Raw genomic sequence first — 57,671 nt, forward strand, 5'->3', positions numbered from 1 at the left:
TGTGAACGCTTGGTGCCACTGACCGGCCTGTGGACTACGCCGGGCTTCACGAACGAGAAGATCCACCTGTTTCTGGCCACCGGCCTGACGCAGGGCGAGAGCGCCCGCGAGGCGGATGAGTTTATGGAGGTGGTGCCGCTGCGGATGTCCCGGGTGCTCGAGATGATTCGTGACGGCGAGATCCAGGATGCCAAGACGATGGTGTCCATCCTATACGTCGCGGGCTTCAGCGGCGTCCTCGGAAGGTGACACCGACGTAGTCCAGAGAGGACGTTCCATCACATTAAGGTCAGATTAATCGTTGTAATACAACGACTTAGCGCGTCACAGCAGTTTGGCACGGCCCCTGCACTCCTTATCGGCGGGAAACCACCCACCGAACTCTCGATGAGAGGAGAATATGGGAAGCGTCGCGCTGAACCTTCAGGCTGGCCAGGTCGCCTACACGTCGCTTGTGGAGCTGAAGAAGCTCGATGATGGCGCATTGGTGTCCGCATATATCAAGGGCCAAAGCCGCGCGTTCGATGTTCTCGTCGACCGATATCAGAACCGGCTCCTGAACTTCATCTACCGGACCGTCGGCGACCGTGAGCGCGCCGAGGATCTGGTCCAGGAGGCCTTCATCCGCGTGCACCGCCACATCGCGCGGTTCGACGGCGCCAAGAAGTTCTCGACCTGGATCTACACGATCGCCTCGAACCTGGCGAAGAACGAGCTCCGCAACCGCTCGCGGAACCCGCTCGTGCTCTTCCAGACCATCACGCAGGGCTGGGAGGACGAAGAGCGTCCGCTGGAGTTCGAGGATACCTCGCTGCAGCCGGACGAGCTGTACCGGAAGCGCCATATGCGCGACCTGGTCGAGCAGGCCGTGGCCCAGCTGCCGGAGCACCACCGCGAGGTCTTCGTCCTGCGCGAGCTGGAGGGGCGCTCGTACGAGGAAATCGCCGAAATCACCAACTGCAACCTCGGCACCGTGAAGTCGCGCCTGAACCGGGCACGGAGCAGCTTCGCCGAGCTGATTGGACCGGCACTGCAATAGGCACGGAAGGGGGGTGGGACCTCCGAAGGCCAACCAGTGTCGGAACCACGGGGCGTCCTCCAGGGTATCGGAGGGCGCTTCGTCATTCCCGTCGGTCACCCCCTCCGCTCCAGCTGCCGATGCGCTGCCCGCAGTTTCGATCCACCCATCTGGCTTGGCTCAGCCGGGAGCTCCCCGGCAGCCAGGCCATGGCGATGCGCCGGCACGCAGATTCCTGCGCCGCGTGCCGCCGCTATGACGCACAGTTGCGCCTCGCGCTGCTCTTGGCGCGCCACCAGCCTCCGCTGCGCGTGTCGGCGGGGTTCCGGGAGACGCTGACGCAGCGGATTCGCGAGGGGTCGGGACCCGATGGGACCGCTATATTGCCCGCCTATGGCCGCCGTCAGCTTCAAACCGCTCAAGACGGCCCTCGAGACCGGGGGCTTCGCCCCGGTCTACGTCTTCCACGGTGCGGATGACCACCTGAAGGAAGAGTGGGTGCGCCAGGTGGTGGGGCGCGCCACGGAACCGAGTACGCGGGACTTCAATCTCGACACGCTCCGCGGCGCGGAGGTGGACGTCTCGGGCCTCTCGGCGGCACTCGAGGCCCTGCCGATGCTGGCCGAACGTCGGGTGGTGATCCTCCGGGACCCCGCCGCGCTCAAGAAGGCGCAGAAGGAGCGCCTGGAGCAGTACCTCGCCAAGCCCGCTGCCGACACGATCCTGCTCCTCGTGGTTCCGAGCGGAGCCAAGGCCGACGCCGCGTTACTCAAGAAGGGCGAGGCCTTTGAGTTCAAGCCGCTGGAGGGCGACGATCTCCTCAAGTGGATCCAGAAGGAAGCGAGCGGCAATTGTGGCACGAGCATCACGGACGGCGCGGCGCAGCGCTTGGCGTCGTACACGGGCAGCGACCTGCCGATGCTCGCCGGTGAACTGCGCAAGCTCGCCGCGTACGCGAACGGCGGTCCGATTGACGACGCGGCGGTGGAAGCGGTGACTGGTGTCCGCCCGGGCGTGACGTTGGCGGATCTCCTCGACCGCGCCGCGCAGCGCGACACGGCGGGCGCGATCGCGATTGTGCGCGAGGTGTTGGCCCAACCCAAGCAATCGGGCGTGACCACCGTGATGGCGCTGACGGCGCAGGTGCTCGCGATCGGCTGGGGCGTCGCGGCGCGCGCGCGCGGGCTCGCGCAGAGTCGGCTTGAGAGCGAGTTCTTCGGCTTGCTCAAGGAGGCCGGCAGCGTGTACACGGGCCGCGCGTGGGGCGATGCGGTGAAGTGCTGGGCGCGCGCGGTACCGAAGTGGTCGCTCGACGACGTCGCGCGCGCGCTGCCGCACCTGCACGCGGCCGACGCCGCGCTCAAGGACACGAAGGTCTCGAGCGAGGCGCAGATCGTGACGTCGCTGCTGCTGGCGATCACACCTTCCGCCAGCGCTCGCCGGGCCGCGTGATGCGCACACCGCTGGCGTTGCTGCTGCTCGGCTTGGCGCTGCCTGTCGTGGCGGCGCCGGCCGTGGCGCAGGATGCCCCGTCGCGTGCGGCGGTGTTCCAGCGCGCGCAGCGCCTGGTGAACGACGGCCACGGCGCTGAGGGCCGCGCCCTGGTGGACTCGTTGCTCAACGCCACCGCACCGCGGTCGCCCGAGGAAGCCGAGGTGCTGCACTGGCGCGCGACGCTGGCCGAGTCTTGGGACCAGGCGCAACGTGACTACCTGCGCGTGATGCTCGAGCACGAGCGGTCGCCGTTCGCGGCGACGGCAATGCTGCGCCTCGCGCAGGGCGAGCTGATGCGCGGCGACCGCGACGCCGCGATGCGCTACGCGGAACGCCTGCTCCGCGAAGCGCCCGACGCTCCTGAACGGCCCGAGGCGCTGGCGTTGCGTGAGCGATTGTTGGCGACGGGCGTGCCGTCCAGCACTCCGGTGCCGGTCGTCCCCGCGCCGGCGCCGGCGGAGAGCACGAGCGCAGCGCCGCGGCCCATAGCTCCCGCTACGCCCGCGCCGACGCCACCAGCGACACCGTCCGGAGCGTTGCGCTGGTCCGTGCAGATTGCCGCGTTCGGCACCGCAGACGAGGCCGCGACCTTCGCTGCCACAATGCTGGAACGCGGCTATGCCACGCGCGTGGACGGCATCGTCGCACCGTTCCGCGTGCGCTTCGGCTACTACGCCACGCGCGCGCAGGCCGCCGCGGCGATGGACGCCTACAAAGCGAAGGAGCGCGCTGACGCCTTCCTCGCGCAGGTGCCGGCGCCGTGAAGGGTGGTGGCGAGACGCCCTTGATGGCGCAGTACCGCGAGATCAAGGCGCGGCATCCGGAGGCCATCCTGTTTTTCCGGATGGGTGACTTCTATGAGATGTTCTATGAGGACGCCGAGATTGCCGCGCGCGTGCTCGGCCTCACGCTGACCTCGCGCAACAACGGTGGCGCGGCCGAGGTGCCGCTGGCCGGCATTCCGGTGAAAGCCGCGAATGAATACCTGCGACGCTTCGTCGCACAGGGCTTCCGCGTCGCCATCTGCGAGCAGGTGGAGGACCCGAAGCTCGCCAAGGGCATCGTGAAGCGCGAAGTGATCGAGACGATCACGCCCGGCGCGGCGTTCAGCGACGACCTGCTCGACAGCGCGCGCAACAACTTCCTCTGCGCGGTGCACCTGCGGGTGCCGGCGCAGCCGGGTGCGCGCGAGTCGGACGCGCAGGTGGGCATTGCCGCAGTCGACCTGTCCACCGGCGAGTTCCGCCTCGTGACGGCGACGCGCGGTGACGCCGACGCCGTGCTCGCGCGCCTCGCGCCGCGCGAGGTGCTGTTGCCCCAGTCTGACGCGGCGTCGCCGTCGGCCGTCCTCGACGGATTGGTCGCGCCCCTTGGCGCGCTGGTGACGGCGCGTGCGGCGTGGGAGTTCGACCACGAGCGCGCAGCGGACGCGATCGCCGAGCAGTATGCGGTGGCCTCGCTGGAAGGCTTCGGTGTGCAGGCGGCCGACGCGCCGGCCATCGGTGCCGCGGGTGCGCTGCTGCGTTATTTGCGCGACGTACAGCCGAGTGGCTTGCCGCATCTGGCGCGGCCGGTGATCGAGCGTCCGGGCGGCGTGATGCCGCTGGACGAGATGACGCGACGCAATCTCGAGCTGGTGGAATCGCTGCGCGGCGGGGAAGACAGTGCTGGCACGCTCCTCTCCGTGCTCGACCGCACGCAGACGCCAATGGGCGCACGGTTGTTGCGCCAATGGATTCTCGCGCCGCTCACTGACGTGGCCGCCATCACGGCTCGGCTCGACGCCGTGGCTGCGGTGGTAGACGACGGCAGCGCGCGCGCCGCGCTGCGCGAGGCACTCGACGGCGTGCGCGACGTGGAGCGCCTGGCCGGCAAGGCGGCCGCCCAGCGCGCGACGCCGCGCGAGCTCCGGGCACTGGGCGATTCGCTCGCCAAGCTGCCGGCGGTGCTCGCGGCGCTGCGGCGCACGAGCTGCGCAGGAGTGCTGGCGGGCGTCGTGGCCGAGTGGGACGACGGCGCCGCGGTGTCGTCGCGCATCCGCGAGACGCTCGTCGAGCGTCCGCCACTGGCCTTCGGGGACGGCGAGACGATCGCTGCCGGCGTGGACGCCGAGCTGGATGACCTGCGCGCGGTGGCCACGGGTGGCAAGGACGCCATCGCCGCGTTGCAGGCCGAGGAGCGCGCGCGCACGGGCATCAGCTCGCTGAAGGTCGGCTACAATCGCGTCTTCGGGTACTTCATCGAAGTCACCAACGCGCACCGCGATCACGTGCCGGCCGACTACCAACGGCGGCAGACGCTGACGGGCGCCGAGCGCTACATCACGCCGGCGCTGAAGGAGTTCGAGGAGAAGGTGCTCGGTGCCACCGAGCGCATCGAGGCCATCGAGCGGCGGGTGTTCGAGTCCCTGCGCGGGGAAGTCGGGCAGGCCATCGCGTTGCTCCAAGGCATCGCGGCGCGCGTAGCGACGTTGGACGTGCTCGCCTCGCTCGCCGAAGTGGCCGCGCGCGAAGGTTACGTGCGCCCGGTGGTGGATAACGAGGCGGTGCTGGAGATCGTGCGCGGGCGGCATCCAGTGGTGGAGCGGATGATGCCGCGCGACCAGTTCATTCCGAACGACGTGACGCTCGCGCCCGACGCGCGGATGATCATCCTCACCGGACCGAATATGGCCGGCAAGAGCACGGTGCTGCGGCAAGTGGGCCTGCTCGTGCTGATGGCGCAGATGGGCAGCTTCGTGGCGGCCGCGCAGGCGCGCGTGGGAGTCGCCGACCGCGTGTTCACACGCGTGGGCGCCAGCGACAACCTCGTGCGCGGCCAGTCGACGTTCATGGTGGAGATGGCGGAGACCAGCGCCATCCTCCACAGCGCGACGGCGCGCAGCCTCGTGCTGCTCGATGAGATCGGCCGCGGCACCGCGACCTGGGACGGGCTGTCGATCGCCTGGGCCGTGAGCGAGCACCTGCACGAGCGCGTGGGTTGCAAGACGATCTTCGCGACGCATTACCACGAACTGACGCAGTTGGCGGAGGAGTTCGCGTCGGTGCGCAACTTCAACGTGGCGGTGCAGGAGGCGGGCGAGCAGATCCTCTTCCTGCATACGCTGAGGCCCGGCGGTGCGGACCGCTCGTACGGCATCGAGGTCGGTCGTCTCGCCGGACTGCCGGGGCCCGTGATCGCACGGGCGCGCGCGCTCCTGAAGGTCCTGGAGGGCGAGCACCTCGTGCCAGCGCTCGCCGGCGGGCCGCTGCGCTCGCCCGCGACGCCGGAACCCGCCGCGGCGCAGCTGGCGCTGTTCGCGCCGCCGGACCCGCTGGTGGAACGCCTGCGCGAGCTGCGTGTGGACGAACTGACGCCGCTGCAGGCGCTTACGCTGCTCGCCGAGCTCTCGGCGACGGCCCGCGGCGAGCGCACGCCGCCCGTCGCTCCGCCTTCGGGGCGGGCGTAGATTCGAAGCAGTTCCCCCAAATCCCGACCCTGCAATGTCCGACTCTCATCCGCGCCATCGCCAACCCTACGCCAACGTCCTCGAGACGATCGCGTGGACGCCGCTCATCCGCCTCACGCGCGTGACGGCCGGCATCCGCACGCCGGTGTACGGCAAGGCCGAGTTCTTCAATCCGGGCGGCAGCGTCAAGGACCGGATTGGCCTGCCGATGATCGAGCGCTTCGAGCGCGAAGGCAAGCTGAAGCCCGGCGGCACGATCGTCGAAGGCACGAGCGGGAACACCGGCGTGGGGCTCGCGCTGGCAGCGGCGCTCAAGGGCTACAAGTGCATCTTCACGATGCCGGACAAAATGAGCCAGGAAAAGGTGCGCCTGCTCAAGGCCTTCGGCGCCGAGGTCATCATCACGCCGACCGCGGTGCCGCCGGACCATCCGGACTCCTACACGACGATGGCCAAGCGCATCGCCAAGGAGACGCCGGGCGCGGTGCTCGCCGATCAGTTCTACAACCAGGCCAATCCCGAGGCGCACGAAGCGACGACGGGCCCGGAGCTCTGGGAGCAGACGGGCGGCAAGATCACGCACTTCGTCGCCGGCGCCGGCACGGGCGGCACGATCACCGGCGTGGCGCGCTATCTGAAGAAGCAGAATCCCAAGATCCAGATCGTCGGGGCCGACCCAGTAGGCTCGATCCTCGCCGAAGTGTGGCGCAGCGGCGGCAAGAACACGCCGCAGGGCGCGCCGTACAAGGTGGAAGGCATCGGGCAGGACAAAGTGCCCGGCACGCTCGACCTCTCGCTGCTCGACGACTACATCACGGTGAGCGACCGCGATGCCTTCACGATGGCGCGTCGCATCACGCGCGAGGAAGGAATGTTCGTCGGGGGTTCGGCGGGCCTCATCGCGCACGCCGCGCTCTCGGTGGCGCGACGCGTGAACGATCCCGACGCCTGCGTGGTAACGGTGCTCTGCGACACCGGCGAGCGGTATCTCTCGAAGGTGTTCAACGACGAATGGATGCGCGAGAACCAGCTGCTCGACGCCGAGAAGGTGACGCTGGGCCAGCTGCTCGGCGCCAAGGGCGGCGCGATTCCCGCCCTGGTGAGCGCGCAGCCGGGCCAGAGCGTGCGACAGGCGCTGGGCCTGATGCGGCTCCACGACGTCTCGCAGCTGCCGGTGATGGACGGCGCGGCCTGCGTGGGCTCGGTGAACGAAGCCACGCTCGGCGTGCGCAGCCTCGAGAACACCAAGGTACTCGACCAATCCGTGAGCGACGTGATGGATGCACCGTTCCCGGTGGTGGATGCGACCACGGCGGCCGACGCGGCGGTGAAGATGCTGGGGCGCAGCAACCCGGCGGTGCTGGTGCGCGACCACGGGACCGTGCAGGGCATCCTCACGCGCAGCGACCTGCTGCAATTCCTGATGGCGCGCTGACGTGAAGATCCTTGTGCTCTATGGCGGCAGCTCAGCGGAGCGCGACGTCTCGCGTCTGAGCGGTGCACGCGTGGCGGCGGCGCTGCGCGAGCGCGGACACACCGTGTCCGAGGCCGATCCGCATCCCGACCCCTTTGCCGTGTTGGCCGCCGCGCGCGCCGCCGACGTGACCTGGCTGGCGTTGCACGGCGGCGACGGCGAGGACGGCACGATCCAGGCCCTGCTTGACCTCGCCCAGGTGCGCTACACCGGCAGCGGCGTGCTGGCCAGCGCGCTGGCGATGGACAAGGATCTGTCCAAGCGGCTGTTCCGCACGGCGGGTGTGCCGACCGCCGAGTGGCGGATGGTGACGGACGCGAATTCACCGGCGTGGCGGGAACGGACCTATGCCGACGAGACGTTCGCCGCCTTGGGTCCGAAGGTCGTGGTGAAGCCGTCCAAGCAGGGGTCGACGGTGGGCCTGTCGATCGTCTCGGAACCTGGGCAGCTGGCGGGGGCTATCTCAGAGGCGTTCCGGCACGACGACGAAGTGATGCTCGAGGCCTTCGTGCCTGGCCGCGAACTGACGGTGGGCGTGCTGAGCGGAATGGTGCTGCCGGTTGGCGAAATCATCCCCAAGCACGACATTTACGATTACGAGTGCAAGTACACGGCCGGGATGGCGGAGGAGCTGTTTCCGGCGCCGATCCCCGAGCCGGTGCGCGACGACGTACAGCGGCTGGCATTGGCGGCGTATGCGGCGCTGAAGCTGCGGGGCTGTGCGCGCATCGACTTCCGCCTGGATCCGGACGGGCGACTGTGGTGCCTGGAGGCCAACACGCTTCCGGGAATGACGGGAACGAGCTTGGTGCCGCAGGCGGCCCAGGCGGCAGGGATTGGGTTTCCGGAACTTTGTGAACGGATCGCGCTGGACGCGATTCGTGGGTAAGGGAGGCAGGAGATGACCGCAGCAATGCCATTGGCTGCCGCGCTGGCTGGCGTCCCGGCCGGCGTGCAGGCGTTCGGCCCCTGGGCCGGCCGCCGCCAGCTCTTCGTGCGCTTCGCGGGCGAAGCCGAGACGGCCACGATGTATCTCGCACCGGCGCTCATCCGAGAGATCCAGCGGCAGCTGAAGCGTTCGGCCTTCCACTCCATCGTCATCAGCGGCCGCGATCCGCTCGGCAGCGTGGCGTTCCTCGTGGCGGCGCTCGACGGCGTACGGCCGTCGATCCCGGTGATGTTGGATACGGACGGCCTGCGGCCCGAGGAACTCTCCGGCTTGCTGCCGCACCTGGCGCTGGTGCAGGTCACGGTGGAGTTCACCGGCAGCGAGGCGGCCCTCGACGAAGCCATCGCGTCGGTCAAGGCCGCGGCGGCGGGGCAGGTGCCGCACGCGCTCGTGCTCGTGCCGCGCGAGGACACCACCGACTCGATGATCCTGCGCTTGGTCGAGGGAGCGCACGCGGCCAGCGCGGCGGTGCAGGTGGTGATCCATCCGCCGGCGGGCGAGAATCCCTCGGTGCTTGACCGCCGCTGGGCCACGCTGCTCGAGCAAGTGATGGCGGTGCACCCCGATGCCCGGCTCGCAATGCGCGTGCCGCCGCCGACGGGGCTGCGCTGACGCCGTGACGACCGTCCCGCCGCGTCCTGCCGCGCCAGCGCCGCTGATTCCCTCGGCGGTGCTGGGGTTGGTGTGCGCGTTGGTGGGCGTGCACTTCCTGCGCTGGACGGTGCTGCAGCCGGAAGTGCTGATCGAGAGCTTCGCGTTCCACCGCGGCGATCTCGACGCGGGGCGCTGGTGGTCGGTGGCGACCTACCCGCTGGTGCAGCCGAGCGCGACGATGCTCTTCGTGGCCTGCTACGCGCTGCTGGTCTTCGGCCCGCGGCTCGAACGGCTCTGGGGTCCGCGGCGCTTCGTGGGCTTCGCCGTCCTTGCGGCGCTGGGCGGCTGGATGGTGCACCTGTTCGTCGGGGGCGGCGCGCCGCTGCTGGGTGCCGCGAGCATTGCGCTCGGCGTGCTTGGGGCGCACGCGCTGCGCTGGGGCACGGAGGAGCAAGTGCTGGCCGGTGGCTTCACGATGCGCGTGCGCTGGGCGGCGGCGTTCGTGGCGGCGGTCGTGCTGCTGGCCGGATTGCAGGAGCCCATCGGGGGCGGCGCGGCCTTCCTCGCGCACCTCGGTGGCCTCGGCGCGGCCTGGGTGTTCACGCGCGCGACGAGCGTGCTGATGGTGGAACGCTTTCGCGACGGCGTCTCGGCGATGCCGGACGAACCGCCCGAAGACCAACCGCCGCGCGCCGTGCCCAAGACCCTGCCGCGTTCGCGTGCGCAACGCGAGGGCATCGACGACGTAGTGGCGCGCAGCAACGCGCAGTCCACGCGGCGCCCGGCGCCGCAGCCGCGGCCCGCGTCGCGCCCGGCCGGTGAGCCGGCCGCGGCGCCCACGCTCGACGCCATTCTCGACAAGATCTCCACGCACGGCCTCGACGGACTCAGCGCCGAGGAACGCCGCGTACTCGACGACCACTCGCGCCGCCTGCGCGACTCCTAACTGCGATGCCACAGCCCGAACTGCTCGAGACCTTCCCGAATCCGTACGCCGATCGGGACTACGAGATCTTTATGACGACGCCGGAGTTCACGTCGCTGTGCCCGTTGGGTGGCGTGGAATCCGACGCGGCGGAGCTGGCCCTGCTCAAGGGAGGCGCGCCGGACTTCGCGACGATCAACATCACCTACGTGCCGGATGTCGTCTGCCTCGAGCTCAAGAGCCTGAAGCTGTATCTCTGGAGCTTCCGCAACGATGGCATCTTCTATGAGCGCGTGGTGAATCGTATCCTCGACGACCTCGTGGCGGCGGCACAGCCGCGGTCGATGAAGGTCGTGGGCGACTTCAACGTGCGCGGCGGCCTCAAGAGCATCATCAGCGCCGAGTACCGCAAGGCGCGCTGAGCGCGCCGGTCAGATCGGCGAGACGGCGCCGGAGCTCCAGCCGATGCTGCCGCGGCGCCCGGCGCCCCAGCGCGGGAAGGTTCCGAGATGCCGGGCGGTGGCGCTGTGCTCCGAGATCTCCGCCAGCACCGATTCCGCGGGCGCGTCGCCGACCAAGTGGTCGAACTCGATGAAGAAGCGGTAGCTCCAGGGTTCGCCCGTGGGGCGAGACTCCAGGCGGCGGATGCTCACGCCGTGGCGTGCGAGCGGCGTCAGCACGGCCAGCAGGGATCCCGGTGCGTCACCGGTGGTCACGAGGACCATCGAGCGTGCGGGCGTGCCGTCGGGCAACGCCATCGGTGAGCGCGAGACGGCGAGGAAGCGCGTCTGATTGTCCGGGCGGTCCTCGATGTCGGCGGCGAGCACCTTCAAGTCGTAGTGCAACGCAGCCCGCCGGCTGGCGACGGCCGCGAATGCGGGATCCGCGACCTTGGCGACGTCCATCGCCGCGCCGGCGGTGTCGTACGACGGATGCACCTCGAGCTGCGGATGTTCGGCGAAGAAGATCTGGCACTGGGCCAGCGCCACCGGATGGCAGAGGACGCTGGTGATGTTCTCGAAGCGCGTGTCCTTGGGGCCGAGCAGGCAGTGGTGCACGGCGACGACGGTCTCGCCCACGACGTGCAGGCCGGGCATCGCCGAGATCGCATCGTGCGCCCCGGCGATGGAGCCGGCCATCGTGTTCTCGATGGGCAACACGGCGCGATCGGCGACCCCCGATGCCACCGACGCAGTGACGTCGGCGAAGTCGCGATACGGCAGGCGCTGCACATCGCCGCCATAGAGCTGCTGGATCGCCTCGTCGGAGAACGATCCAAGCTCGCCCTGGAAGGCGATGCGCAGCCGAGCGCGGTCACTCACGGGCGCGTGAGCTCCTCGACCGTGACGACGCTGACCGGTCCGAGGTTCAGCGCCTCGATGCCGGCCCGCACGAGGGAAAGGTCGCCGACCACGACGATCGTCGCGGCGTCCTGCGGCACGACGCGGCGGGCGACGCGCTGCACGTCGGCCGCGGTCACGGCGCGCACGGCGCGGTCATACTCCTCGAGCCAGGTCAGCGGCAGGTTGAACAGCGAAAGCGCGGTGATCTGCCCCGCGATCTGCGCCGTGGACTCGAGGTCGCCCGGCAAGCCAAGGGCGATGTAGGCCTTGGCGCGGTCGAGCTCGTCGGCGTCGACCGGCGTGTCGCGGATGGCGGCGATCTCCTTGAAGAACTCCACCAGCGAGCTGTCGGTGACGTTCGTGCGCACGTCGGAGCTTGCGCGGAAGGCCCCGGGCAACGGGCGCCACTCGAAGCCCGAGCTGGCGCCGTAGGTGTAGCCCTTGGTCTCGCGCAGGTTGCTCATCAGGCGCGAGGAGAAAGAGCCGCCGAGAATGGTGTTCATCACCTGGATGGCGGCGTAGTCGGGCGTGGTGCGCTCGAGTCCGGGCGCGCCGATGATGATGACCGACTGCGCGGCACCCGGTTTGTCCACGAGGATGACGCGCCGCTCGGCGCTGCGTACCGGCGTGGCCAGCACCGGCGCGGGACGCCGCTCGGCGCCGCGCGCCGCCCAAGTGCCGAAGCGGCGCGAGAGCAGTGTGCGGACTTCGGCTTCGCCGACGTCACCGACCACGGTGAACGTCGCGCGGGCGGCACGGTAGGCGCCGTCGTGGAAGGCGCGCACGGTGGCGGAGTCGAGCTTGGTCGTCGCGAGCGAATCGCCGCCGAGGCTGCGGCGATACGGATGCCCGGCGGGGAAGAGCGCCTGGTTGAAGGCCATCGTCGCGAGCGTGCGCGGCTGGTCCTGCTGCTGCAGCAGGCTGGCCAGGCGCAGGTCGCGCTGGCGGCGCACGTCCGCCTCTCGGAAGGTCGGCCGCAGGACGACATCGGCCATCAGGTCGAGCGCGGCTTCGAGGTTGCGGCGCGCGACGCGCAGCGTGACGGTGGTGTTGTCCCAGTCGGCGCCGGAGTTGAGCGTGGCGCCGAGAAAGGCGAGCTCGGCCTGCAGGGCATTGGCGTCGCGGGTGCCGGCGCCCTCGCGGATCATCAGCGCGGCGAAGGAGGCAAGGCCGGGCGTGTCGTTGTCGAGTCGGCCGCCGCCGGCGAACTGCAGCGTGATGTGCACGAGCGGCAGCTCACGCTGCTCGACGACGCGCAGCGCGGCGCCGTTGTCGAGCCGGCTGCTGCGCACGGCCGGAACCGTGAGTGCGGGCGCCGCGCCGAGGCTGGGCGCACGCGTACGATCGAAGGCCGGTTGCTGTGCGGCCAGCGGCGCCGCGACGAGCGCGACGAGCGCGACCGCCGTCGCGAGGGGAAGGATGCGGGCGCGGCTCACTGGGTGACCCTCGGGGTGGCGGCAAGTGCGGTCCGGCCCTGCGGCACGACAGACAGCGTGACCCGGCCGGTGAGGAGATACTGGCGCACGACGCGTTGCACGTCGGCGGCGGTGACGGCGCGGTAGCGATCGAGATCGCGCTGGAAGTAATCCGGCGTGCCGGTCGCGTAGTAGTACGAGTTGAGGCGATCGGCCTTGGCGCTCACGAACTCGAGGCTGTTGAGGAACTGGGCCTCGATCGCGTTCTTGGCCTGCTCGAGCTCGCGCGCCGTCGGCGGCTGCGAGGCGAGGCGGCGCAGCTCGGCGTCGATGACGCGCACCAGCGTGTCGAGGCCGTGGCCCGGACGCGCCGTCGCGACGACCTGGAAGTCGCCGTCGAGGCGCTTCGACGAATTGAACGCACTGACGCCCGTGGCCAGCTCGCGCTCAAAGACCAGCGCCTGCGTGAGCCGTGAGTTGCGCGCGCCGGACAGGATGTACGAGGCGATATCGAGCGCGGCGTCGTCGGTCGAGTACTCAGCCACACCGTGCCACGCGAGGTAGACGCGCGGCAACTGTACGCGGTCTTCGAGGACGATGGTGGTGTCGCGGATCGTGAATGGCGCCGGCTTGGGGCGCTCGATGGCCGGGCCGCGCGGAATCTCGCCGAACATCTGGCGCACCAGCGCGCGCACCGAGTCCGTCTTCACCGCACCGGCGACGACGATGGTCGCGTTGTTGGGCGTGTAGTAGGTGCGGAAGAAGTCCTTCACGTCCTCGAGCGAGGCGGCCGAGAGGTCGGCCATCGACCCGATGGTGCTCCAGGAGTACGGGTGGCCTTGGGGATAGATGGCGGCGACGAGGTTCTCGTAGGCCATTCCGTAGGGCTGGTTCTCATAGCTCTGCCGGCGTTCGTTCTTCACGACGTCGCGCTGCAGGTCCACCTTGGGCTCGTCCATCGTCTCGAGCATCCAGCCGAGGCGGTCGGCCTCGAGCCAGAGCATCAGCGGCAGCGAGGAGACGGGGCCCGACTCGTAGTAGTTGGTGCGGTCAGGGTTGGTGGAACCGTTGTTGTTGGCACCCGCCGCCTCGAGCAGGCGGTCGAACTGCGGATACGGCGCGTTCTTGGAGCCCATAAACATCAGGTGCTCAAAGAGGTGCGCGAAGCCGGTGCGTCCGACTTTCTCGTCGCCCGAGCCGACGTGGTACCACACGTTGGTGGTGACGACGGGGACGCTGTGGTCCTCGTGGACGATGAGGGTGAGCCCGTTGGGGAGCGTGTCCACGCTGACGGGGACGCGCAGGGGGCCCTGGGCCTGGAGGGGCGCGCTCAGGGCAAGTGCCACCACGAGGGTGCGGAATCGCATAGGGACGGAGGACGGAAGACGGAAGGTGGCGATCACTGGACGCAGTTGCCGCGAGGATCGGGGCGGGGCTTGTCGACGACGAGGCGTTCGCTGCGGTCGGCGACGGCGCGCACGACATCGTGTGCGAAGCGCGTCACCTTCGACAGCTTGTCGAAATCAATGTACTGCACTTCGTCGGTGACCTGATGGTAGTCGGCGTGGCCGCCGGTGGTCATAAACACGACCGGAATGCCGTAACGGGCGTACATATAGTGGTCGGAGCGGCAGTAGAACTGCTCGGGGTGTCCGGTGGCGTCGTACTGGTAGTCGAAGGCCCAGCGATAGCCGCGTTCCGTGCTGACCTGCTCGACGAGATCGCCGAGCTGCGTCGAGAGCCGCCGGGAACCGATCAGCTGGATGTAGTTCGGTCCGCCATCGGTCTCCTCGCCCGCGCCGCCGCGACCGACCATATCCAGGTTGACCTGCGCGACGATGGCCTCGCGGGGAACCGTGGGGAAATCGGTGAAGTGTTCGGCGCCAAAGAGGCCGAGCTCCTCGCCGGTGTGCCACACGAAGAGCACCGAACGCCGCGGTCGGTTGCGGTCGGCGGCCATCGCGCGCGCGACCTCCAGCACGCCCATCGCGCCGGAGCCGTCGTCGTCGGCGCCGTTGAAGATCGAATCCATCCGCGCCACCGGATGCACGCGGCGGATCGAATCCATATTCACGCGCACGGAGGTGTAGACGTCAGGCGTCACGCGCCCGCCGTTGGCCAGCTGCTTGCGCCGGAGCTCGAGGTGGAAGGCACGCAGCGAATCGTGATCCACGCGCGCGCCGGTGCCGACGTGATCGCTGTGCGCGCCGATGGCGACGTACTCGTTGCGCAGCGCCGCGTCGCGGCCAGGCAGGATGGCGACGACGTTGTACGACTCAACGGCCTGCTGGCGGAAGCGGATGCTCCCGCGGAGCGGCGTGCCTTCCTGTCCGGGCCGCGCTGCGGCGAGGTCGCTCAGGCCGAGGACCGCGGCGGCAGTCGCGCGCGAGATGTGGAGGTAGGCGGGCAACTCGGGCGTCGGCGGTGGCGGCCCGTCCGGCTGCACCTGCCCTGCGGCCAGCGCCTCGCGCAGGGCCGGTTCCATCAGCTCGAAGTTGGCGATGACGATGGCGGCCGCAGACGCAAAGCGATTCTGGATTTGGACCTTCACGACCGACGGATTGTCGAGCGGCGTCGCGACGAGGACGACCTTGCCCTGCACGTCGGCGCCACGGAGCAGTGTCTCGCTGCCCCAGATGCCGGCGAAGACCACCGGGACGCCATCAAAGGTGCGCGCACGCGACCCCTGGTTGCGCGGCAGGTAGTCGCGGTACGGCCGCAGTGCGGTGCCTGCGGCGGTCACGGTGGCGCTGGAAGTGTCGAGGACCGTCGTCACGAGCGGCACCCGCTGCAGGAAGCTGCCGCTGTCGCCGGCAGGCTGCAGTCCGAGCCGCCGCAGTTCTTCGGCGATGTAGCGGGTGGCCCGGCGGTGATCTTCGGTGCCGGTGAGACGGCCGCGCATCGAGTCGGCGGCGTAGGCTTCGAGGCGGCCGCGCAGGGCGGCCGGAGACATCGGCTCGGGGGATCGCTGCTGGCCCGTGGCCGGTAGCGGGAGCGCGGGCAGGAGGAGCAGGGCGACCGCAGCGACGGCAGCGAATCGAGACATTCGGCGACGAGACAAGGGGAAGGTGGGGCGGGAGCCGCCCCGGTAGGGGGTAAGACGCAGGCGGGCCGACGAGGGTTGCATCGGCTTGAGTCGAGCGGGGGGAGTGGCTAGCTTTCGTTGCTTGCGGCCAGATAGCTCAGTTGGTAGAGCAGCGGACTGAAAATCCGCGTGTCGTCGGTTCGATTCCGACTCTGGCCACTCTGGAAGATACGACAGCGGGGAGCCGGTAGGTGCCGGCTCCCCGCTGTTTGCGTTCCGCCCTCGCCGTCAGCGGGGCGGGATATCCCTGACGCGCCGCCATTCCATCCAGACAATGACGGCCAGCAAGGTGATGGAGACAGCCGAGATCGCGCACCAGGGGCAGAAGGTGCGGAGCTTGTAGAACTCCGCCCACTTCAGGCGCAGGGTGAACAGCACCGCGGGGTAGACCAGCGCCATCTGCGCGAAGGCCACGCCGCGCAGATCACGGAAGCGCTCGAGGCTGCCGACGAGCGCCACGAGGAATAGCACGACGTACCCGACCGCGCCGATGAAGGCGACGTCCACGCCGAAGAAATAGCTCCAGGGGCTGTACTGGACCACGGCGCAGCCGCCGCTCCCCCCGCAGGCCAGTTGACCGGCCTTGCCGATCTTCCAGAGATGGAGATAGGTGGCGACGAAGGCGTTACCGAGCGCGATGAGCGCAACGAGCTGGCGCCAGCTGAGTCCCAGCAGTCCGTCGCGGGGTGGGGCAGGGTGAACGGAGGGCGTCATCAGGGCGTAAGTTAATGCCGACCGATGCGCGCGCCCCCATCCTTCCGCCGCGCGCCGCCCCGTAGCAGGAGACCGCCAATGCCCATTCGCAGCTTCGCCTGCCGCGCCGCCCTGGCGCTGCTCGCGCTTCCGAGTCTCGCGCTGGCCCAGGCGCCGGCGCGTCCGGCGGCGCCGGTGGCGATCACCAACGTCACGGTCCTGACGATGGAGGGCGACCGCCGTCTCGCCGACCACACGGTGATCGTGCGCGACGGCCGCATCGCCGCGGTGGGACCCAGCGCCTCGACGCCCGTGCCCAGCGGCGTGACGCGCATCGACGGCCGCGGCAAGTTCCTGATGCCCGGCCTGGCCGAGATGCACGCGCACGTGCCGCCGGGCAATCCCACGAGCGAGCAGCTCGCGGAGATCATGTTCCTGTACGTCGCCAACGGCATCACGACGATCCGCGGGATGCTGGGCGCGCCGTACCAGATTGACCTCAAGGCGCAGTTGGCCAGCGGGGCGATGCTCGGCCCGCAGTTCTTCCCGGCCGCGCCGTCACTGAACGGCAACAGTGCGCCGACGCCGGAGGCGGGCGTCGCGCTGGTGCGCCAGGCGAAGATGACGGGCTACGACCTGGTGAAGATCCACCCGGGCGTGAGCCGCGCCACCTGGGACGCGTCCGTGGCGGAGATGCGCGCGCAGGGCCTCACCTTCGGCGGGCACATCCCGTTCGACGTCGGCATCGTGCACGCGATGCGCACGGGCATCGCGACGATCGACCACGTGGACGGCTATCTCGAGGCCGCGGTGCGCGACTCGTCGGTGTACGCGCCCGGCAACCAACTGGGCGAGATCATCGATGCCGTGGACCCGGCGCGCTTTCCGGCGCTCGCGCAGATGGCGCGCGAACGGAATGTGTGGAACGTGCCGACGATGTACCTCTGGGAGAACTTCTACAACGACCGCACCCCGGAGGAGCTCGGCGCGTTGCCGGAGATGCAGTACGTCTCGCAGCAGCAGGTGAACGCGTGGATGAACCAGAAGCGCGGCCGCGCGCTGGCGGACGAGAACCAGCGGATGACGCCGGAGCGGCGCGCGCGCTATCTCGCGCTACGGCGCCAGATGCTGAAGGCGCTGGCGGACGCGGGGGCGCCGCTGCTGATGGGCACCGACTCGCCGCAGATGTTCAACGTACCCGGCTATGCCCTGCATCGTGAGTTGCAGGTGGCCGTCGCGTCGGGCCTGACGCCGCAGCAGGTGCTCGAGAGCGGCACGCGCAACGTGGGGCGCTATGTGCGCGAGAGCCTCAAGCAGGACGGCAGCTTCGGGACGGTGGCCGTGGGGCAGTGGGCGGACCTCGTGCTGCTCGACGCTGACCCGACGCAGGACCTCGCGCACCTCACGCGCCGAGCCGGCGTACTGGTGCGCGGCCGGTGGGTGAGCGCCGAGGAGATCCGCGCGGGACTGGAACGAATCCGGACGCGTCACGCCGCCGGGCGTCCGGGGAACTGACGATGGCGAACTGGCTCAAGCGCATCTCGCCGGTGCTGCTCGTGGATGCGATCGAACCCTGCCTCCCCTTCTGGGATGCGCTGGGCTTCGAGAAGATGGCCGACGTGCCGCACGGTGGCCGCCTCGGCTTCGTGATCCTCGAGAAGAGCGGGCTCGAGGTGATGTACCAGACGCGGGAGAGCGTGGCGGCGGACATCCCGGCGCTGGCCGACGCGCCGGGCGGCGGGACCTTCCTGTTCCTGGAAGTGATGGACCTCGACGCGACCATCGAAGCGATCGGCGATGCCCCGGTGGTGTTCCCGCGCCGCAAGACCTTCTATGGAATGGACGAGATCTGCGTCCGCGAGCCGGGCGGCAACGTCATCACCTTCGCGATGGCGGTCAGCGACTGACCGCCACCGCCGCCGGCACTGGACTCAGGTGCCGAGCTCGTCGAGCCGCGGATTGACGATGCTGTTGTAGATGGAGCCGAAGGTGAAGCTCAGCCCCACCGCGCCCCCCACGCGAAATGCCGTGGCGAGGGCGCGTTGGCGCGTCAGGACCTCTTCGTCGCTGGCGCCGCCGCGCGGCAGGTAGAGCTGGTCATTGACCTTGGCGGCATCGCCGCGGATCTCCAGCGCCAGCCCGCGCGAGAGCCGGAACTGCGCCCGTCCGTTGAAACTCACGTTGTACCGCGCGGCATCGTGCAGGAAGTGCGTGTAGCGCAGCGTGGCGTCCAGCGTGCCCCACTGCTGCCGCGACTCGCCGGCGAGGATGGCGCGGGCCACGGGCCGCAGCTCTTCCAATTCTTCGAAGACCGTTTCTTCGCGGTAATCGAAGTAGCGCCCGCCCAGCGCCAGTGCCGCGATGAGTTGCCGCGAGGTCGCATCACGCCACGGGAAATAATTGAACTCCGCCGAGACATCGAGGCCGGCGTGCGCATCCTGGTTGCGGAAGTCCGAACGCCCACCGGTGACGCGCGTGCCGACGGACCAATGCTCGCTCACGCTGCGCACGACGCGCGCGCTGAGGTCGCGGGACCGCAGGATGTAGGTGCGCTTGCTGCCGTCGGAGAGCGTGAACGTGTTGGCGCGATAGTCCTCGTTGGCCGAGGCCGTGAGCTTCAGCTCCTCGGTGACGCGCGTCGCCGAGACGTTGCCGTTGACCTGGTACGAGGAATTGAGGCTCTCGGCGCTGCCGCTGCCGTTGACGCGGGCGCGGTAGACCCAGAAGTCCCAGGGATCGCGGATGACAGACGGGCCGTTTGAACGCGCGCCCTCAGGCGGCTCGTAGCGCACCGAGAACGGCGCGGCGCCGCTGACGCGCACCGCATACGGGAACAGCCCGACCTGCAGCGCCCGCGCCACTTCGCGGCGGCGCATATCGTCAGTCGAGTTGGGCAGCACCGTGGCGCGCAGCGTGTCCACGCGGGCCGCGAAGGGACCACGACCGATCAGCGCCAACGTGTACTCCGTCCCGCCGGCCGCGGTGCCGAGTCCGGTGATCAGCGCGTGGATGTCGGCATCGAGCCGATCCTGCGTGAACAGCACGAACGGCAGGGTCGTAATCAGGTAGTTCCGGTCGCAGCCACCGGTCGGGCAGTCGAGGAAGACGCGGAGCCGCGGCTCGCCGGCGGGCTCGGCCCGTGAACCACTCCCCGCCTGGGCGGGCAGCAGGGAGGCGACAAGGGCAACGCCGAGGACAGCCGGCGCGAAGGATCGCAGCAGGTGGTGAATGCGCATTATTGAAGAATTACGGGGAACGCCTAGTGAACGCTGGACGCGTTCCGGTCGCAGTGCGTCACGGTCGCCCGGGCCGTCTCACTCGGCGTCGCGGAGCCCAAGACGAATGATGCGTTCGAGCAGCTTGGGGTAGGGCACGTCGTCGAAGTTGGCGGCGGCCGCGAACTCCTCGTGCTCGGCGATGTCCGGGTTCGGATTGGCCTCGAGGAAGTACAGCCGGTCATCGGCGTCGAGCCGGAAGTCGATGCGCGCGTACCCTGTCAGCTCGAGAATCCGGTAGATGCGCTTGCTGTCGTGCAGCAGGCGCTCCTCGACCGCCGGATGCAGCTCCTGGGCGGCGCGGATGACGATGCCCTTCTTGGTCTGGTAGTCGGGGTCGTGCTTGGCCTTGGCCGTGGCGATGAGCGGTTCGTCCGGGTCGCCCTTCTCGGCGTGCAGCTCCCAGGGCGTGAAGGCACGCAGGCGATCGTTGCCCAGCACGCTCACGTAGAGCTCGCGGCCGTCGATGAACTGCTCGGCGATGGCATCGGTGCCCACGCGCTCGTGCACGAAGCGCACGCGCTCGGCCAGCTTCTCGTCGGAGTCCACGATGGAGGCCTGCGAGATGCCGGTGGACGAGTGCTCGATGAGTGACTTGACGATGAGCGGGAAGCTCAGGTGCCGCGGGCGACGCACCTTGCGGCCGATCGGGAACACCGCGAAGTCCGGTACCCGGATGCGATGATAGTGCAGCAGCTTCTTGGACAGCGCCTTGCCGCGCGAGAGCATCAAGCCGCGCGGATTGCAGCCGGTGTAGGGCACCTTCATCAGCTCGAGGAACCCGACGACGTTGTGGTCGTTGGTGGTCTCGCCGTGGAACTCTTCGAGCAGGTTGAAGACGATGTCGGGCTGGAGTACGTCCACGGCTTCGCGGATGGGGCGCAGTTCCCACTGCACGCCGAGCACGTGGACGTCGTGGCCGAGCCGACGCAGCGTGCCGATCACGTCGATCTCCGTCTTGCGCTCGTAGGCCTCCTTGGGCGTCAGCGAACTGATCACCTCCGGCGGCGCGAGGTCCGGGTGCGTGAGCACGAGGATGCGCAGCTTCCTCATACGGCGATCCAGTCGCGGCGGCCCTGCCCGACGAGGAAGCTCATCGTGCGGGCGGTGAGCAGGACCATAAAGTCGGTGAGCAGCTGCCGTTCGGAGCCGACGACGCGGAGCTTGAGCTCGCGGCAGCGGCCGATCATATCGGTCAGCACCTGGTTGAGCGAGAACTCGTATTCACCCGTCCAGCGGGACACGATGCGGCGGATGTCGGCGCGGTGCCGGCGGAGGAAGGCCGCCGCCGTGGGACGGTGGCGATGTCGCGGAGCGTTGGAGAACAAGCGGAGCAGGTCGTCGTCGTAGGTCTTGGGATACTCGACCGAATATATCGCGCGACGGTAGGTGTAGTGCTCGAACAGCGTGGTCTTGATGCTGCGCAGCGGGTCGACGACGCTGCGATTGCGGTGCGAGGGGACGACGCCGGCGAGTTCCTGCATCAGGCGATCGACGTATTCGAGCTTGTGCAGCGCCGGCCAGCCGGCGTAGCGGCGCCGCCAATCGCTGCGCGGCTTGAGCCACACGGCGAAGGTCTCGGCGAAATCCTCGTCGGGATGGCTCTGGGCATACCAGCGGCGCAGGTGCTGCACGTACTTCTTGCTGGCGGGGTTCGGCCGGTAGGCTTCGGGGTACTTGGTGCTCGATTTCCCGAAGAGCCGCTGCCACTCGCGCCGCCGCTGGAGCTGGTAGCCGTGCTGGATGGCGTGCCCGCACTCGTGGCGCAGGATCTTCATACACTCGTGGTGCGAGCCGCCCTCCACCTCGATCAGCTGCGTGCGCTCCAGCCGCATCAACCGCGGGTGCAGCAGGTAGAAGGGCACCGCGAAGCCCGACACACCACCGGGCGAGAACCACTCGTCGCTGACCCACACGTGCGGCTTGAGGCGCAGCCCGCGGTCCTCGAGTTCGCCGTGCAGCTCGTCGACACAGGCGCCGACCCAGGTGCCTTCGAGCGTGACACCCAGGTCGCGCAGCCGCAGCTGCATCAGGCGCGCATCATCCCAGCGCGCCCAAGGAAAACGCATTACACCGCGTCCGAGAGCGAGGTGAACGCAAAGTCCCGCGCGCGCAGGGCAGGGAACACGGCGCCGCTGCCGGTGCGTACCGACGGGCCCAGCGCATCCACCTTGTTGAGCACGAGCAGCGGCGAATCGTTGAACCGGAAGTTCTTGATCGACCGCGTGATGCGTCCGTTCTCCACCAAGAACGTGCCGTCGCGGGTGAGTCCCGTGTACACCAAGGTGCGCTGGTCCACGGCCCGCAGGTACCACAGCCGCGTGACGACGATGCCGCGCTCGGTGCTGCGGATCATCGCATCTATAGAAGAGTCGCCGCCAAGCATCTTGAAGCCGCCGCCCCCGCCGCCGAAGCCTCCGCCCCCACCGGTGGGGCGCACGCCGCGGCGCTGCGCCCACACACGGTCGTACGAGAGCTGCTTCAGCGTCCCGTTCTCCACCCACACTTCGCGGCCCAGCGGCAGGCCGTCGTTGTCGAAGGGCGCGCCGAGCACCTGCGGGTCGGCCGGATCGCTGACCAAGGTGACGCGTGAGTCGAAGATGCGCTCGCCCAGCTTGGTGCCGCCGCCGGGTCGCGACATCGCCGAACGTCCTTCCTCAGCGGCACGCGCGCCGAGCGTCCCGCGCACGGCGCCGAGCAGGTCCGCCGAGGCCTGCGGCTCGAAGATCACCGTGTAGCGGCCCGGCTCCACCGCGCGCGGTTCGCGTGAGGCGCGTGCGCGCTCCACCGTACGCGTGGCCATCGCGCGGAAATCGATTTTGCTCCAGTCGTTCTCGTCGGCGCCGGTCCACGACGACCCCGTGCCATCGGTGGTGCGCACGGTGAGCGTGTAGTTGGCGCCGGTACTGCGGTGGAAAGCGAAGAGGCCGGCGCTGTTGCCGATGGCCCGCACGCTGGCGCCGCACTCGATGAAGCCGGCGACCTGCAGGTCATTGGCCCGGCGCGAGAGCTCGAGCGCGGTGAGCGCCGCGCGCGCGCGGTCCTCGGCGGAGAGCTGCGCCGTGCTGTCGAACCACGCCGGGATCGCCGTGTACTGCTGCGGTCCGAGCTCCGGCAGGGATTCCGGATCCTCCGGCGCAAGCCGCGCCAGGGCTTCTGACTGCGCGACTGCCTGCTCGAGCCCGCGCGGCGAGAGGTCGTTGGTGAGCACCGTGGCGCTACGCTTGCCGACGAACGACGTGATGCTCAGCGTCGCGTTGTCGGTGACGCCCGAGGTGGACATCTGGTTGTCGGCGAAACGGACGTTGGTGTCGTAGCTGCTGTTGACGCTGACGCGGCAGGCGTCGGCCCTGGAGGCGCGCAGCGCGCGCTGGACGACATCCTCGCATTCGGCGCGCGTGAGGACCACGGCCTCGTCGAGCACGCCGAAGCGTTCGGCCTCGCGCCGGGCGATGAGGCGCTTGGGCGCGCCGGCAAAGGGATTGGCGCTCACAGCGTCACCCCCGTGTTGATCACGTTGATGTCCTTGAAGCGGCAGGGCGGGCAGCCGTGCGAGACGGCGTTGGCCTGGCCGGGCTGGCCCTTGCCGTCGTTGAAGGTGCCGCCGAGTTCGTAGGACGACTTACCGCCGATGAGGTCGATGGAGTTCCAGAACTCGGGTGTGCGCATCACGTAGGCGACGTCCTTGAGCTGGCCGACGATCTTACCGCCGCGCACCTCATAGCAGATCTGCGCGCCGAACTGCGCGTTGTAGCGCTGCTGGTCGATCGAGTACGACGCGCGGCCGATCATTGCGATGCCCTTGTCGGTGGCGGCGATGAGGTCGTCCCAGCTGCGGTCCACGCGCTGGTCAGGCACGATGCTGACGTTGGGCATCCGCTGGAAGGCGACATCGCTCCAACTCTGCGCGTAGGCGCAACCGTGCGAGCGCACCGGCATCCCGTTCTTCTCGTACCACGGCCGCAGCCACTCGGCCTGCTCGCGCGTGGTCTGGTAGTCCCAGAAGACGCCGTTCTTGACGATGTCGAACTCATCCGGCTGCACGCCGTCGTCGTCATAGCCGATGGTGGCCAGCGCGCCGGCCTCGGAGCGGTCGCCGCGGATGGTGAGGTGTTCGGGGCCGAGCTTGAGCTTGCCGAGCACGTCGTCGGGCGGGGCGATGAAGCTGGTGCCGGCGTAGTTGGCCTCGTAGCCCATCGCGCGGTCAAGCTCTGTGGGGTGCCCGATGCTCTCGTGGATCGTGAGGAAGAGTTGCGACGGATGCAGGATGAGATCCCAGCGCCCGACTTCGACAGACTTGGCGCTGAGCTTCTCGCGCGCCTGCTCCGCCCAGACGGTGGCGTTGTTGACGATGTCGGCGTCGAGCACGTACTCCCAGCCGCGCCCCATCGGCTGCACGACTTCCGGCCCGCGCGTGGCGACCTGTGTGCGGTCGTCGCTGATGGCGGTGACGGACATCGTGACCCAGCTGCGCACGACGTCCTGGCTGATGACCGAGCCTTCGGTGTTGGCGTAGCTGCGCTCTTCCTTGACGAAGGAGAGGTTGGAGTTGACGAAGCGGATGTTGCTCACGCGCTGCGCGGCTGCATTGGCCTGGAAGAGCAGCGCGACTTTCTCCTCGACGGGCACGGACCACGGGTCGATCGTGTAGCTCGACTTCCACGTGGCGTTGGGATGCGTGGGTGCGGCGGCGAGGCGGACTTCGCGATCGCGTGCCACGCGGTTGGCGCGGGCGAGCGCCACGGCCTGCCGCGCGGCGCGCGCGACGCCGTCGGTGGTCAGCGCCCGCGTGGCGGCGAAACCCCAAGTACCGTCCACCAGCACGCGCACGCCGCAGCCGATGGTGTCCGTATCGAGCACGTTGGTGACCTGCTGTTCGCGGGTGCCCAAGTTCTGGCGGCGTTGGCGCTGGACGCGCACGTCGGCCCAGGAAGCGCCCGCGAGCCTGGCGGCGTTGAGCGCCTCCATCAACAGGACGCGGACCTGCGGGTCCGGCTCGGTGGTGGCGGTGAGAATCGGCGAGCCCGATTCAGCGGCCTCGAGGCGTCGGGACGCGAGCGCGACGGCGCTGGCGGCGAGGCCGGTGGAGGCGAGGAACTCACGACGTGAGGTCAAGCGAGGATCTCCGGAGAGCGGGATCGGGCGCGGGGGGAGAATGTGGCCCCGGTGCGCCGGGATGGCAAACGCGGTCTACGGGTACTCTACGTGACGCGAGGTCACGACGCTGGGAACCCCGTCGTAAATGCCACCAGCCACCCCGGCAGCTCAGCCAACTGGTCCTTCTGGAAGAACCCGATTGCCCCCGCATCGCGGGCAGCGCGTCGCAGCGGGTCGCCGGCGTAGTCGGTCACGATTACGATCTGCGCCGATGCGTCGTTAAGTCGGATGGCACGAGTCGCCGTCAGCCCATCGGTACCGCGCATCCCGATGTCCATCAGCACCAGGTCGGGGCGGCGCTCGCGGAACTGCCGGATCGCGACGCTGCCGTCGTCACATTCGATGATCTCGCCGGCGATGCCCGCGACCAACGATGCAATCAACGCGCGCATACTGGCGCTGTCGTCGACGATCATCACGGTGGGCCGATTGGGGGAGGACGCGAAGCTCATACGCGAACGATGCGCGGGCCGCCGGACGCACACATCGGGTGCGGTCCCGGGGGGTGCATAGGGGGTGCCCCCTATGCCGCGGGGAGGCTCATCTTGCCAAGCGGCGCGCGACCCGCTCAGCGCAACCGCGCGCGATGCTCCACGGCATAGCGGAGCAGTGCATTGGAGCCTTTGAGCCCGAGCTTGCTGATGATGTGCGAGCGGTGATGCTCCACGGTCTTGGGGCTGATTCCCAACTCCTTCCCGATCTGCTCGGTGGTGTGCTCCAGCGCCACGAGTCGCAGGACGCGGCGCTCGGCGGGACTCAGCGCGTCCAAGTTGCCGCTCACGCTCCCGAGTCGTGCGCCGTCCGCCGCGACCAAGTGCCCCGCGAGCGTCGGCGCGACGTAGGAGCGCCCTTCAGCCACCAGGGTGAGACAGGTGATGATGTCGGGCACGGCGGCATCCTTGAGCATAAATCCCTTGGCGCCGAGCGAAAGCGCGCGCCGCACGATGTCGCCGTCATCGTGGCCGGTGAGCATCACGCAGGCCGTGGGGAGCGCGGCGCCGACGACCGCGGCGAGCACGTCGAGCCCATTCTTCTTCGGCATATCCACGTCCAGCAACGCCACGCGCGGCTTGTGGCGCTCGATCAACGCGAACGCTTGCTCGCCGTCGTTGGCCTCGGCGACAATCGTGAAGCTGCCGTCCGAGCGAATGGCATCCACGAGCCCGCGGCGAAACAGCGGATGATCATCGGCGAGCAGAACGCTGCGGGCGCTCACAGTGCAGTCCGCGTGAGCGTCGGCAACACGAAGCGGTACTCACAGCCCTCGCCGGGTGCAGAGGTCACCTGCCAGGTGCCGCCCAGCAAGCGCACGCGTTCGGCGATGCCGGTCATTCCGAAGCCCTCGGCGCCGCTGGGCGAGAATCCGCGTCCGTCGTCGCGCAGTCGGAGCATCACCTCGGAGCCCATCACGGTTGCCTCCACCCAGAGTGTAGTCGCCTGCGCGTGCTTGATCACGTTGTTCACGACCTCTTGGACGATCCGGAACACGTGAATGCGTGCATCGTCGTCAAATCGCTCGTCCATGGACGCGAGCGTGAGGTCGAGCGTCAGCCCTGCCGCCTCCGTTGCCTGCAGGAGTTGGGATTCGATTGCCTGGGTCAGCCCGAGGCGATCGATTTGGTGCGGCCGGAGGGCCCGCGCGAGGCTGCGGACACTCTCCAGCGCGCCTTGGGCGGCGCCACCGATCAGCTCCAGGTGGTGCCGCGCGTCGTCCGGCACGCTGTCGGCGCGCAGTGCCAGCGTGGAGCGATTCGTGACCACGAGCAGTTCCTGGCTCAAGCCGTCGTGCAGCTCACCGGCGATGCGCTTGCGTTCGCTTTCCTGTCGATCCAACAGCTCGCGCGCAAAGGCCTCGCGCTGTGCGCGCTCGCGGGCGAGAAGCGCGAAGCGTCGCCGCACCAGCTGCACGGCCAAGAGCAACACGAGCAGGCTGAGCAATGGTGTGAACCACCAGCGCTGCCAGACGAAGGGCACCACGTTCACGGCCAGAGTAGTCGGTGTCGTGGTCCAGTCGCCCCCGCGATTTGCTGCGCCGACGAGGAACCGGTGCTCGCCGGCCGGCGGCGCCGTGTAGTACGCGACGCGTCGCGCACCCACGTCCACCCAGTCGGGGTCGAAGCCCTCGAGCCGATATCGAAAGCGGGTCTTGTCCGGCGCCGTGAACGTCGGAGCGGTGTAGTGGATCTCCAACTGTCGCGTTCCCGGCGGCACGACGAGGCGCGTGCTGACGTCGAGCGGCACGCCGTCCGCCGTCGCACGGAGGATCCACGTTTGGGGAGCGGCGGCCACCTCGACAACGCGCGTCGGGTCGATCACGGCGACGCCCTCGATGGTGGCAAACCACAGGGTGCCGTCGCCGTGGCGAACGCCGGAGGGCTGGAATCCGCCGTTGGCCTCGGCGTTCAGCATCCCGTCGGCGCGGTCGTAGAGCGTGGCGCTGAGCCGCGGACGACGGCCATGCGCGACGGCCTCAAGATCCGCGACGCCCGCACGGAAGATTCCGTGATTCGAACTCATCCAGAAGTTGCCGGCACCGTCTGGCACGATGGACGAGAGAAAGTCATCTGGCAGCCCGCGCGCGGCATTCACGGTCGTAAAGGTCGTCCCGTCAAACCGGGAGAGCCCGCCACCATAGGTGCCGAGCCAGAGTGCGCCCGTATCATCTCGCACGATGGCCCGTACGTAGTCGTGGCTGAGGCCGTCGGCGGCGGTCCACCAGCGCGTAGAGTCGCCGCGAATGCGGCCGAGTCCGCTCACGGAGCCCACCCACACCGTCCCGTCCGTGTCCTCGACGAGTGCGCGGATGCTGCGCGTTGCGGCCACATCGCCGGCGTGCCAGCGCGCGAGCTGGCCGTTGTGCAGTACCGCGAGACCGCGGCTGGTGCCGACCCACAGCCGTCCATCGCGCGCGGCAAGCAGCGCGAAGACTTCGTCGGCCGGGAGGCCGTCGGCCATCCGGAACTGGCGGAGCGAGCGGTCCGCGCGCACTTCGTGTAGGCCACCGCCGTGCAAGCCGATCCAGAGACTTCCCGTGGAATCGTGCGCGAGCGCCCAAACGCAGGGCGAGGGAGTCCCGATGGCCGCCACGGTGACTGCGGTGACGGTGGTGCTGCTGCCGCTGCGCACGCGATGCAGTCCGCCGCAGTTGCCGCCCACAATCATCTCGGCGCGCTGGCGGTCGGGAATGAGTGCGGCCATCGAGGCACCCCGCAGGCCGTCGGCCGCTGTCAGGGTGCGCACGAACTGTGCGCGCAGGCGAAACAGGCCGCGGACTTCGCTGCCCATCCACAGATTCCCTTCGCGATCGAAGGCCAGCGTCTGCACGCGATCCGCCAGCACGGCGATACGCTCCGCGCCTGCGCCCTCGCGCAGCGCCTCCGGGCTCACGCGCCAGACTTCGCCGCGCGGGAAGGTAGCGTACCACAACGCGCCGTCCGGGGCGTTGACCATCCCCGAGACGAACCACCCGGGCGGCCGCAGCGCGGGCTCAACCAGCAGGAAGCGGTCGTCGATCTCGCGCCACATCCCCCTGCCACTGCGCGAGCGATGCCAGCGACGTCCCTGCGAATCGCGGATCAGGAAGTCACCGATGTCGCGCGCCCAGTGCGCGTCGGAGGTCGCGACGTCGAACGCATTGCCGCGTCGCGCGACACTCCCCGCCCAGAACATGTTCACCCAGATGCCGTCCTGTCCGTCTGCGACGACGCCGGAGACGGCAGCGGACCTGAGCCCGTCCGGCGTGCCGTAGGTGCGGAGCGAATCTCCGACGAGTTGCACGAGCCCGAGCTGTGTACCGGCCCACACGACGTTCGCGGAATCCACGAACACCGCGTTGACCAGATCTGAAGGGAGTCCATCCACCGCGCGCCACGTCGTGAAGCCGTGCGCGCTGCGGCGAATCAGTCCGTGCTCCGAGCCGATCCAGAGATCGCCGCCGGACCCGCCGGCGATCGACAACAGGCGCTCCGAGCCTAGCCCCGGATGTTCCGCGCGCGAGAACGTCTCAAACTGTATGCCGTCGAAGCGCGCCAGTCCGCCGTTGGTCGCAAGCCAGAGGAACCCGTCGCGTCCCTGATGGATGGCGTTGACGGTGCTCTGTGGCAGCCCGTCGTCAATCGTCCACTGCTGCAGCGTCCATCCACGCGCGACGCTGACGCCCTGCGCGCCCAGGGGGCTGCTCACGAGGACGATGGCGAGCAGCGCGGCGCGCGAGAAGCGGAGCATTGTGCGTGGAAGGTACGCGACGCCGTCGCCGGCGGCTATGCGAGGCGGAGCTATAGGGGGAAGCCCCCATACGCCCATCGGGACCCGCCCCGATTTGCGCAACGCACGGTAGGCCTATCCTCCCATCAACCTCTCACTGGATTGGCTCCTATGCGCAAGTTCTTCGCTCTCGTCGCCGTGCTTCTGCCGCTGTTCGCTGCCTGCAGCGACAGCAGCGGCCCCCTTGGCGTCGCGTCCCACGGCGACGCCACCGCCGACGCTCGCGGCGGACCGCCAGCAGGCAAGGGACCGCCGAACCGGACCGCGCCGCTCCTCCTCACGCCGTCCGACCTTGCGCTCAAGGTGGGCGATCGCGCCCAGTTGGACGTGGAGCGTATCCAGCGTGGCCCGGGGAAGACGGCCCTCAAGGCGATGGCACGTTGGGAGAGCTCCAACCCGCGCGTCGCTCGCGTGGATCGTCGCGGCAACGTGACCGCCGTTGCGAAGGGCAGTGCCATCATCACCGCACGCACGCGGGCGCACGGCACGGGCCAGGCGACCGTCACGGTGCGGGCCCGCACGGCACAGGAGCCCCCGCCGCCCCCGCCGCCGACCGTCCCGCAGAACATCGGGCCCGTGACCGCGGGACACGCGCTCACGCTGGCTGAGGACGAGTCCGTGCTGCTGCTGCTCTCGGCCACCGATGCGGACGACGACGCGTTGGAGTTCACCGTCAACGTGCCCGCGCACGGCAGCATCGAACTCGTGAACGACACCGAATGCGACGACACCACGCCGGTCACCTGTACCCAGGCCGTGCGCTACACGCCCAATGCCAACTACTTCGGCACGGACGCATTCACCTTCTCCGTGACGGACGACTCGCTCACCGCCGCGGCAGCGGTCGCATTGACCATCACCCCGGTGAACGATGCGCCCACCGCTCGGCCGGACACCGTCCTGGCGACCGGTGCCTCGAGCTTCCTCATTGATGTACTCGCCAATGATGACGACGTGGACGGTGACACATTGCGGATCGTTTCGGTCTCGCAGCTTCCCGGGCACATCGCGACTGCGGCAATCGAGGACGGCAAGATCCGCTTCACCGCCGTCTCCGAGAGCCAGTCATTCCTCCTGACGTACGTCATTACCGACGGCGAAGCGCGGGTGACGGCGCAGATCGTCATCTCGCGCAACAACACCGCGCCGGTCGCGAAGCCAGACGCGTACTCGCTGCGACCCAACCGTAGCGTACTGCTCGACGTGATGGCCAACGACAGCGACGCGGACGGCGATGCGCTGCACATTGTCGAGTTCCACGCCGGCCTTGCCGCACCGAACCATGGCGGCAGCCTGAGCGTCGTCGATGGTCAGATCCGCTATACGCCAAAGACTGGATTCATCGGCGTCGAGACGTTCCAGTACCAGGTCAGCGACGGCTTCGCCTCTGCCGTGAGCACGGTGACCGTCACGATGGCGAACGTCGCGCCGGTGGCCAACGACGAGTACGTCACTGTCGCGCTCTTCTCGTCGCAGGCTGTGATCAATGCGATTGCCAACGATACGGACGCGGACGGCGACTCCATCTGGATCTCGTCGGTGGGCACGCCCAATGCCGGCGGCAGCGCCAGCCTGGTGGAAGGCACGATTCGCTATACGCCCGCGGGCAACACGCATCACCTCGAGTCGATCCCGTACACAATCACCGACGGCATTGCCTCCGCGTCGGCCCACGTGCGCGTGACCGTCGCCAACCAGCTTAGTCCGCAGGTCGCGCAGCGACTCGCCAGCGGCCACACCCTGCTGGCCGTTTCCGAGTGGCTGCGCGTGACACACGCACTCTCGGCGGCCAATGCGTTTCAGGTGATTCGTGTAGCGAACGGGGCACCCGATCCGCGCACGGTGCTCGCCGCCGTCTGCAAAGATTTCGGCCTCGATGGCGATCCGGCGCCGGGAGGCAGCGGCCCAATCGCAGGACGCGGCTGTATGCAGCTCGCCATCGCGGCAGGGATGTCGGCGGAGAATGCCGGTGCCGTGCTCGTGATCGCGTTCAATATGCCAGTGCAGACCGTGGGCACCGCGCTGATGACGGCCAACTTCCCGCACGCGCAGATCCTCCGCGCGCTCAAAGACATCTATACGATTGGCCCACGCGAAGCGCTCCGCCTGGCTCGGGTCCACGGATTTGGCGGCGTCGGCGAGCAGGCACAGATACAGAACGTGCGCGATGCGTATGGCATCACCTCGCCGATCGAGATGGCCGCCGTCGCTGCCGGAACCCTCAGTGATGCCGCCTGGGTGCCGGCGCTGCGCGTACTCTACAACATCAATACGCCGCAGCACCTCATCACCGTGCTGCAGGAGGCCGGGCTGCCCTCCAAAGTCATCGGCGGGCACGTCCTGACGTTCGGCCTGAGCACCGCGCAGACGGTGGCGCTCGCGCAGGCGCAGAACAGCTCGCTGCGCTTCTGGCTGCTGCAGTGGAAGCTGGGCTCGGTGTCGGCCACGGTTTCCACGCTCAGGAATGACTTCGAGGTCGCCACCGCCGACATTGCGCCGACGATCAACCAGTACTGGATGGGGCAGGGGATGTCGGTGCAAAGCGCGCTGAGCCAAACGACCAGCACTCTGGCCGAGGCGGGATACTCCGGCAGCGAGATTGTGCAGGCGCTTCCGTCCATCAACGGGGCGGGGATGACGCCGCTCGAGTTCGGACGCGCACTTCAGGTCTCTGGCTTCACGCCCGTGGAGCAGGCGGAGCTGCTGCGCGATGCGTTCTCGCTTGCGGCCGTACAGGCAATGTCCGTTCTCAAGGAACTGCAGAACGACGTCGAGGCCGTCGGTCGTGCGATGAACGTGGTCTACGAGATGTCCGACCTGAGCATCGCCAAGCTGATGCAGCAGGTGCAGTACACCGTGGACGAGACGGGGCGGTACCTGCTTAGCGTCGCGACGGCGGTCAACGACAACGACGTCGTAAACTGGGTCAGTCAAGCGCTGAGAGACGCGGGATACGCAGCCGACACCGTGCTACAGTTCCTGGCAGGCGTCGCGAGCACCGTCAAGGGCTTCATCGACTCCGTGGCCTGCATCATCGGACTATGCTGAGGTGCTGAGTGGACGTGCGCTGCTGGTGTGAGGGCGGGTCCGCTGTCGCGGACCCGCCCTCATCGCGCGCTGAATCAGAGCAGTTGCGTGAGCGCGAATCCAAGCACCACGAGCAGCAACAGGCCAACTGACGCGGCAAACGCCGCGCGACCCCCGACGCGCCGCACGTCACGGACATCCACACTGAGCCCGAGCCCGGCCATCGCCGCGAGCGTAAGCCGATGCGCGGCGTCCGACGCGAGCTCGGCGTTGGCGACCGAGAGGAGGCCGGTAGCGCGAAGCAAGGCCAGGACCGCAAAGCCGATGATGAACCACGGCAGGCCGACGCGGGGTGCCTTGAGCCCGGCCGCATCGGCGTGACTGCGGCGCCACCACGCGGCGATCAAGAGGACCATCGGGCCAAGCAGCAGGACGCGCGTGAGCTTGACGAGCGTCGCCATCTCGCCGGCCACGTTGCTGACGGGATACGCGGCCGCGAGCACCTGCGGTACGGCGTAGACCGTGGCGCCGGCGAGCACACCGAACTGCTCGTGGCTCAGGCCGAGTGGCCGGATCAGCAGAGGCAGCGTAACGACGGCGACCACACCGAGCAGTGCAGTGAAGGCCACGGCCGACGCGGTGTCCTCGCGGCGCGCGCCGATGCTCGGCGCGACAGCGGCGATCGCCGAGTTGCCGCAGATGGCGTTGCCGGCGGCGATGAGCGTGCTGAGCGAGGGCGAGAGGCCGAAAGCGCGTCCGATGGCAATGCCGCCGGCGAGCGCGAGCGCGACGAATGCGACGAGGCCGAGCGCGAGTGGCGCGCCGGCGCTGCGGAGCAGCGCGAGGTTGACGGAAGCGCCGAGGAGGACGACGGCGACCTCAAGCACATCCTTGGCGGCGAAGTCGATGCCGGGCTCGAGGGCGTCGCGCGGTCCGGTTGCGCCGCGGGCAAGCATTCCGAGGAGGATGGCGAGAACGAGCGGGTCCACCCACATCCGTCCGAGTGCGCGGACTTCCCACGCACCGACCAGGCTGGCGGCGATGGCGACGAGCGCGACGAGCGCGAGCCCGGGGGCTCGCGCGGTCCATCGCGTCGCGAAGGTCACGGTGCGGGGAAGACGCGCGCCGTACTACGCGCGCCCCGACACGGCCGCGACCACCGCCTGCGCGGTGATCCCGTACTCCTCGAACAACCGCGGTGCCGGCGCCGACGCGCCGAAGCCATCGATGCCGACAATCGTGCCGTCCACTCCGACCCAACGGTGCCAGCTCATCGGATGCGCAGCCTCGACCGCCACACGCTTCACGCCCGTCGGCAGCACGCTGGACTGATACTCCGCCGGCTGCTGCGCGAACAGCTCCATCGACGGCATCGACACCACGCGCGTCGCCACGCCCTTCGCCGCGAGTTCGGCCTGCGCCTTGAGCGCGACCTCGACTTCCGAACCGGTCGCGATGATCACGGCCTTGAGCGTCGCACCCTCCGGTGCATCCTTGAGCACGTACGCGCCTTTCGCCAACCCGCTCGCCGCCGCGTGCGTGCTGCGATCGACGAGCGGCAGCTTCTGGCGCGTGAGCACGATGGCCGACGGTCCGGTGCGATGCTTGAGCGCGGTGCGCCAGGCTTCGGCGGTCTCCTGCGCGTCGCCGGGCCGCAGCACGAGCAGGTTGGGAATGCAACGCAGCGCGCTGAGGTGCTCCACCGGCTGGTGCGTCGGACCGTCCTCGCCGAGGCCGATGGAGTCGTGGGTGAACACGTAGATCACCTGCTGACGCATCAACGCTGCGAGACGGATCGCCGGGCGCATATAGTCGGCGAACACGAGGAAGGTGCCGCCGTAGGGGATGATGCCGCCGTGCAGCGCCATCCCGTTCATCACGGCGCCCATCGCGTGCTCGCGGATGCCGAAGTGGAAGTTCCGGCCGCTGCGCTGCGTCGCGCTGTAGATGCCGCCGTTCTTGACGTTGGTGAGGTTCGAGCCCGTGAGGTCGGCGGAACCACCGATGAGCTCCGGCACCGCAGGGCCGATCGCGTTGATCACGCTGCCGCTGGCCGCGCGGCTGGCGACGTTGCCGTTCTCGCTGGTGAACTCGGGCAGCGACTTCTCCCAACCCGAGGGCAGGTCGCCGTGCCAGCGACGCCCCAGCTCCTTCGCCTCGCTCGGGAACGCCTTGGCATACTCCGCAAACCTCCGCATCCACTCGGCCTGCATATTGACGCCGCGTTCCTTGGCGAGACGCCAATGCTCAAGCGCCGCCGTCGGCACGTGGAACGGCTCGTCGCTCGGCCAGCCATAGGCCGCCTTGGTGAGCTTGATCTCGTCCTTGCCGAGCGGCTCGCCGTGGGCCTTGGCGGTGTCGGCGCGATTGGGTGAGCCGTAGCCGATGATGGTGCGCGTGACGACTAGCGTCGGGCGCGCGGTGTCGCGCTTGGCCTCGGCGATGGCGGCGTCGATCTGCGATTGGTCGTTGACGTCGCTGATGTGCAGCACCTGCCAACCGTAGGCCTCGAAGCGCTTCTCAACGTCGTCGCTGCAGGAGAGGTCGGTACGGCCGTCGATGGTGATGCGGTTGTCGTCGAAGAAGCCGATGAGCTTGCCGAGCTTCTGGTGGCCGGCGAAGGAGGCGGCCTCGTGCGAGATGCCTTCCTGCAGGCAGCCGTCGCCGGCGATGAACCAGGTGTAGTGATCGATGACGCCGTGGCCGTCGCGATTGAACGTCGCGGCGAGATGCGCTTCGGCGACGGCGAAACCCACGGCGTTGCCGACACCCTGGCCGAGCGGGCCGGTGGTGGTCTCGATGCCCGCGGTGTGTCCGAACTCCGGATGGCCGGGCGTCTTCGAGCCCCACTGGCGGAAGTTCTTGATCTCGTCGAGCGAAAGGTCGTAGCCGGAGAGATACAGCGTCGAGTAGAGCAGCATCGACGCGTGGCCGGCGGAGAGGATCACGCGATCGCGGTCAGGCCAGTGCGGATCGGCGGGGTTGTGGCGCACGTGCCGCGTGTAGAGCGCATACGTGAGCGGAGCGAGCGCCATCGGCGTGCCGGGATGTCCCGACTCAGCGGCTTGTACCGCATCCATCGACAGGGTGCGGACGGTATTGATGGCCAGGGACTGCAGGGAGGCGTCAGGCTGGGACACGGGCGGGACCAAGGCGGGAGAGGCGCGGCGCGAGCCTTGAAATTACCCAGTCCTCACCCGTGATGCGATGCGCTCGGCGATGATTGTGCTGACGGCGAAGATGGTCTCCTGCGGATTCACGCCCGGCGCGGTGGGCAGCAGCGACCCATCAGCCACGAACACTCCCGGGGCCCCGAAGCGCTCGCCGTGCGGGTCGGTGCCGGCGCTGCGGCGATCGGTCCCCATCCGGCAGGTGCCGTTGACGTGCGCCGAGAACATCGGGATGTCGCAGGGGCCCAGCGGGCGGTCGCGCAGGCGGTGGACCTCGCCGGGCGAGCGGAGAATGACAGGCCGGCTGTGCCCGGAGATGACCTCGCGCGCCCCGGCGGCAAAGTGCAGTTGGGCTGCGGCCTCGAGCCCGGCCTGCACGTGGGCGCGGTCCTGCCTCCCAAGGGCGTAGCGGATCGAGACGGAGCCGTCTCGGCGGGCACGGACGTCGCCATTGGAGATGCCGCGGTCAGCGCCGTCGCGGGTCAGGACGATGAGCGTGCCGGTGTTCCGGAAGTCCTGCATCAAGGCGCGGTGTGGGGCGCCGATGCCAGGGCAGGCGGTGGCGGCGAGGGCGGGGTGCATCGGCGGCGTCTCGATCCAGGCGCCGTAGCCGTTGGCGTCGAGCTGATGGAATTCGTCGCAGATGGTGGACATCGGGATGCCGCCGGCGGCGTAGATCTCGCGATCATAGCGGCCGAGCAGGCCCGTGGTGGGATGCAGGCGCAGGTACTTGCCCACCGCCCCGCCGCCGAGCCCGGAGCGCTGCAGCAGCACCGGAGTGCCCACGGCTCCTGCCGCGACGACGACGACCTTGGCTTCGATTCCAAGGTCGCGGGCGCGTCCATTGGGCGGTGTGTGGCGCAGCACCACGCGCTTGGTGGGGAAGGCGCCGCCGCGTTCAGTGAGCTCGATGCGCTCGGCGCGGGCGTGCGTGACGAGGCGCGCGCCGGCCGCGACCGCGCGAGGCAGGTAGGTCTCGAGGGTGCCCTGCTTGGCGCCGGTCCGGCAACCGTAGCCGCAGAAGCCGGTGCGCACGCAGCCGCGCGCGTTGATCGCGGCGGCCCGTGCACGCCAGCCGAGTGCCGTGGCGCCGTCGAGGACGATGCGATTGTTGGGCGAGTGCGCGTCGTCGGGCACGGGGCGCGCGTGCAGCTCGGACTCGATGCGCGCGAACACCTTTTCCATTGTCGCCGGATCCATCCCCTCGCTGCCGTGCCGCCGGGTCCATTCGTCCAGGACCCAATCCGGCGTGCGCAGCATCAGCATCCAGTTGACGGTCGTGCTGCCACCGACAGCCACGCCCTGCACGATGGACACGCCGAGGTCGTCGGTAGTGCGCAGACCGCCGTCGGCGTAGAGGCGTTCGAAGAGCGGGCCTTCGCGCTCGTCGAAGTCTGCGCCGCTGAGTAGCTCGCCGCGCTCGACGATGATGACGTCGAGTCCGGCCTCGGCGAGGCGCGCTGCGGCGGTGGCGCCGCCGGCTCCGGTCCCGATGACGACGGCATCGGCGCGCAGGTCGTTGCCATCGAGCACGAGCGGTGAGAGCGAGCTCGTGCGCGGTACAGGACGATGCGCGGCCTCGGGAATGGCGGCGCGCGCGACTGGCTCGGCGTCACTGGGGTTGCCGGGGAGGGCGCCTTCCCAGGGGACGGCTGGGCCGCGCGTGTGGTATGCGCCGCGGTACCCGACCTCACGTTGCGCCGCCTCGCTGGAATACTCCACCAGTAGCACGAGCCGGCGCAGGGATTGGACGATGCTGCGCATCACGGGGAGGCGGGCGAATGCCCAGGCCTCGAGGATGCGCTGGCGTGCGGCGAGCGGCTGGCGCTCGAAGCGCAGGGGCCGTTGGCCGGCGAAGACGGACGCCGGTCGCGCCCCGAGGATGGCGATGGCGTAGCCGAGGTCACGACGTTTGCGGGCTTCGAGGCCCGCGAGGCGGGCGAGCAGCGCGTCGACGAGGGCGGCCGCACGGGCCGGATCGCCGAAGGCGTGCGGTACCACGGCCTCCGCAATGGCAGCGAGCGTGGCGCGGCGCGACTCGGAAAGCGGGGCGGGTGTGCGCACGCCGGAGATATATAGGCGGAGCCGGACGGCCGAGCCAGCGCCTGTTCTAATGATTGGCTGTTCGTGCGCCATCTGCGCATATTTGCCGCAATGTCCCGTTTGACGACGGTCGGCGAATCCGCGACGCTCTCGCGGGAGCTTTCGGATTTCCTGATCGAGTTTTCGATCGGGCTGCACAAGCACGCGATCTATCCGGCCGGGCATCCGCTGCTCGAGAACACCACCTCGGAGCTGAGTTCGCGGCTGGCGACGCTGTTGCGCGAGCGCGATGCCTTATCGCTGGGCGTGGCGCGGCACCAGTTGATCATCGAGGGCGTGGCCACCGATGACGGCAATCCGGTGCTGCGTGAGTTAGCGAACCGCTTGCACAAGCATCATCTGGGTGCGGTGAAGTTCAGCGCCGGTGTCACCGAAGACGAGCTGACGGATATGCTCGCGACGGTGTCGGTGGATGCCGGGCGGCTGCCGCGTCCGCTGGGCCTCGAAGGCCCCGACGTCCTGACGCAGTGGCCGCACATCCGGTTGTTTCCGCTGACCTTTGCGCAACTGCAGTTGCTCGAGGACGACGCGGGCGCGGGGGACGACGAGGGCTCGCGAGCGTCGGGCAGTCGTTCGGCGGCCCTGTGGGTCGGGTTGGCGCGCGCTGCGTTGGTGTCGCAGTTGGAGAAACTCGACACGGACGATCCGGCCGGCGTGGACCCGTCGGTGGTCGCACAGGCTATCGAGGAGCACAAGCGCGATGCGGCCTACGACCAAGTCGTGGTGGGCTACCTGCTGCAGATCGCCGAGGAGCTCAAGCACAAGAGCGGGCGCGACGCGGCCGCGCTGCAGCGACGCATTTCGCAACTCATCGCGCAACTCTCGCCGCAAACATTGGAGCGGTTGGTGCAGATGGGCGGCAACCGCAAACAGCAGCAGAAGTTTGTGATGGATGCGGCGCAGGGAATGGCGTTGGACGCGGTGGTGGAGTTGGTGCGGGCGGCATCGGAGACGTCTGGCCAGAACGTCTCGCACTCGATGGTGCGGATGCTCGCGAAACTGGCGGCGCACGCGGAGTCTGGGCCAGTGATGACGCGCGCGCAGGCTGACGGAGCGCTGCGTGACCAGGTGAAGAAGTTGCTGGAAGGCTGGCAGCTCGACGATCCGAATCCCGATGGCTATCGCGTGGCGCTGGAAAAGATGGCGGCCGCCGAGCCGACGCTGCGAAAGGCGGAGCATAGCTTTCCGATTGAGCCCGAGCGCTTGCTGGCGATGGGATTGGAGATCGAGACCCTGAGCGAGCAGGTCTGGCGGTCGGCCGACGTGATGGCATCGCGTCCGGACGTTGCCCCGTTGCTGAACCTCGTAGATAACGCGCCATCCGTTTGGATGCGCGATACGCTGTGGCGGCACGTGGCGACGCCGCCGCGGTTACGGCTGCAGTTGGAGCGGGACCCTTTGCCGCTACAGAACCTCGAACGGATGGTGCGACGGATGAGCGTCGCGGCAGCCGAGCCGATCCTCGATGCGCTGGAGGAGGCTCGCGACGAGAAGCGGCAGGCGGCATTGGTCGACTTGCTCGGGCGCATCGGTGCGCCGGTGGGTCCGGAGCTGCTCAAGCGGCTCTCGGGCTTGCGCTGGAGCTTGGTGCGTCCGTTGCTCTCTCTGCTGGGCCGGCACCCAGAGTGGGAGAGCGGTTATGATGCCACGCAATGGATGGACCACCCCGACGCACCCGTGCGCCGTGAAGCCCTGCGGCAGTTGTTGCGCAACGTCACCTCGCGCGACGCGGCGATCGTGCGGGCGCTCGCCGATGCGGACGAAGGAAACGTGCGGCTTGGACTCGGTGCGGCGATGACGAACTGCCCGCGCGACGCGGCCCTCGTGCTCCGCGCGCGGGCCGACGAGGCCCTGCTCGCGCCGGACCTGCGAGCGCTAGGCATCCGTGCGCTGAGCTCCTCTCGTGCGCCGGATACGCCCACGTGGCTGGCCGGACGCGTCGTGAAGACGGGCAAGCTGCTCAGGCGAGAGACCCTGGTGGGCAAGACTCCAGAGATGTTGGCGGCGCTCGAGGGGCTGGCGATTCACTGGCGTGAGCACGAAGCGGCGCGCCTGCCGCTGCAGTTGGCCGCAGCCAGCGGCGACCCAGAGATTGCCGCGGCGTCCCAAATGAGCGCCCGTCAACTCCCGATGGCCACCACCCCTGAGGCAGAGACCTAATGACGGAAGCGGTCAAGTTCCTGACGAGTTTCGCCCAGGCGCTGGCGACGATGTCGCTGTACTCCGAAGGGCATCCGGCGCGCGCGCGCGGCGTGGACCAAGCCTATGAGCGGCTCTCGCTGCTCCAGGAGACGGACCCCAAGCCGCGCTTCTCGTTCTTGGGTCAGGACGTGGTCTACGGCGAGCTGGCACTGCGCGAGCTCGGCGATTGGGACTGGGGCCTGCGCCTCGCCAATGCCGGCGTGCAGCGCGTGGAGTTCGCCCGCGGCACGTCGCGCGAAGAGTTCGAGCTTTTCCTCGAGGAGGTGCTGGCGCGCATCACGCTGCAGGCCATCGACTCCAGTACGCGCAGTCCGGAGAAGCGCTCGACGATCAAGTTCGGCGCCATCGGCGTGAAAGGCGCCGATGAGCAGAAGCTGATCATCCCGGCGTCGACCACGAACTTCACCTACACGCTCGGCGAGGAAGCCGAGACCGTGGAGTGGATGCACAAGGAGGTGCAGGAGACGGGCGAGCTGCCGCTGTTCGAGGCGGAATCGGTGGTGCGCTCGCTCTCGCTGGCGATGCACGGCGACCGGAACCTCGTGCTGCCGCTCCTGCAACTCAAGGAGTTCGACCAGTACACGACGACGCACTCGCTGAACGTCTCGGTGCTGACGATGGCGTTGGCCGAGTGGATGGGGATGGGGCCCAGCGACGTGCGGGCCTTCGGCGTGGCCGGCCTGCTCCACGACCTCGGCAAGGTGCGCATCCCGCTGGAGGTGCTGACCAAGCCGGGCAAGCTGACGGACGAAGAGTGGGTGATTATGCGGCGGCACCCCGTCGATGGGGCAAAGATCATCTATGAGAGCGACCGTGACCTCGACCTCGCGGCGGCCGTCGCGTATGAGCACCACATCATGATCAACGGGCAGGGCTATCCCCAGCGGCACTTCGAGCGTGGCGTGCACGCCGCGAGCAAGTTGGTGCACGTCTGCGATGTGTACGATGCCCTGCGCACCAAGCGGCCGTACCGCGAAGCCTGGGATGCGGAGCGTGTGCTGAAGCAGATTGAATCGGGCGCTGGACCGGACTTCGACCTCGAAGCCGCCACCGCCTTCATCGGGATGATGCGCCAGTGGGAGGCGCGGGAGGCGGTGCTGGCGTGAATCCACCACGGTTCCGGTCCTTGCAGGACCTTGAGAGCCTGCGCTCGCTGGTCGCGAACCTGCGCGAGGCGATCTACATCACCGACTCGCGCGGCAACGTGCTCGACGCCAACCCGGCGTTCTTCCAGCTGATGGGCGTGCGCTCGCTCGACGACCTGCGCGCCTACGGCGCCAACGAGATGGTCGTCGATCCCTCGCGGCGGCTGCAGGAGCTCGACCTCGTCGAACGCGAGGGCTTCGTGCGCGACTTCGAGCTGCAACTGGTACGTCCGGACGGCAGCCTGCTCACGGTGCTGGATACGATGTACTCGCTGCGCGACGTCGCCACTGGCGAGACGCTCTTCCACGGCATTCTCGTGGACATCACGCAGCGCAAGGCGATGGAAGAGGAGCTGCGGCAGCAAAGCCAGCGCGATCCGCTCACCGGTTGCTACAACCGACGGTACCTCAGCGAGCTGGATGCGGTGCTCAGCGTCGGGGACGAGAGCTGGGGCTGCCTGTTCATCGACATCGACCATTTCAAGCAGTACAACGACACGCACGGCCACCAGATGGGCGACAACACGCTGATCCGGATGAGCCGGTTCCTGATGCGGCAGGTGCGCGCCGAGGAGCCGGTGGTGCGCGTGGGCGGCGACGAGTTCGTGATTGTCTTGCGCGGGGCACGGCAGGCGCAGGTGGAGATGGTCTGCGACCGTCTGCGGCAGGCTGCCCTGCGCACCGCACCGGTGCCGTTCAGCCTGGGGTCGGCGCTGCGCGAGCCCGGCGAGAGCCTGATGTCGACGATGAACCGTGCGGACCAGAACCTGCTGGCGGTGCGTGTGATCGAGCGCACACCGACCCGGCTCGTAAAGGCCCAGGACGAGGATCTTCCGGCCTAGGTGTGCAAGTCCGGCGGCGGCCGGCGTCTCCTTGGCAACCTAAGCCGGGAGTCCCCTCGTGTTCCGCCGTCTGCTGACCCTCATTTCCGCCGCCGTGCTCACCGCCCCCGCCGCCAGCGCCCAGGTGGTGGAACCGCGCTGCGAGCAGCGCGTCTGCGTCGCGGCGCCCTGCCTCCCGCCGCCTTGCGGCGTCGCCTCCACGGGCGTCGTGCGCACGGGGCGCGAGGTGAACGTCACGCTCGACGGGCGCGTGTTGCGTTACGAGGTCACTGAGCGCTGGACGAACCGTGGCCGCACGTTGGGCGAAGCGGACTACGTGTTGCCGCTCCCGCGCGGGGCGGCCTTCGAGGACCTCGCGCTGATGATCGACGGCGAGATGGTCAACGGCGAGATCCGCAACGCCGGCGAGGCGCGGCGCATCTATGAAGAGATCGTCCGCCGCCAGCGCGATCCGGCGCTGGTGGAGTGGATGGACCACGGCGTGCTGCGCACGCGCATCTTCCCGATCCAACCAGGCGAGACGCGCACGGTGACGGTGCGGTACCGCGCCGTGGCCGAGCGCGAGGGCGATGCGCTGCGCATCGACGTGCCGGCGCCGCGCGGCCAAGGCACGGCCGCCAGCGGCACCGCGCTGCGCTTGCGCTGGCCGGTGGACGAGCAGTTCGGGGACGCGTGGTCGCCGACGCACCAGACCGAGACCGCGCGGGCCGGCGAGTTCCGCGAACTGCTGGCCAAGGACGCCGTCGGGACGGTCACGCTGTTGCTGCCGGTGCGCGCCCGCGGATCGGCGATGACGGTGCTTACGCACGCGCCGCGCCGCAACGAAGGCTATGTGCTCATCACGCTCACGCCACCGGCGCGCACGACCGCCAGCACGCCGCGCGACGTGACCTTCGTGATCGATGTCTCCGGCTCGATGAGCGGCGGCAAGCTGGCGCAGGCGAAGGCGGCCGGCCGTCAACTGCTGAACTCGCTGCGCAGCGGCGATCGCTTCCGCTTGGTGGCCTTCTCGGGTGACGTCACCGACTTCGCCGATGGCTGGAGCACGGTGAACCGCGCAACGCTCGAGCGCGCGGAGAGCTGGTTGGACGGGCTCGCCGCGACGGGTGGCACGAATATCGCTGGTGCACTGGAGCGCGCACTGGAGGTCCAGACGCCGGCCGGCCGACTCGGCTTGGTGCTGTTCCTCACCGACGGTGAGCCGACGGTGGGTGAGCGCAATCCGGCGCGGCTGGCGGCGCGTGCAGCCGAACGCCGTGGCGAGCGCCGCATCTTCACGTTCGGGTTGGGCGCGGACGTCAACGCCGGCCTGCTCGAGCAGTTGGCGCTCGACGGCGCGGGCACGGCGCATTTCGTGCGGCCGCAGGAAGACGTCGAGCGCGTCGTCGGCGTCGTGGCCCAGCGCATCACGCAGCCGGTGGCGACGGACATCCGCCTGCGCGCCGAGGGCGTGACGTTGCAGCAAGTGATGCCGGCAGGGCGCATCGATCTCTTTGCCGGCCAGGAGCTGACGGTGCTAGCGCGCTACACCGGCGCGGCGCCCTCGGCACGCATCACGGTCGTGGGACGCGGCGCCAACGGTGACGTGACCTGGTCGACCACCGCGCTCTTCCCCGAGCAGCGCTCGCAGGATGCCTTTGTCGGGCGCCTCTGGGCCACGCAGCGCGTGGGCTGGCTCAGCGCCGAGCGCCGTCGCAACGGCCCGTCGCCGGAGCTGGACGACGAGATCAAGGGTCTGGGCGAGACTTGGGGCATCCCGACGGCGTTCACGTCGTACTTGGTGCTTGAGCCTGGGATGATGGCCCCGCCGCCGCCGTCGGCGGACGTGCGTGGCGGTCGCGGAATGGGGTCGATGGCGAGCCCGACGGCGGCGCCGCGTGACGCGGCCTTCGAGCAGGCCCGCGCGGCCTCGGAGCAGCGTGCCGCGCGCAGCGTCGCGTCGCAGGACGCGATGATGGATCCCACGCGCGCGAAGCGCACGGCCTCGCGGAGCTTCGTGCTGCGCGACAGCACGTGGGTGGACACGAGAGCGGCGGGCGCGGCAGCACGCACCCTGCGCGTACGCCCGTACTCGGATGCATACTTCGCGCTTATGGAGCGGACGCCGGAACTCCGGGAGATCTTTGCGCTGGGCGACCGCGTCGAAGCGCGCGGACGCGCGGTGACCCTGGTCCTCGCGGCCGACGGCGTCGAGCGCCTCTCGGCGGCGGACCTCGCCGCCGCGGCCCGGGACTGGTAGGCGCCGATGGACACGGCTGAACGTCTCTTCGTCACCTACCACGCGACGCTGGTGCGGTATCTCACGCGCCGTCTGGGCGATCGCGACTGGGCGGAAGACGTGGCGCAAGAGACGTTCGTCCGGGCCCTGCGGCAGGAGACGATCGTGAACGAACGGGCCTGGCTGTTTGCGGTGGCACACAACCTGGTGCGCGACGGAGCGCGGCGCGACGCACGCAACCGTCGGCACCTGGAGCTGCTGGCCGATGAGGTGCGCGCGACGCACGACGCCGAGGAGTCGGAGCTCGAGCAGACGCAAGCGCGCGCCGAGCAGTTGCGATTCGCGCGGCAGGCCCTGGCGACGCTCGGCGAACGGGACCGGCAGGCGCTGCTCTTGAAGGAAGAAGGCTTGGACTATCAGGAGATCGCCGACGTGCTCGGCATCGAGAAGAGCTCCGTGGGCACCACGCTCTCGCGTGCGCGGCGCCGCTTGGCGGAGTCCTATGAAGCTTTGGCGGCCGATGGCCGAGGAGGCGCGAATGTCGCGTCCTGATGAAGGGCTGATCCATCAGTGGTTGGATGGCGAGTGCACGCGGGAGGAATCGGCGCGCATCGAAGCGCTGGTGGCGAGTGATCCGGCGTGGGCCGCCGCGGTCGCGGAAGCGCGCGGGTTGATTGCGGCGAGCTCGCGCATTGTGGGCGCACTGGATGCCGTGCCTCGGGCGACGCCGAGCGCTGCGCCGTCAGCGGCGTCCGCGCCGCGTCAACGCCGTCGCGCCGTGCCGTCGTGGGCGGGACTGGCGGCGGGGCTCGTGCTGGTCGCCGGGACGGCGTACGTGCTGCGTGAGAAGAGCACGGAGCCGTTTGCAACCGTGACGATGCCGTCAACGGACGCATTGCCGGCGGCATTCGACACCGCGCCCGGCGTGCAGATCGCGAACGATCGCCAGCTGCTACAGTCGCCGCGCGAGGTGCCGCCGGCGGGTGGGCTGAGTCAAGCGCAGGGCCAGGGGGCGGCGACGACGCCTGCTGCGCCTTCGGTCGCTGCCACCGCCGCTGCGCCAACCACTCCCGCGCCGACCACCACTGCGCCTGCCCTGGCGGATCCCTCCGCGCCTGCGGCACGCGGTGAAGTAGACGCCGCGAAGCGCCGGGCCGTCGAGGAAGCGGCGTCGCGCGAACGCGTGCAGGATGCCGCCGCGCGCCGCGCGCAGCTTGCCGCAGACTCGCCGCGCGGGGCGCTCGCGCGCGACGCTGTGCCGACGTCCGCCGCTGCGGCGCCCGCCCCGCCGCCGTTGCCGACCTTGCCCGGCTGCTGGCGTGTGAGCGCGCCGCCGGAACTCGCCGGTGTGCTCGAGGCGCCGGAGATTCGGCGCGCCAGCGGGGACACGCTCGTGCTGGTCACTGCGCGCGGCGATGTCACCGTCACGCGCGCCGGTACCCGACTGAGCGGTGGATTGAACGCAATCCAGGAACCCTGCGGACAAGACGCGCCCAACTGACGCGCCGGTCCGTCAGTTCAGGCGTCGTCGGGAAACGTGGAAGGCACGGCCTGCGCACACGCGAGCAAGGCCATCGCCGCCTTGGCGTGCATCATCAGCATCGTGAGCGGCCCCTGCACGGCAATCGCCCCGCGCGTCACGCCGACGATGGGATCGAGCTCACCGCGCACGACCGACTTCCACACGGCGTAGGGCGCGCTGAGCACCAACTCGGCCGTCACGTCATTCGCGGCGACGATGCTGGCCGCGTGGCAATTGCCGCGGTCGAGCGCGAGTTCCATCGCCAAGGCGTCGGGATACCCGTACTCCGGCGCCGGGCGCAGGACCAACGCCAGCGGCCAGGTCCACTTGGCCGCGGCGGCGCGATAGGCGGCGTCGGCGGACACGACCGCGCGGAACGCGTCGGCCCACTCCGGGGTGAAGGGGCGCAGCGCCATCGGCTTACTTGACCGTCCAGAACTCAACGCGGTTGTCGAGGAAGAGCGGCACGGCGACGAGGCGGCGCGCCGGATCGTAGCCGAGGTCGGCGGGGGCGTTGAGCCCGGAGCGGAGCTGCGTGCTCACGCCGTCGGCGAACACGGTGAGCGACGAATCGGCCCAGCTAGAGTACAGCGCGCGGCCATCGGCGAGGAAGACGAGGCCATCGCCGCCGCCGGGGCCGGTGCCGACGACGGTGACCGAATCGCGTCCGCCGCTCCACGCAAAGATGTTCTGCGAGTTGAAGCCGACAATGAGCCAGCGGCTGTTCGCGGCGTCCCGGGCGATGCCGTTGGCCGCGCTCTGGGCGGGCAGCACGACGGCCTCGCGCGCGTTGCGTCCGTCGAGCACGAAGACGCGGCTCTTGCCGGGATGCGTCACGGAGCCGTCGCTGGCAAACGCGATGCCGCTGTCAGTAATATAGATGCGGCCGTCTGGCCCCGCAGCGACGTCGTTGAGGAAGGTTGCGCCCTGCGCCGAGAGCTCGAGGGTGGTCACGGCCTTGCCCGTGTTCACGTCGAAGGCGCGCAGGGCGTCGATGTCGGCCACCCATAGCGTGTCGGCCACCAGCGCCATTCCCTTCGGTGCGTGCAGCGTGATGTCTGCGTCGGCGCCGTTGATGTACGGCAGCGAGTCCATCCGCGCGCCGTCTGCGGTGAGGCGGAGGATGTAGCCGTTGCCGTCCTTGGCCGTCGGCGACCCGTTGATGTTGCTCACGTACCAGACGTTGCGGGTGGCGTCCCAGAGGACGGACTCGGGCGTGCTGAGGCCCTCGGCGAGCACGGCGACGGGGGCGTTTGCCGATGCGGCCGACCGATCGCCGCAGGCGAGGGAGGCGAGGGCGAACGGGATGAGTGCGGCGTGCGTAGGGAGGCGCATAATGACGGAGGACGGAGGACGGAAGACAACAGCGGCGCAGGGGCAATCTACTCGTGGCGCGCCTCGCTGCCTGCTACAATCTCTGTGTGCGGCCTTGCGGTTCCCCACCTTGTCGGAGGATGTGCCCGTGTCTGCTCGCTCGTGGTCGCTTCGTACGCTCGCGCTGGCCAGCGCGCTGCTGCTCTGCCTTCCCGCCGCGGCGCTGGACGCGCAGCGCATCGACAGCTCGGCCTTCAGCGCGCTGCGCTGGCGCGAGCTCGGGCCCGCGCGTGGCGGCCGCTCCGTGGCCGTGGCTGGTTCGACGGCGCGACCGCTGGAGTACTGGATGGGCACCACGGGCGGTGGCGTCTGGAAGACCACCGACGGCGGAATGAACTGGCAGCCGGCGACGGACGCCTACTTCGGCGGCACGATCGGCGCGATCGCGGTGGCGGAGTCGAACCCCGACATCGTGTACGTCGGCGGCGGCGAGACGCACATCCGCGGCAACACCTCGCACGGCGACGGCCTCTGGAAGACCACCGACGGCGGGCGCACGTGGCGCCTGATGGGGCTGCGCGAGACGCGCCACATCGCGCGCGTGCGCGTGCATCCCACCGACCCGAACACGGTGTATGTAGGCGCGCTGGGGCACGCCTTCGGCAACAACCCGGAGCGTGGCGTCTACAAGACCACCGACGGCGGCGAGACCTGGCAGCGCATCCTGTTCCGCAACGACTCCACGGGCATCTCGGACCTCGTGATGGATCCGAACGACCCGAACACGCTCTACGCGGCGTTCTGGCACGCGTACCGGCGGCCCTGGATGCTGAACTCCGGCGGGCCGGGCGGCGGCATCCTCAAGACCACCGACGGCGGCGCGACGTGGACGGAGCTCACGGCCAACCGCGGCCTGCCGAAGGGTGTGTGGGGCAAGGTGGGTCTCGCGGTGTCGCCGGCGAACTCGCGGCGCGTGTGGGCCATCATCGAGAACGACTCGGGCGGCGTGTACCGCTCGGACGACGGAGGGCAATCGTGGGAGTGGCTGAACCGCGACCGCTCGCTGCGCCAGCGCGCCTGGTACTACAGCAAGATCTACGCGGACCCGAAGGACACGAACGTCGTCTACGGGCTCAACGTGCAGTTCTTCCGCAGCACCGACGGGGGCCGCACGTTCCGCCAGCAGATCCAGGTGCCGCACGGCGACAACCACGATATGTGGATCGCGCCCAACGACCCGATGCGGATGGTGCAGGCCAACGACGGCGGCGCCAACGTGAGCTTCACCGGCGGCGGCACGTGGACGGGGCAGGAGTATGCCACGGCGCAGATGTACCACGTCTCGGTGACCAACCACTTTCCGTACCAGGTCTGCGGCGCACAGCAGGACAACACGACCCTCTGTGGCCCCAGCCGCAAGCAGGGCAACATCACGATCAGCGACTGGCAGAACGCCGGTGGCGGCGAGTCGGGCTACGTGACGCCGCATCCCACCACTCCTGACATCATCTACGCCGGTAGCTACTCGGGATACCTGACGCGCAAGGATATGCGCACCGGCCTGCAGCGCAACATCAACGCCTGGCCGCTGAACCCGATGGGCCACAGCTCGGAGGACATCCGTTTCCGCTTCCAGTGGACGTTCCCGATCGTGGTGTCGCAGCACGATCCCTCGGTGCTCTACGTCGCCGGCAGCGTGCTCTTCAAGAGCACCAACGAAGGCCAGAGCTTCTCGATCATTTCACCCGAGCTCGCTCGGCGCGACCCGCGCACGATGGGTCCGTCCGGGGGCCCGATCACCAAGGACCAGACCGGCGTCGAGACCTACGGCACGATCTTCGCGCTGGCCGAGTCGCCGAAGAACCGCAACGTGCTGTGGGCCGGCACGGACGATGGCTACATCTGGATCACGCGCGACGGCGGCGCCAATTGGCGCAACGTCACGCCGCGCGACATCGGCGACTTCGCGCGCATCAGCATCATCGATGCCTCTGCGTTCGACGAAGGCACGGCCTACGTCGCCGCCAACCGCTTCCAGCTCGACGACTTTGCGCCCTCGCTGTGGAAGACCAGCGACTTCGGCGCGACCTGGACGAAGATCGTGAACGGCATCGCCGGCGAGGAGTTCACGCGCGTGATCCGGCACGACCCCGAGCGCCGCGGACTGCTGTACGCGGGCACGGAACGCGGCGTGTGGGTGAGCTTCGACGACGGGGCCAACTGGCAGCGCTTGCAGCGCAACCTGCCGCCAGTGCCGGTGCACGACCTGGTCGTGAAGGAAGGCGATCTCGTGGCCGGCACGCACGGCCGTTCGTTCTGGATCCTCGACGACCTCTCGGCGCTGCGGCAGGTCACCCCGGAGCAGTTGGCGAAGCCCGCGCACCTGTTCACGCCGCGCGATGCGTATCGCATCAACTGGGGTGGCGGTGGATTCGGCGGCGGCGGCGGCGGGGCGCAGGCTGGCGGCAGCCGGCCGGGCCAGAACCCGCCGAGCGGCGTGGTCGTGTACTACCACCTCTCGCGCGCCAACCAGCCGGTGACGCTGGAGTTCCTCGCGGCGGACGGCAGCGTGATCAAGTCGTACGAGAACGATGGTCAGCCGGTGCGCGCGCCGCAGGGCGGGCAGGGCGGGCAGGGTGGCGGCCCGGGCGGATTCGGCGGCGGTGCGGGGCAGCGGCCGGGCAACGCCGTCGGGTTGAATCAGTTCGTGTGGAATATGCGCTACCCCGACGCCGTCACGTTCCCGGGGATGATTATGTGGGCCGGCAGCACGCTGGGCCCCGTGGCGCCGGCGGGCACGTACACGGTGCGTCTGACCGTGGGCACGGAGACGCAGACGGCGCGCGTGAACCTGTTGAACGATCCGCGTACCACGGCCACCGCCGCGGACCTACAGGCGCAGTTCGACTTCCTGATCCAGGTGCGCGACAAGACCTCCGAGGCCAACAATGCGGTGCGCACCATCCGCAACGTGCGCGCGCAGATCGAGGAGCGCGTGGCTTCCGCGCCGCGCCTGCGCCGCAACGCGGATGCGTTGCTGCGCCAGTTGGCGGCGGTGGAGGAGGAGATCTACCAAGTGCGGAACCAGAGCTCGCAGGATCCGCTCAACTTCCCGATCCGCATCAACAACAAGATCGCGGCGTTGGTGGGTGTGGCGTCGTCGGGCCCCTACCGCCCGACCGACCAGACCGTCGCCGTCTACGAAGAGGTCTCGGCGATGCTGAAGGTGCAGACGGACCGTCTCGGCAAGGTGCTCCGCGAGGACCTGGCGCGCTTCAACGCCCAACTCCGCTCGGCCCGCTTGGAACCGGTGGTGCCGAGCACGGACTTGCCGGCCGCTCCGCGCGGGCCGGTGGCCGATGACGACGTGCTACTAGACGCGGAGCAACCCGCCGCGTGAGCGGATTCGTGTTGCGGCCCGGCACCGCCGCCGACGAGGCGGCGGTGTTGGCGCTCAACAATGCGCAGGTGCCGCACGTCAACGCGCTGACCGCGGAGCAACTCCGCACCATCGTGGCGATGGCGGCCTACTACCTGGTGGCCGAGGATGCCGAAGGCCTCGCGGGTTTCGTGCTGTGCATCCCGTCAGGCACGGACTACTGGAGCGAGAACTACGCGTGGTTCTCGTCGCGGTACGCGGAGTTCCTGTATCTCGACCGCGTGGTGACGGCGCCACGCACACAGCGGCGCGGGGTGGGACGCGCGATGTACACGGCGCTGCACGAGTGGCTACCCGGGCGTTGGCCCCGCGTGGCCCTGGAGGTGAACCTGCGGCCGCCGAATCCGGTGTCCATCGCGTTCCACGAGGCGATGGGCTACGTACCGGTGGGCGTGCGCGAGTATGCGGACGGGGCGAGCGCGGTGCAGATGTTCGTCCGGGAGGCGTGAGCTGACCCTGGGTCCGCTGGGCTCCCTGACGCCCCGCGGGTTCGCGGGGTAGAATCTGCATATGCGGTCCACCCCCACGATATTGGCGGCGTTGCTTGCGGTCGCAGTCGCCGCCCCGACGTACGCGCAACTCCCCGAGCGCGCCCCTACGACACCCGACTCGGTTCTCACGCCGGGCCTGGGCGACGCACCGTTCATCGAGTGGCGTGGCGAAGTGCGCAGCCACGGCCGCTTCGGTGCGGCCTTCCTGCTGCGCGGCGCGCGCTACCAGGTCCTGGTCGTCACGCCGATGGCGCTGGATGTGCTCTCGGAGGACTCGCTGGTCGTGCGGCACGCGCGCGGCTGCCGGGACGCCCTGCAACTCCCCGACACCTTGGTGCAGAGCGTCGCCGAGATGCGGGCCTGGGAGGCCTTCGACTCGGCGACGGTAGCTCGGCCGGTGGTGGCCTTCACGGTGCTGCCGGCCGATCCGGTGCGGATGGAATGCACCCGCAGCGAGCTGACGCGCTTTGCGGCGATGGCCCGCGGAGCGGTGTTCGGTGTGCCGGCGCGCTACAACCCCATCTTCGACGCGGTTACGGCGGAGCTCCGGCGCGACGGCGAACTCCAGGAGGCGCACCTACTGGGCAGCGCACCCGTGCGGAAGTACGTCGTCGGACAAGCGGTGGAAGACGAGACGCGACAGGTGCGGCTGTACGTGTCGCCCGAGGTCTTCGCACCCTACGACGACGGCCGGCCGTCGTCGCTGTCGCTGTTCGTGTGGAGTCCCGGCGAGGAAGCGCCGGACATCCTCCCGATGCCGCCGGAGCTGAGCCGTGCGGTGTGGGCGCAGTTCCAACCTTGGCGCGCCCGTCGGCTGGGCGCGGACGGGCGGCCGCCGCTCGAGCGGCTGAACCTGGAGTTCCCGGTGCCGCGTGACACCGGCTTGCAGCGCGCGCACGCTCAGTTCGCGGCAGGCGAGTGGGGCCGGTCCACCGCCACCACGCTGAGCCGCCTGGCTTGGCTGCCGCATCCCAGCCGCCGCGAGACGCGCAACGCGATGCTCCAGGCCGCCGCGACCTTCGTGGCCTACGGCAACGACGAGGACGCGACGTCGCTGCTCAAGGACATCGTCGAGTACTACCCCTGCCTGACGATGACCCAGTCGGCACCGGAGGAGATGCACGCGATCATCGAACGGGCACGTCCGGCGGCGAGGTGCACGACAGTGCCGCTGTGGAAGGTGCTCGGGGCGTCGCTGGTTCCCGGCGGCGGGCAGGCCACGACGGCGGAGCGGCGCTCTTTCGGCACTTCACTGCTAATGGGCACTGTCGGCGCCTACGCACTCGCCCAGGGTGCGCACGCGTACTCGCGTTCGAAGTACAACGCGTACCTCAAGAATGACTACACGGGCGGCGTCCCGCCGGCGGCGGATTTCCAGAAAGCCGAGAACGCGCGGCTGTTCGGCAACGCACTCTTGATCGGTGCGGCTGCGACGTGGGCCTTTGCGGCCATCGAGGCGGTGGTCTACGAGTATCGCCACGACCGGCGGATTAAGGAGATGCGAAACCTCGGCGCGCCGCGGTCGCGGCGCGTGGGGATTGCGCCGGCGACCCGAGGCGTCGGCATTGCGCTGGAGTGGCGCTGATGCGGCGCTTGCGGTGGCTGCTGTGTTGCCTGCCGCTCGCCGCCTGCGAGATGATGGGGCCATACGACCGCACCAACCCATTCGACCCCGGGGCTCCGTACCCGATGATCCTGACGGGTGTTCCCGACACCGTCGATGCCCGCGGGGTGCGCTTCACGGCAGTCGTGGAGCGCGATCCACCCCTCGGGTCGCTCAGCCCCAGCGTCAAGTGGGGAGCGACGGATCCGCGCAACGGGGTGCCGGCGCCCGCGCCGCCGCCGCCGAGCCATCTTATCCTCTCGCTGTTTGACGGCGAGTTCGTCGCCAGCACGGCTCTTACGGCGGAGTTCGAGCCGGTGGCGATCTTCGCGCAGTTCGGCGCTCGCGTGCTGGTTAGTGTGAAGATCGTCGTGGGCCAACGTGCCCGCACGCTCACCTTGAGCTGCGGTAGCGTGGCGGCGCCCCTCGCCTGCGACGCATCGCCCGTTGCCGTCGGAGATACGATCGCGGTACGGAGCACATCACGCGACGCCAACAACCACCTGTTGAGTGGGCTGGTCCACGCGATGGACCGCGCGATCGTGACATCCCGCAATCCGGACGTTGCGGTGTCGGCCGCGACGCGGAACGCGGCGGGCACCTACGCTGTCGCGGCCGTCGGCGGCGGAAGCACTTGGATCGTGATTACAGTGGACTTTGCGACGGACTCCGTTCGCATCGTGGTGAACCCGTGACACCGACCAGACAACGCGTTGCCTTGATGTGCATTTTGGCTGGCTCAATCGGCTGCGGCCTCGAAGGGCCGTATGACCGGACGAACCCGTTCGACCCCGGCTCGCCTTACCTGATGACCCTCGTCGATGTGCCCGACACCGCCGGTGCGGATGGACTGCGCTTCACCGCGACCGTCCACCGCGACCCACCGATCACCGCGAACGCGGCCGTGCAGTGGGTCACCGCAGACCCGAACGCGCTCAATTCGCCAAGCACGCTCACGCATCTCTTTGGCGGAGAGTTCGTCGTGAGCAACCGCGTGACGGCCGAGCTCAAGACGATGGCCGTGGGCGCACGCTTCACGGATCGCATCGAGGTCGGACGCTATGTGATCGTCGGGCAACTCTCCGCCACGCTGGGATTGTTCTGTGGGACGGTCGGGGCGCCCGTCGCCTGCGATGCCGCGCCCTTCGCGCCCGGCGCGTCCGTGCTGATTCGCAGCGCACCCCGCGACTCGCTCAACGTCCTGGTCCGCGGACTGAGCTTCGCGATGGAGCGCGCGCAGGTCACGCTGCGCACGCCGGGCGTCCTCAGTTCCGTCGTGTCGCCGAACGCACAAGGCAGCTATACCTTCACTGCGACCGGCATCGGTGAAACCTGGGTCGTCATCCGAGTGGACCGCGCGCTGGACTCGGTGCGCGTTGTGGTCGCTCCTTGAGCCGGAGGTCGCGCGTGCGGACGCTGCTCTGTGGGTTGCTGCTCACGCTGGTGATGTCGAACGCGCTGGCGGCGCAGACGCCCGCCCCAGGACCGGCCGCCGGCCATCGCGGACTCGTCCTCGGCGATCTTACCTGGCTCGAAGCCGAGCGCGTTCTCACGCGCGATGCCGTCATCGTGATTCCGCTGGGCGCCGAGGCGAAGGAGCACGGCCCGCACCTGCGGCTCGACAATGATCTCACGCTGGCGCAGTACTATCGTCGGCGGGTGCTGGAGGCCGCGGAGGTGATTGTCGCGCCCACGGTCAACTATCACTTCTATCCGTCCTTCGTCGAGTATCCGGGTTCGACGACGTTGCGCTTCGAAACGGCGCGCGACCTCATCGTGGACATCGTGCGCAGCCTCGCGGCGTATGGACCGCGCAAGTTCTACGTGCTCAACACCGGCATCTCGACGCTGCGTCCGCTGGCGGCGTCGGCGGAGATCCTGCGGGCCGAAGGCATCCTGTTCGAATACACGAACATCGGCACGATTGCCGGCGAGGCCGAGGCGCGCGTGAGCCAGCAGTTGCGCGGCACGCACGCCGACGAGACGGAGACCTCAGCGATCCTCTATATGGACCCTGCGCGCGTGGATATGTCGAAGGCGGTGAAGGACGACGCGCCGCGCGGCGAAGGCGGACTGACACGGGATCCGAACGGGCGCGGGACCTATTCGCCGTCTGGCGTATGGGGCGATGCGACCCTGGCCACGCGCGCCAAGGGCGAAGTCATCGTGGAGGCGTCGGTGGCCGGCATCCTCGCGGAGATCGAGGCGCTGCGGCGCCGTCCGCTGCCCTGAGCTGGCCTAGCGCTTCAACCAGACGACGATGCCCGACGGTTCCGGCGGACAGGCGCAGCCCGAGCTCGGTGGGAACCGGCTGCACAGCGAGCGCGAGTTCTCGGACCCCTCCGGGTAGATCTCCACCATCTCCACTTCGTTGGCGCGGAAGAAGTTGAGCCAGCCGCCGGTCCCACCTGCGCCGCCGGCGCTCGCCCCGCCGCGCGATCCACCGCTCGTGCCGCCTGGGTCGATGGAAATCGGTGCGTTGCGCCGCGATCCGAGTCCGTCGAAGCCCGACCGTGCCGCCGCTGCGTTCAAGGGCTCGTGCCCATCCACGAGGATGCAGCTGAGGTTCGTCTCGCGCATCGCGATCGCGCCTTGGCTGGCGCCGAGCGCGATGCCTAGCGGCGCCGTGTCCCATCGCTCAAGCTCGTCTCGCCCGACGATCACCGACCGCGCCCCGCGCATCGCGTGCCGCCGGTTCGCCTCGAGCACCACCTGCGCCGCCAGCGCGGCCGGGAAGCGATCGTTGCGGTCAAAAGGACGGAGGCGAATGGTCACATCGCGATCGATCTGCGCGATCATCCGCACGCCGTACTGCGCGACGCGGTATCCCGGTGCGCGGAACTGCAGGATGTACGACCCGGGACGCAGGTCGATCAGGATGAAGCGTCCATCGTTCCCCGTCTCGGTGCGCCGATCCAAGCCGAGCACGTCCACCACGACCCCAGGGACGGGGCGGTCCCGGTCATCGAGCACCGTGCCAACGACCTGGTTCATCAACTGCCCAACGACGGAGATGGCATCCAAGCGCGCGACCGTGGGCGCGAGCACGATCGCGATGTTCAGAGTTTGTCCGAGCGGGACTTCGAGCTCGGCCACGGCCGGCTGGTAGCCCAGCGCGCGAATCGTGACACGCAGCTGGCGCGTGGGGAGGCCGCCCAGTGCGAAGGCGCCGCTGGAATCCGTCCGCGCCTGCAGGACCGGGGAATCGATGGTCACCCGGGCGTCCGCAATGGGATTGCCTTGCGGGTCGCGGACGACGCCGGCGAGCGCGCCACGCGACGTAACGGTGACGCTGGATTCTTGAGCGCTGGCGGGCGTCGCCGTGCCGAACAGTGCGAACGCAACGATCACTCCGAGCCCACGCCAGCGACGTTCCTGAGCAACCGTGCGCATCAATAGAACCTCCGTGGCCAAACGATACCCCTCAGCCGCCGGAATGTCACGCACGGCCCCTCCCCGCTAGCTTCCGGTCGTGACCCGTCGCGATACCTGGGACCTGTTGCTGCTCGGCGCCGTGTGGGGCGCCGCATTTCTCTTCACGCGCATCGCCGTCCCGCACTTCGGAGCCGTGGCCCTGGTCGAGGTGCGCGTCGCGCTCGCCGCGGCCGTGCTCGTGGCCTGGCTGGCGGCCCGCGGCCAGCTCGGCGCGTTGCGCGGACGCTGGGGCGCGCTGGTGGTGATCGGCGCAATCAACACAGCGGTGCCCTTCGCGCTCTTCGCCTATGCCACGCGCACGGTGCCGGCCGGCTTCGCGGCGGTACTGAACGCCACGGTCCCGCTCTTCGGTGCGCTGGTGGGACGCATCGTGTTCGGCGAGCGCTTGGGCATCGACCGCGGCGTGGGATTGTTCATCGGCTTCGTGGGCGTGGTGATCTTGGTGATCCCCAAGCTGTCGATCGGCGGCGGTTCACTTGCAGTGAGCGCGGCACTCAGCGGCGCGTTGCTCTACGCGATCTCGGCGCACCTCACGCGGCGGATGCTCCCGGGGATGTCGTCGTTGGCGATCGCCGCCGGCAGTCTCGTGACGTCCACCGCGCTGCTCGCGCTGCCGGCGCTGTGGCTGCGTCCGGCGACGATGCCGCCGGCCGGCGCGTGGTGGAGCGTCGTGGCGCTGGCGCTGCTGGCCACTGCACTGGGCTACGTGCTGTACTTCAGGCTGCTCGAGCGCGTCGGCCCCACCGGCGCGATGGCCGTGACCTACCTAATCCCGATGTTCGGGATGGTGTGGGGCGCGCTCTTCCTGCGCGAAGCGGTGACGGCGACGATGCTGATGGGCTGCGGCTTCATCCTCGGCGGCGTGGCCGTCACCACCGGCATCTTCAGAAGCTGGGTACCGTCGCGCCGTCTACCGCCATCCCCATAGCGTGGTAGCCCTTGTCCACGTAGAGCGTGGTGCCGGTGATGCCACTGGCGAGGGGTGAACAGAGGAAGGTCGCCGCGTGGCCGACTTCGACGGCCTCCAGTGCTTCGGGGAGCGGCGTGTTGGACTGGCAGTACTTCACCATATTGTCGATGATGCCGATCGCGCTGGCGGCGCGCGACGCATAGGGGCCCGCCGAGATGGTATTCACGCGGATGCCGTACTTGCGTCCCGCTTCATACGCGAGCACGCGCGTGTCGCTCTCGAGCGCGGCCTTGGCCGAGCTCATCCCGCCGCCGTAGCCGGGAATCGCGCGCTCGCTGGCCATATACGTGAGCGAGGCCACGCTGCCGCCGCTGCGCATCAGCGGCCCGAAGTGCCGCACCATCGAGATCAGCGAGTAGGCGCTGGCGCTCACGGCGGCGAGATAGCCGGCGCGGCTGGTGTCCATCAACGGCTTCTTGACCTCAGGCCCGTTGGCCAGCGAATGCACGACGATGTCCAGCGGCTTGTCGCCGAAGTCGGCCTGCATCTTCGCGGCGAGGCCGGCGATGGAGAAATCGCCGACGTCCTTGTAGCGCTTGCTCTCGCGCAGCTCCTGCGGTGCGTCCTCGAGCGTGTCGAAGACGGCGTCGAGCGGATATATCTTCTCGAAGCTGAGCAGCGAGCCGTCCTTGAGCTTGCGCGACTCGTCCATCTTCCCGCGTTCGAGCAGGTTGAGGAAGATGTTGAGCGCCGGCGGCCAGGTGGCGACGCAGACGGTGGCGCCGGCCTCGATGAGGGCCTTGGCGATGGCAAAGCCGAAGCCGCCGTCATCGGCGACCCCAGCGACGAGGGCACGCTTGCCCGAGAGATCGAGAGTGAGCATATGCTGAAATGAAGGGTGCCCGGGCCGCAGGGCAAGGGCACGCTCAGCCCGGATGTGCCGCGCGCCGCAGGCGGTCGTGGATGGCATCCCAGCCGGGGCCCGCCGGCGGACGTTCGATGAGCAGGACTTCGCAGCGCCGTTCGTCGGCTTCGTGCAGGGCATCGTAGAGGCCGGCGGCGTAGCGCGCCGGGTCGGCGCCCAGCGAGACTCGCATCGTCGGCGTCCACGAAAGCT

General features: G+C 69.1%; 47 protein-coding genes and 1 tRNA gene (2 of these 48 only partly in view). 27 read left to right on the forward strand and 21 right to left on the reverse strand.

Annotation, left to right across the window (positions count from 1 at the left end):
• The 10 genes from KF689_13710 to queF form a co-directional block, all read left to right on the forward strand.
• Positions 1 to 249, forward strand: the 3' end of a protein-coding gene (locus KF689_13710) for an NUDIX hydrolase (protein ID MBX3134433.1). It extends 312 nt beyond the left edge of the window; 249 of the gene's 561 nt are visible here — the last part of the coding sequence; its start codon lies beyond the left edge, outside the window; it ends in the stop codon at positions 247 to 249.
• Between the two features lie 151 nt (positions 250 to 400).
• Entirely contained in the window at positions 401 to 1,039 is a 639-nt protein-coding gene (locus KF689_13715; protein MBX3134434.1) for a sigma-70 family RNA polymerase sigma factor, read from the forward strand.
• 372 nt (positions 1,040 to 1,411) lie between these two features.
• Positions 1,412 to 2,470, forward strand: coding sequence for a DNA polymerase III subunit delta (holA, locus tag KF689_13720; GenBank protein MBX3134435.1), 1,059 nt, complete (start codon positions 1,412 to 1,414; stop codon positions 2,468 to 2,470).
• A complete protein-coding gene (locus tag KF689_13725) occupies positions 2,470 to 3,276 on the forward strand; it encodes an SPOR domain-containing protein (protein MBX3134436.1) in 807 nt (268 codons plus the stop codon). Before holA ends, KF689_13725 begins: the two co-directional genes overlap by 1 nt.
• 23 nt (positions 3,277 to 3,299) lie before the next feature.
• Positions 3,300 to 5,960, forward strand: a complete 2,661-nt coding sequence (gene mutS / locus KF689_13730; protein MBX3134437.1) for a DNA mismatch repair protein MutS — start codon at positions 3,300 to 3,302, stop codon at positions 5,958 to 5,960.
• Between the two features lie 34 nt (positions 5,961 to 5,994).
• A complete protein-coding gene (locus tag KF689_13735; GenBank protein MBX3134438.1) occupies positions 5,995 to 7,395 on the forward strand; it encodes a pyridoxal-phosphate dependent enzyme in 1,401 nt (466 codons plus the stop codon).
• Between the two features lies 1 nt (position 7,396).
• Positions 7,397 to 8,323 (forward strand): D-alanine--D-alanine ligase, encoded by a 927-nt coding sequence (locus KF689_13740; GenBank protein MBX3134439.1) that lies wholly within the window; start codon positions 7,397 to 7,399, stop codon positions 8,321 to 8,323.
• A gap of 12 nt (positions 8,324 to 8,335) precedes the next feature.
• Entirely contained in the window at positions 8,336 to 8,995 is a 660-nt protein-coding gene (locus KF689_13745; protein MBX3134440.1) for a hypothetical protein, read from the forward strand.
• Between the two features lie 4 nt (positions 8,996 to 8,999).
• Positions 9,000 to 9,923, forward strand: a complete 924-nt coding sequence (locus KF689_13750; protein ID MBX3134441.1) for a rhomboid family intramembrane serine protease — start codon at positions 9,000 to 9,002, stop codon at positions 9,921 to 9,923.
• A 5-nt stretch (positions 9,924 to 9,928) separates the two neighbouring features.
• Complete coding sequence (gene queF, locus KF689_13755) at positions 9,929 to 10,324, forward strand: preQ(1) synthase (protein MBX3134442.1); 396 nt, start codon at positions 9,929 to 9,931, stop codon at positions 10,322 to 10,324.
• A gap of 9 nt (positions 10,325 to 10,333) precedes the next feature.
• Here the strand turns inward: queF and KF689_13760 are convergent, their stop codons facing one another.
• Genes KF689_13760 through KF689_13775 form a run of 4 tightly spaced genes read right to left on the reverse strand, consistent with a single transcriptional unit; the run spans position 10,334 to position 15,706 of the window.
• A complete protein-coding gene (locus KF689_13760) occupies positions 10,334 to 11,224 on the reverse strand; it encodes an ACT domain-containing protein (GenBank protein ID MBX3134443.1) in 891 nt (296 codons plus the stop codon).
• Positions 11,221 to 12,681: an insulinase family protein gene (locus KF689_13765; protein MBX3134444.1), complete on the reverse strand. Its 1,461-nt coding sequence runs from the start codon at positions 12,679 to 12,681 to the stop codon at positions 11,221 to 11,223. Before KF689_13765 ends, KF689_13760 begins: the two co-directional genes overlap by 4 nt.
• Positions 12,678 to 14,027, reverse strand: coding sequence for an insulinase family protein (locus KF689_13770; protein MBX3134445.1), 1,350 nt, complete (start codon positions 14,025 to 14,027; stop codon positions 12,678 to 12,680). The genes KF689_13765 and KF689_13770 overlap by 4 nt, the downstream gene beginning before the upstream one ends.
• Before the next feature lie 32 nt (positions 14,028 to 14,059).
• Positions 14,060 to 15,706 carry a M28 family peptidase gene (locus KF689_13775; protein MBX3134446.1) on the reverse strand — a complete coding sequence of 549 codons (1,647 nt, stop codon included), beginning with the start codon at positions 15,704 to 15,706 and terminating at the stop codon, positions 14,060 to 14,062.
• A 125-nt stretch (positions 15,707 to 15,831) separates the two neighbouring features.
• Between KF689_13775 and KF689_13780 the strand changes: the two genes are divergently transcribed.
• A tRNA-Phe gene (locus KF689_13780) sits at positions 15,832 to 15,904 on the forward strand.
• 69 nt (positions 15,905 to 15,973) lie between these two features.
• On the opposite strand, the gene KF689_13785 is transcribed toward KF689_13780, so the two are convergent.
• Positions 15,974 to 16,459, reverse strand: a complete 486-nt coding sequence (locus KF689_13785) for a vitamin K epoxide reductase family protein (protein ID MBX3134447.1) — start codon at positions 16,457 to 16,459, stop codon at positions 15,974 to 15,976.
• 78 nt (positions 16,460 to 16,537) lie between these two features.
• On the opposite strand from KF689_13785, the gene KF689_13790 reads away from it, so the two are divergent.
• Positions 16,538 to 17,953, forward strand: coding sequence for an amidohydrolase family protein (locus tag KF689_13790; protein ID MBX3134448.1), 1,416 nt, complete (start codon positions 16,538 to 16,540; stop codon positions 17,951 to 17,953).
• 2 nt (positions 17,954 to 17,955) lie between these two features.
• A complete protein-coding gene (locus KF689_13795; GenBank protein ID MBX3134449.1) occupies positions 17,956 to 18,345 on the forward strand; it encodes a hypothetical protein in 390 nt (129 codons plus the stop codon).
• A 24-nt stretch (positions 18,346 to 18,369) separates the two neighbouring features.
• On the opposite strand, the gene KF689_13800 is transcribed toward KF689_13795, so the two are convergent.
• From KF689_13800 to KF689_13835, 8 genes are all read right to left on the reverse strand, one after another.
• Entirely contained in the window at positions 18,370 to 19,674 is a 1,305-nt protein-coding gene (locus KF689_13800) for a hypothetical protein (protein ID MBX3134450.1), read from the reverse strand.
• Positions 19,675 to 19,752: 78 nt separating this feature from the next.
• Positions 19,753 to 20,766 carry a hypothetical protein gene (locus tag KF689_13805; protein MBX3134451.1) on the reverse strand — a complete coding sequence of 338 codons (1,014 nt, stop codon included), beginning with the start codon at positions 20,764 to 20,766 and terminating at the stop codon, positions 19,753 to 19,755.
• On the reverse strand, positions 20,763 to 21,782 hold the full coding sequence (locus KF689_13810) for a putative zinc-binding metallopeptidase (GenBank protein ID MBX3134452.1): 1,020 nt from the start codon (positions 21,780 to 21,782) through the stop codon (positions 20,763 to 20,765). Before KF689_13810 ends, KF689_13805 begins: the two co-directional genes overlap by 4 nt.
• Positions 21,782 to 23,206 (reverse strand): TldD/PmbA family protein, encoded by a 1,425-nt coding sequence (locus KF689_13815; protein ID MBX3134453.1) that lies wholly within the window; start codon positions 23,204 to 23,206, stop codon positions 21,782 to 21,784. The genes KF689_13810 and KF689_13815 overlap by 1 nt, the downstream gene beginning before the upstream one ends.
• Positions 23,203 to 24,681 carry a TldD/PmbA family protein gene (locus KF689_13820; GenBank protein MBX3134454.1) on the reverse strand — a complete coding sequence of 493 codons (1,479 nt, stop codon included), beginning with the start codon at positions 24,679 to 24,681 and terminating at the stop codon, positions 23,203 to 23,205. The genes KF689_13815 and KF689_13820 overlap by 4 nt, the downstream gene beginning before the upstream one ends.
• 248 nt (positions 24,682 to 24,929) lie before the next feature.
• A complete protein-coding gene (locus KF689_13825) occupies positions 24,930 to 25,322 on the reverse strand; it encodes a response regulator transcription factor (protein MBX3134455.1) in 393 nt (130 codons plus the stop codon).
• Between the two features lie 116 nt (positions 25,323 to 25,438).
• Positions 25,439 to 26,086 carry a response regulator transcription factor gene (locus KF689_13830; protein ID MBX3134456.1) on the reverse strand — a complete coding sequence of 216 codons (648 nt, stop codon included), beginning with the start codon at positions 26,084 to 26,086 and terminating at the stop codon, positions 25,439 to 25,441.
• The gene (locus tag KF689_13835) at positions 26,083 to 29,094 is read right to left on the reverse strand and encodes a hypothetical protein (protein ID MBX3134457.1); all 3,012 of its coding nucleotides are present in this window, start codon (positions 29,092 to 29,094) and stop codon (positions 26,083 to 26,085) included. The genes KF689_13830 and KF689_13835 overlap by 4 nt, the downstream gene beginning before the upstream one ends.
• A gap of 150 nt (positions 29,095 to 29,244) precedes the next feature.
• On the opposite strand from KF689_13835, the gene KF689_13840 reads away from it, so the two are divergent.
• Complete coding sequence (locus tag KF689_13840) at positions 29,245 to 32,181, forward strand: tandem-95 repeat protein (GenBank protein ID MBX3134458.1); 2,937 nt, start codon at positions 29,245 to 29,247, stop codon at positions 32,179 to 32,181.
• Positions 32,182 to 32,255: 74 nt separating this feature from the next.
• On the opposite strand, the gene KF689_13845 is transcribed toward KF689_13840, so the two are convergent.
• From KF689_13845 to KF689_13855, 3 genes are read right to left on the reverse strand one after another with little or no spacing between them, the layout of a single operon-like run.
• A complete protein-coding gene (locus tag KF689_13845; GenBank protein ID MBX3134459.1) occupies positions 32,256 to 33,266 on the reverse strand; it encodes a putative sulfate exporter family transporter in 1,011 nt (336 codons plus the stop codon).
• Between the two features lie 24 nt (positions 33,267 to 33,290).
• On the reverse strand, positions 33,291 to 35,300 hold the full coding sequence (gene tkt, locus KF689_13850; GenBank protein ID MBX3134460.1) for a transketolase: 2,010 nt from the start codon (positions 35,298 to 35,300) through the stop codon (positions 33,291 to 33,293).
• Positions 35,301 to 35,342: 42 nt separating this feature from the next.
• Positions 35,343 to 37,394, reverse strand: coding sequence for a GMC family oxidoreductase (locus KF689_13855; protein MBX3134461.1), 2,052 nt, complete (start codon positions 37,392 to 37,394; stop codon positions 35,343 to 35,345).
• Positions 37,395 to 37,484: 90 nt separating this feature from the next.
• On the opposite strand from KF689_13855, the gene KF689_13860 reads away from it, so the two are divergent.
• The 6 genes from KF689_13860 to KF689_13885 are packed head-to-tail and all read left to right on the forward strand — an operon-like array spanning position 37,485 to position 45,341.
• Positions 37,485 to 39,593: a hypothetical protein gene (locus KF689_13860; protein MBX3134462.1), complete on the forward strand. Its 2,109-nt coding sequence runs from the start codon at positions 37,485 to 37,487 to the stop codon at positions 39,591 to 39,593.
• On the forward strand, positions 39,593 to 40,741 hold the full coding sequence (locus tag KF689_13865) for an HD domain-containing protein (GenBank protein ID MBX3134463.1): 1,149 nt from the start codon (positions 39,593 to 39,595) through the stop codon (positions 40,739 to 40,741). The genes KF689_13860 and KF689_13865 overlap by 1 nt, the downstream gene beginning before the upstream one ends.
• Positions 40,738 to 41,622, forward strand: coding sequence for a GGDEF domain-containing protein (locus KF689_13870; protein ID MBX3134464.1), 885 nt, complete (start codon positions 40,738 to 40,740; stop codon positions 41,620 to 41,622). Before KF689_13865 ends, KF689_13870 begins: the two co-directional genes overlap by 4 nt.
• A 58-nt stretch (positions 41,623 to 41,680) precedes the next feature.
• A complete protein-coding gene (locus KF689_13875; GenBank protein MBX3134465.1) occupies positions 41,681 to 43,861 on the forward strand; it encodes a VWA domain-containing protein in 2,181 nt (726 codons plus the stop codon).
• Positions 43,862 to 43,867: 6 nt separating this feature from the next.
• Positions 43,868 to 44,392 carry a sigma-70 family RNA polymerase sigma factor gene (locus tag KF689_13880; protein MBX3134466.1) on the forward strand — a complete coding sequence of 175 codons (525 nt, stop codon included), beginning with the start codon at positions 43,868 to 43,870 and terminating at the stop codon, positions 44,390 to 44,392.
• Positions 44,379 to 45,341 carry a hypothetical protein gene (locus KF689_13885; protein ID MBX3134467.1) on the forward strand — a complete coding sequence of 321 codons (963 nt, stop codon included), beginning with the start codon at positions 44,379 to 44,381 and terminating at the stop codon, positions 45,339 to 45,341. Before KF689_13880 ends, KF689_13885 begins: the two co-directional genes overlap by 14 nt.
• A gap of 17 nt (positions 45,342 to 45,358) precedes the next feature.
• Here the strand turns inward: KF689_13885 and KF689_13890 are convergent, their stop codons facing one another.
• Complete coding sequence (locus tag KF689_13890) at positions 45,359 to 45,778, reverse strand: SCP2 sterol-binding domain-containing protein (GenBank protein MBX3134468.1); 420 nt, start codon at positions 45,776 to 45,778, stop codon at positions 45,359 to 45,361.
• Positions 45,779 to 45,782: 4 nt separating this feature from the next.
• The gene (locus KF689_13895) at positions 45,783 to 46,697 is read right to left on the reverse strand and encodes an SMP-30/gluconolactonase/LRE family protein (protein ID MBX3134469.1); all 915 of its coding nucleotides are present in this window, start codon (positions 46,695 to 46,697) and stop codon (positions 45,783 to 45,785) included.
• Between the two features lies 1 nt (position 46,698).
• Between KF689_13895 and KF689_13900 the strand changes: the two genes are divergently transcribed.
• From KF689_13900 to KF689_13925, 6 genes are all read left to right on the forward strand, one after another.
• Positions 46,699 to 50,076 (forward strand): glycosyl hydrolase, encoded by a 3,378-nt coding sequence (locus KF689_13900; GenBank protein MBX3134470.1) that lies wholly within the window; start codon positions 46,699 to 46,701, stop codon positions 50,074 to 50,076.
• Positions 50,073 to 50,564 (forward strand): GNAT family N-acetyltransferase, encoded by a 492-nt coding sequence (locus tag KF689_13905; GenBank protein MBX3134471.1) that lies wholly within the window; start codon positions 50,073 to 50,075, stop codon positions 50,562 to 50,564. Before KF689_13900 ends, KF689_13905 begins: the two co-directional genes overlap by 4 nt.
• Positions 50,565 to 50,625: 61 nt before the next feature.
• On the forward strand, positions 50,626 to 52,191 hold the full coding sequence (locus KF689_13910) for a hypothetical protein (protein MBX3134472.1): 1,566 nt from the start codon (positions 50,626 to 50,628) through the stop codon (positions 52,189 to 52,191).
• Positions 52,191 to 52,904 (forward strand): hypothetical protein, encoded by a 714-nt coding sequence (locus tag KF689_13915; GenBank protein MBX3134473.1) that lies wholly within the window; start codon positions 52,191 to 52,193, stop codon positions 52,902 to 52,904. Before KF689_13910 ends, KF689_13915 begins: the two co-directional genes overlap by 1 nt.
• 113 nt (positions 52,905 to 53,017) lie before the next feature.
• The gene (locus KF689_13920; protein MBX3134474.1) at positions 53,018 to 53,602 is read left to right on the forward strand and encodes a hypothetical protein; all 585 of its coding nucleotides are present in this window, start codon (positions 53,018 to 53,020) and stop codon (positions 53,600 to 53,602) included.
• Between the two features lie 14 nt (positions 53,603 to 53,616).
• Positions 53,617 to 54,441 (forward strand): creatininase family protein, encoded by an 825-nt coding sequence (locus KF689_13925; protein ID MBX3134475.1) that lies wholly within the window; start codon positions 53,617 to 53,619, stop codon positions 54,439 to 54,441.
• A gap of 6 nt (positions 54,442 to 54,447) precedes the next feature.
• Here the strand turns inward: KF689_13925 and KF689_13930 are convergent, their stop codons facing one another.
• Positions 54,448 to 55,602: a carboxypeptidase regulatory-like domain-containing protein gene (locus tag KF689_13930; GenBank protein MBX3134476.1), complete on the reverse strand. Its 1,155-nt coding sequence runs from the start codon at positions 55,600 to 55,602 to the stop codon at positions 54,448 to 54,450.
• A 79-nt stretch (positions 55,603 to 55,681) separates the two neighbouring features.
• Here KF689_13930 and KF689_13935 point away from each other — a divergent pair, with 79 nt between their 5' ends.
• Positions 55,682 to 56,572, forward strand: coding sequence for a DMT family transporter (locus KF689_13935; GenBank protein ID MBX3134477.1), 891 nt, complete (start codon positions 55,682 to 55,684; stop codon positions 56,570 to 56,572).
• On the opposite strand, the gene KF689_13940 is transcribed toward KF689_13935, so the two are convergent.
• Entirely contained in the window at positions 56,529 to 57,437 is a 909-nt protein-coding gene (locus KF689_13940; GenBank protein ID MBX3134478.1) for an enoyl-[acyl-carrier-protein] reductase, read from the reverse strand. The two genes, KF689_13935 and KF689_13940, sit on opposite strands and share 44 nt — an antisense overlap.
• 43 nt (positions 57,438 to 57,480) lie before the next feature.
• On the reverse strand, positions 57,481 to 57,671 hold the 3' end of the coding sequence (locus tag KF689_13945; GenBank protein ID MBX3134479.1) for a threonylcarbamoyl-AMP synthase. It continues 820 nt past the right edge of the window; only the last 191 of its 1,011 coding nucleotides appear in the window; its start codon lies off the right edge, out of view; its stop codon occupies positions 57,481 to 57,483.

This window comes from Gemmatimonadaceae bacterium (assembly GCA_019637355.1).
In the GTDB taxonomy this organism is placed as follows: domain Bacteria; phylum Gemmatimonadota; class Gemmatimonadetes; order Gemmatimonadales; family Gemmatimonadaceae; genus Pseudogemmatithrix.

Excerpts from the sequence above, each read along its gene's own strand:
- KF689_13715 (MBX3134434.1), top strand. The coding sequence starts at position 401 with ATGGGAAGCGTCGCGCTGAACCTTCAGGCTGGCCAGGTCGCCTACACG.
- holA (MBX3134435.1), top strand. The coding sequence starts at position 1,412 with ATGGCCGCCGTCAGCTTCAAACCGCTCAAGACGGCCCTCGAGACCGGG.
- KF689_13725 (MBX3134436.1), top strand. The coding sequence starts at position 2,470 with ATGCGCACACCGCTGGCGTTGCTGCTGCTCGGCTTGGCGCTGCCTGTC.
- mutS (MBX3134437.1), top strand. The coding sequence starts at position 3,300 with ATGGCGCAGTACCGCGAGATCAAGGCGCGGCATCCGGAGGCCATCCTG.
- KF689_13735 (MBX3134438.1), top strand. The coding sequence starts at position 5,995 with ATGTCCGACTCTCATCCGCGCCATCGCCAACCCTACGCCAACGTCCTC.
- KF689_13745 (MBX3134440.1), top strand. The coding sequence starts at position 8,336 with ATGACCGCAGCAATGCCATTGGCTGCCGCGCTGGCTGGCGTCCCGGCC.
- queF (MBX3134442.1), top strand. The coding sequence starts at position 9,929 with ATGCCACAGCCCGAACTGCTCGAGACCTTCCCGAATCCGTACGCCGAT.
- KF689_13770 (MBX3134445.1), bottom strand. The coding sequence starts at position 14,027 with ATGCGATTCCGCACCCTCGTGGTGGCACTTGCCCTGAGCGCGCCCCTC.
- KF689_13775 (MBX3134446.1), bottom strand. The coding sequence starts at position 15,706 with ATGTCTCGATTCGCTGCCGTCGCTGCGGTCGCCCTGCTCCTCCTGCCC.
- KF689_13785 (MBX3134447.1), bottom strand. The coding sequence starts at position 16,459 with ATGACGCCCTCCGTTCACCCTGCCCCACCCCGCGACGGACTGCTGGGA.
- KF689_13790 (MBX3134448.1), top strand. The coding sequence starts at position 16,538 with ATGCCCATTCGCAGCTTCGCCTGCCGCGCCGCCCTGGCGCTGCTCGCG.
- KF689_13795 (MBX3134449.1), top strand. The coding sequence starts at position 17,956 with ATGGCGAACTGGCTCAAGCGCATCTCGCCGGTGCTGCTCGTGGATGCG.
- KF689_13800 (MBX3134450.1), bottom strand. The coding sequence starts at position 19,674 with ATGCGCATTCACCACCTGCTGCGATCCTTCGCGCCGGCTGTCCTCGGC.
- KF689_13805 (MBX3134451.1), bottom strand. The coding sequence starts at position 20,766 with ATGAGGAAGCTGCGCATCCTCGTGCTCACGCACCCGGACCTCGCGCCG.
- KF689_13810 (MBX3134452.1), bottom strand. The coding sequence starts at position 21,782 with ATGCGTTTTCCTTGGGCGCGCTGGGATGATGCGCGCCTGATGCAGCTG.
- KF689_13820 (MBX3134454.1), bottom strand. The coding sequence starts at position 24,681 with ATGGAGGCGCTCAACGCCGCCAGGCTCGCGGGCGCTTCCTGGGCCGAC.
- KF689_13825 (MBX3134455.1), bottom strand. The coding sequence starts at position 25,322 with ATGAGCTTCGCGTCCTCCCCCAATCGGCCCACCGTGATGATCGTCGAC.
- KF689_13835 (MBX3134457.1), bottom strand. The coding sequence starts at position 29,094 with ATGCTCCGCTTCTCGCGCGCCGCGCTGCTCGCCATCGTCCTCGTGAGC.
- KF689_13840 (MBX3134458.1), top strand. The coding sequence starts at position 29,245 with ATGCGCAAGTTCTTCGCTCTCGTCGCCGTGCTTCTGCCGCTGTTCGCT.
- KF689_13860 (MBX3134462.1), top strand. The coding sequence starts at position 37,485 with ATGTCCCGTTTGACGACGGTCGGCGAATCCGCGACGCTCTCGCGGGAG.
- KF689_13865 (MBX3134463.1), top strand. The coding sequence starts at position 39,593 with ATGACGGAAGCGGTCAAGTTCCTGACGAGTTTCGCCCAGGCGCTGGCG.
- KF689_13880 (MBX3134466.1), top strand. The coding sequence starts at position 43,868 with ATGGACACGGCTGAACGTCTCTTCGTCACCTACCACGCGACGCTGGTG.
- KF689_13885 (MBX3134467.1), top strand. The coding sequence starts at position 44,379 with ATGTCGCGTCCTGATGAAGGGCTGATCCATCAGTGGTTGGATGGCGAG.
- KF689_13890 (MBX3134468.1), bottom strand. The coding sequence starts at position 45,778 with ATGGCGCTGCGCCCCTTCACCCCGGAGTGGGCCGACGCGTTCCGCGCG.
- KF689_13895 (MBX3134469.1), bottom strand. The coding sequence starts at position 46,697 with ATGCGCCTCCCTACGCACGCCGCACTCATCCCGTTCGCCCTCGCCTCC.
- KF689_13900 (MBX3134470.1), top strand. The coding sequence starts at position 46,699 with ATGACGGAGGACGGAGGACGGAAGACAACAGCGGCGCAGGGGCAATCT.
- KF689_13910 (MBX3134472.1), top strand. The coding sequence starts at position 50,626 with ATGCGGTCCACCCCCACGATATTGGCGGCGTTGCTTGCGGTCGCAGTC.
- KF689_13915 (MBX3134473.1), top strand. The coding sequence starts at position 52,191 with ATGCGGCGCTTGCGGTGGCTGCTGTGTTGCCTGCCGCTCGCCGCCTGC.
- KF689_13920 (MBX3134474.1), top strand. The coding sequence starts at position 53,018 with ATGACCCTCGTCGATGTGCCCGACACCGCCGGTGCGGATGGACTGCGC.
- KF689_13930 (MBX3134476.1), bottom strand. The coding sequence starts at position 55,602 with ATGCGCACGGTTGCTCAGGAACGTCGCTGGCGTGGGCTCGGAGTGATC.
- KF689_13940 (MBX3134478.1), bottom strand. The coding sequence starts at position 57,437 with ATGCTCACTCTCGATCTCTCGGGCAAGCGTGCCCTCGTCGCTGGGGTC.